60 protein-coding genes and 2 tRNA genes (1 of these 62 cut by a window edge) are annotated in these 51175 nt (G+C 61.9%); 48 read left to right on the forward strand and 14 right to left on the reverse strand.

Annotated features, from left to right (window positions below; translation table 11 throughout):
- The 9 genes from RT582_RS03975 to flhB form a co-directional block, all read left to right on the forward strand.
- Window positions 1-764, forward strand: partial view of a flagellar hook-length control protein FliK gene (locus tag RT582_RS03975; protein WP_313476604.1) — the 3' portion only. It extends 475 nt beyond the left edge of the window; only the last 764 of its 1239 coding nucleotides appear in the window; its start codon lies off the left edge, out of view; it ends in the stop codon at window positions 762-764.
- Between the two features lie 244 nt (window positions 765-1008).
- Window positions 1009-1542, forward strand: coding sequence for a flagellar basal body-associated protein FliL (fliL, locus tag RT582_RS03980; protein WP_101274878.1), 534 nt, complete (start codon window positions 1009-1011; stop codon window positions 1540-1542).
- Window positions 1543-1555: 13 nt separating this feature from the next.
- Window positions 1556-2527: a flagellar motor switch protein FliM gene (gene fliM, locus RT582_RS03985; protein ID WP_014820859.1), complete on the forward strand. Its 972-nt coding sequence runs from the start codon at window positions 1556-1558 to the stop codon at window positions 2525-2527.
- A gap of 40 nt (window positions 2528-2567) precedes the next feature.
- The gene (gene fliN / locus RT582_RS03990) at window positions 2568-3041 is read left to right on the forward strand and encodes a flagellar motor switch protein FliN (protein WP_003299587.1); all 474 of its coding nucleotides are present in this window, start codon (window positions 2568-2570) and stop codon (window positions 3039-3041) included.
- A 1-nt stretch (window position 3042) separates the two neighbouring features.
- On the forward strand, window positions 3043-3462 hold the full coding sequence (gene fliO / locus RT582_RS03995) for a flagellar biosynthetic protein FliO (RefSeq protein WP_313476610.1): 420 nt from the start codon (window positions 3043-3045) through the stop codon (window positions 3460-3462).
- The gene (gene fliP / locus RT582_RS04000) at window positions 3462-4238 is read left to right on the forward strand and encodes a flagellar type III secretion system pore protein FliP (RefSeq protein ID WP_313476612.1); all 777 of its coding nucleotides are present in this window, start codon (window positions 3462-3464) and stop codon (window positions 4236-4238) included. Before fliO ends, fliP begins: the two co-directional genes overlap by 1 nt.
- Before the next feature lie 11 nt (window positions 4239-4249).
- Window positions 4250-4519, forward strand: a complete 270-nt coding sequence (gene fliQ / locus RT582_RS04005) for a flagellar biosynthesis protein FliQ (RefSeq protein WP_102832867.1) — start codon at window positions 4250-4252, stop codon at window positions 4517-4519.
- A 4-nt stretch (window positions 4520-4523) separates the two neighbouring features.
- On the forward strand, window positions 4524-5300 hold the full coding sequence (gene fliR, locus RT582_RS04010; protein WP_313476615.1) for a flagellar biosynthetic protein FliR: 777 nt from the start codon (window positions 4524-4526) through the stop codon (window positions 5298-5300).
- Window positions 5301-5333: 33 nt separating this feature from the next.
- On the forward strand, window positions 5334-6470 hold the full coding sequence (flhB, locus tag RT582_RS04015) for a flagellar biosynthesis protein FlhB (RefSeq protein WP_313476618.1): 1137 nt from the start codon (window positions 5334-5336) through the stop codon (window positions 6468-6470).
- Window positions 6471-6513: 43 nt separating this feature from the next.
- Here flhB and sodC read toward each other — a convergent pair whose 3' ends face one another.
- On the reverse strand, window positions 6514-7035 hold the full coding sequence (sodC, locus tag RT582_RS04020) for a superoxide dismutase family protein (protein ID WP_014820854.1): 522 nt from the start codon (window positions 7033-7035) through the stop codon (window positions 6514-6516).
- A gap of 222 nt (window positions 7036-7257) precedes the next feature.
- Here sodC and flhA point away from each other — a divergent pair, with 222 nt between their 5' ends.
- From flhA to RT582_RS04095, 15 genes are all read left to right on the forward strand, one after another.
- The gene (gene flhA / locus RT582_RS04025) at window positions 7258-9378 is read left to right on the forward strand and encodes a flagellar biosynthesis protein FlhA (protein ID WP_313476619.1); all 2121 of its coding nucleotides are present in this window, start codon (window positions 7258-7260) and stop codon (window positions 9376-9378) included.
- A gap of 15 nt (window positions 9379-9393) precedes the next feature.
- Window positions 9394-10686 (forward strand): flagellar biosynthesis protein FlhF, encoded by a 1293-nt coding sequence (gene flhF / locus RT582_RS04030; RefSeq protein WP_042926986.1) that lies wholly within the window; start codon window positions 9394-9396, stop codon window positions 10684-10686.
- 91 nt (window positions 10687-10777) lie between these two features.
- Window positions 10778-11605: a flagellar synthesis regulator FleN gene (gene fleN, locus RT582_RS04035; protein WP_014820851.1), complete on the forward strand. Its 828-nt coding sequence runs from the start codon at window positions 10778-10780 to the stop codon at window positions 11603-11605.
- 17 nt (window positions 11606-11622) lie between these two features.
- Window positions 11623-12348 carry an RNA polymerase sigma factor FliA gene (gene fliA / locus RT582_RS04040; RefSeq protein ID WP_044316425.1) on the forward strand — a complete coding sequence of 242 codons (726 nt, stop codon included), beginning with the start codon at window positions 11623-11625 and terminating at the stop codon, window positions 12346-12348.
- A 74-nt stretch (window positions 12349-12422) separates the two neighbouring features.
- A complete protein-coding gene (locus RT582_RS04045; RefSeq protein ID WP_011913679.1) occupies window positions 12423-12797 on the forward strand; it encodes a chemotaxis response regulator CheY in 375 nt (124 codons plus the stop codon).
- 23 nt (window positions 12798-12820) lie between these two features.
- Entirely contained in the window at window positions 12821-13615 is a 795-nt protein-coding gene (locus RT582_RS04050; RefSeq protein ID WP_042926985.1) for a protein phosphatase CheZ, read from the forward strand.
- 11 nt (window positions 13616-13626) lie between these two features.
- The gene (locus tag RT582_RS04055) at window positions 13627-15819 is read left to right on the forward strand and encodes a chemotaxis protein CheA (protein ID WP_044316424.1); all 2193 of its coding nucleotides are present in this window, start codon (window positions 13627-13629) and stop codon (window positions 15817-15819) included.
- 53 nt (window positions 15820-15872) lie between these two features.
- Window positions 15873-16988, forward strand: coding sequence for a protein-glutamate methylesterase/protein-glutamine glutaminase (locus RT582_RS04060; protein WP_044316423.1), 1116 nt, complete (start codon window positions 15873-15875; stop codon window positions 16986-16988).
- A gap of 16 nt (window positions 16989-17004) precedes the next feature.
- Window positions 17005-17745, forward strand: a complete 741-nt coding sequence (locus RT582_RS04065; protein ID WP_014820846.1) for a flagellar motor protein — start codon at window positions 17005-17007, stop codon at window positions 17743-17745.
- A gap of 5 nt (window positions 17746-17750) precedes the next feature.
- Complete coding sequence (gene motD / locus RT582_RS04070) at window positions 17751-18593, forward strand: flagellar motor protein MotD (protein ID WP_023446676.1); 843 nt, start codon at window positions 17751-17753, stop codon at window positions 18591-18593.
- 86 nt (window positions 18594-18679) lie between these two features.
- Window positions 18680-19468, forward strand: coding sequence for a ParA family protein (locus tag RT582_RS04075; RefSeq protein ID WP_014820844.1), 789 nt, complete (start codon window positions 18680-18682; stop codon window positions 19466-19468).
- An 87-nt stretch (window positions 19469-19555) separates the two neighbouring features.
- Entirely contained in the window at window positions 19556-20356 is an 801-nt protein-coding gene (locus tag RT582_RS04080; protein WP_125896549.1) for a CheW domain-containing protein, read from the forward strand.
- A gap of 83 nt (window positions 20357-20439) precedes the next feature.
- Complete coding sequence (locus RT582_RS04085) at window positions 20440-20919, forward strand: chemotaxis protein CheW (RefSeq protein ID WP_014820842.1); 480 nt, start codon at window positions 20440-20442, stop codon at window positions 20917-20919.
- A 3-nt stretch (window positions 20920-20922) separates the two neighbouring features.
- The gene (locus RT582_RS04090; RefSeq protein WP_041014448.1) at window positions 20923-21336 is read left to right on the forward strand and encodes a DUF2802 domain-containing protein; all 414 of its coding nucleotides are present in this window, start codon (window positions 20923-20925) and stop codon (window positions 21334-21336) included.
- A 136-nt stretch (window positions 21337-21472) separates the two neighbouring features.
- The gene (locus RT582_RS04095) at window positions 21473-21913 is read left to right on the forward strand and encodes a rhodanese-like domain-containing protein (protein ID WP_014820840.1); all 441 of its coding nucleotides are present in this window, start codon (window positions 21473-21475) and stop codon (window positions 21911-21913) included.
- Here RT582_RS04095 and RT582_RS04100 read toward each other — a convergent pair.
- The gene (locus RT582_RS04100) at window positions 21894-22226 is read right to left on the reverse strand and encodes an EscU/YscU/HrcU family type III secretion system export apparatus switch protein (protein ID WP_313476624.1); all 333 of its coding nucleotides are present in this window, start codon (window positions 22224-22226) and stop codon (window positions 21894-21896) included. The genes RT582_RS04095 and RT582_RS04100 overlap by 20 nt on opposite strands.
- Entirely contained in the window at window positions 22223-23752 is a 1530-nt protein-coding gene (fliK, locus tag RT582_RS04105; protein WP_313476625.1) for a flagellar hook-length control protein FliK, read from the reverse strand. The genes RT582_RS04100 and fliK overlap by 4 nt, the downstream gene beginning before the upstream one ends.
- A 136-nt stretch (window positions 23753-23888) precedes the next feature.
- On the opposite strand from fliK, the gene ccmA reads away from it, so the two are divergent.
- From ccmA to RT582_RS04180, 15 genes are all read left to right on the forward strand, one after another.
- Window positions 23889-24524, forward strand: a complete 636-nt coding sequence (gene ccmA, locus RT582_RS04110; RefSeq protein WP_014820837.1) for a cytochrome c biogenesis heme-transporting ATPase CcmA — start codon at window positions 23889-23891, stop codon at window positions 24522-24524.
- Window positions 24521-25192 carry a heme exporter protein CcmB gene (gene ccmB / locus RT582_RS04115; protein WP_313476627.1) on the forward strand — a complete coding sequence of 224 codons (672 nt, stop codon included), beginning with the start codon at window positions 24521-24523 and terminating at the stop codon, window positions 25190-25192. The genes ccmA and ccmB overlap by 4 nt, the downstream gene beginning before the upstream one ends.
- 93 nt (window positions 25193-25285) lie before the next feature.
- Window positions 25286-26041, forward strand: coding sequence for a heme ABC transporter permease (locus tag RT582_RS04120; protein WP_042926974.1), 756 nt, complete (start codon window positions 25286-25288; stop codon window positions 26039-26041).
- A complete protein-coding gene (gene ccmD / locus RT582_RS04125; RefSeq protein ID WP_313476629.1) occupies window positions 26038-26214 on the forward strand; it encodes a heme exporter protein CcmD in 177 nt (58 codons plus the stop codon). Before RT582_RS04120 ends, ccmD begins: the two co-directional genes overlap by 4 nt.
- Window positions 26211-26678 carry a cytochrome c maturation protein CcmE gene (gene ccmE, locus RT582_RS04130; RefSeq protein WP_041014444.1) on the forward strand — a complete coding sequence of 156 codons (468 nt, stop codon included), beginning with the start codon at window positions 26211-26213 and terminating at the stop codon, window positions 26676-26678. Before ccmD ends, ccmE begins: the two co-directional genes overlap by 4 nt.
- Window positions 26675-28648, forward strand: a complete 1974-nt coding sequence (locus RT582_RS04135; RefSeq protein ID WP_313476630.1) for a heme lyase CcmF/NrfE family subunit — start codon at window positions 26675-26677, stop codon at window positions 28646-28648. Before ccmE ends, RT582_RS04135 begins: the two co-directional genes overlap by 4 nt.
- 1 nt (window position 28649) lies before the next feature.
- The gene (locus RT582_RS04140) at window positions 28650-29177 is read left to right on the forward strand and encodes a DsbE family thiol:disulfide interchange protein (RefSeq protein WP_102828911.1); all 528 of its coding nucleotides are present in this window, start codon (window positions 28650-28652) and stop codon (window positions 29175-29177) included.
- Entirely contained in the window at window positions 29174-29644 is a 471-nt protein-coding gene (locus tag RT582_RS04145; RefSeq protein WP_191121795.1) for a cytochrome c-type biogenesis protein, read from the forward strand. Before RT582_RS04140 ends, RT582_RS04145 begins: the two co-directional genes overlap by 4 nt.
- Complete coding sequence (gene ccmI / locus RT582_RS04150) at window positions 29641-30861, forward strand: c-type cytochrome biogenesis protein CcmI (protein ID WP_191121796.1); 1221 nt, start codon at window positions 29641-29643, stop codon at window positions 30859-30861. Before RT582_RS04145 ends, ccmI begins: the two co-directional genes overlap by 4 nt.
- Window positions 30862-30878: 17 nt before the next feature.
- On the forward strand, window positions 30879-31319 hold the full coding sequence (locus tag RT582_RS04155) for a hypothetical protein (RefSeq protein WP_041207339.1): 441 nt from the start codon (window positions 30879-30881) through the stop codon (window positions 31317-31319).
- A gap of 150 nt (window positions 31320-31469) precedes the next feature.
- The gene (gene fliT, locus RT582_RS04160) at window positions 31470-31766 is read left to right on the forward strand and encodes a flagellar protein FliT (RefSeq protein ID WP_042926967.1); all 297 of its coding nucleotides are present in this window, start codon (window positions 31470-31472) and stop codon (window positions 31764-31766) included.
- Between the two features lie 373 nt (window positions 31767-32139).
- Entirely contained in the window at window positions 32140-33609 is a 1470-nt protein-coding gene (locus tag RT582_RS04165; RefSeq protein ID WP_042926965.1) for a sigma-54 dependent transcriptional regulator, read from the forward strand.
- 162 nt (window positions 33610-33771) lie between these two features.
- Entirely contained in the window at window positions 33772-34959 is a 1188-nt protein-coding gene (locus RT582_RS04170; RefSeq protein ID WP_102832858.1) for a sensor histidine kinase, read from the forward strand.
- A 5-nt stretch (window positions 34960-34964) separates the two neighbouring features.
- Window positions 34965-36353, forward strand: a complete 1389-nt coding sequence (locus RT582_RS04175; RefSeq protein WP_023446663.1) for a sigma-54-dependent transcriptional regulator — start codon at window positions 34965-34967, stop codon at window positions 36351-36353.
- Between the two features lie 61 nt (window positions 36354-36414).
- Window positions 36415-37074, forward strand: a complete 660-nt coding sequence (locus RT582_RS04180) for a thiopurine S-methyltransferase (protein ID WP_313476634.1) — start codon at window positions 36415-36417, stop codon at window positions 37072-37074.
- A gap of 25 nt (window positions 37075-37099) precedes the next feature.
- Here the strand turns inward: RT582_RS04180 and RT582_RS04185 are convergent, their stop codons facing one another.
- The 4 genes from RT582_RS04185 to RT582_RS04200 form a co-directional block, all read right to left on the reverse strand.
- Window positions 37100-37744: a DUF2959 domain-containing protein gene (locus RT582_RS04185; protein WP_041014433.1), complete on the reverse strand. Its 645-nt coding sequence runs from the start codon at window positions 37742-37744 to the stop codon at window positions 37100-37102.
- An 81-nt stretch (window positions 37745-37825) separates the two neighbouring features.
- Window positions 37826-38698, reverse strand: coding sequence for a protease HtpX (gene htpX, locus RT582_RS04190; protein ID WP_003299548.1), 873 nt, complete (start codon window positions 38696-38698; stop codon window positions 37826-37828).
- Between the two features lie 88 nt (window positions 38699-38786).
- The gene (locus RT582_RS04195; protein ID WP_003299546.1) at window positions 38787-39257 is read right to left on the reverse strand and encodes a hypothetical protein; all 471 of its coding nucleotides are present in this window, start codon (window positions 39255-39257) and stop codon (window positions 38787-38789) included.
- Window positions 39258-39260: 3 nt separating this feature from the next.
- The gene (locus RT582_RS04200) at window positions 39261-40472 is read right to left on the reverse strand and encodes a pyridoxal phosphate-dependent aminotransferase (protein WP_014820822.1); all 1212 of its coding nucleotides are present in this window, start codon (window positions 40470-40472) and stop codon (window positions 39261-39263) included.
- A gap of 190 nt (window positions 40473-40662) precedes the next feature.
- On the opposite strand from RT582_RS04200, the gene msrB reads away from it, so the two are divergent.
- The 3 genes from msrB to RT582_RS04215 all read left to right on the forward strand — a co-directional run bounded on the left by msrB (window position 40663) and on the right by RT582_RS04215 (window position 42549).
- Window positions 40663-41061, forward strand: a complete 399-nt coding sequence (msrB, locus tag RT582_RS04205; RefSeq protein WP_125896542.1) for a peptide-methionine (R)-S-oxide reductase MsrB — start codon at window positions 40663-40665, stop codon at window positions 41059-41061.
- Between the two features lie 26 nt (window positions 41062-41087).
- Window positions 41088-41570 (forward strand): glutathione peroxidase, encoded by a 483-nt coding sequence (locus tag RT582_RS04210; protein WP_313476637.1) that lies wholly within the window; start codon window positions 41088-41090, stop codon window positions 41568-41570.
- Between the two features lie 88 nt (window positions 41571-41658).
- Window positions 41659-42549, forward strand: coding sequence for an ATP-binding protein (locus RT582_RS04215; protein ID WP_313476639.1), 891 nt, complete (start codon window positions 41659-41661; stop codon window positions 42547-42549).
- Between the two features lie 67 nt (window positions 42550-42616).
- Here RT582_RS04215 and RT582_RS04220 read toward each other — a convergent pair whose 3' ends face one another.
- Together RT582_RS04220 and RT582_RS04225 are read right to left on the reverse strand one after the other, a co-directional pair.
- On the reverse strand, window positions 42617-43294 hold the full coding sequence (locus RT582_RS04220; RefSeq protein WP_014820819.1) for a glutathione S-transferase family protein: 678 nt from the start codon (window positions 43292-43294) through the stop codon (window positions 42617-42619).
- Between the two features lie 36 nt (window positions 43295-43330).
- Entirely contained in the window at window positions 43331-44086 is a 756-nt protein-coding gene (locus RT582_RS04225) for a hypothetical protein (protein ID WP_313476657.1), read from the reverse strand.
- Between the two features lie 230 nt (window positions 44087-44316).
- On the opposite strand from RT582_RS04225, the gene RT582_RS04230 reads away from it, so the two are divergent.
- A tRNA-Glu gene (locus tag RT582_RS04230) sits at window positions 44317-44392 on the forward strand.
- Between the two features lie 17 nt (window positions 44393-44409).
- Window positions 44410-44485, forward strand: a tRNA-Gly gene (locus tag RT582_RS04235).
- A gap of 224 nt (window positions 44486-44709) precedes the next feature.
- On the opposite strand, the gene RT582_RS04240 is transcribed toward RT582_RS04235, so the two are convergent.
- Window positions 44710-45000, reverse strand: a complete 291-nt coding sequence (locus RT582_RS04240; RefSeq protein WP_313476641.1) for a metal-sensing transcriptional repressor — start codon at window positions 44998-45000, stop codon at window positions 44710-44712.
- A 183-nt stretch (window positions 45001-45183) separates the two neighbouring features.
- Here RT582_RS04240 and RT582_RS04245 point away from each other — a divergent pair, with 183 nt between their 5' ends.
- Genes RT582_RS04245 through RT582_RS04260 form a run of 4 tightly spaced genes read left to right on the forward strand, consistent with a single transcriptional unit; the run spans window position 45184 to window position 46568 of the window.
- Entirely contained in the window at window positions 45184-45501 is a 318-nt protein-coding gene (locus tag RT582_RS04245; protein ID WP_003299535.1) for an ArsR/SmtB family transcription factor, read from the forward strand.
- Entirely contained in the window at window positions 45498-45932 is a 435-nt protein-coding gene (locus RT582_RS04250; protein ID WP_255849425.1) for a YeeE/YedE family protein, read from the forward strand. Before RT582_RS04245 ends, RT582_RS04250 begins: the two co-directional genes overlap by 4 nt.
- A gap of 2 nt (window positions 45933-45934) precedes the next feature.
- Window positions 45935-46354, forward strand: a complete 420-nt coding sequence (locus RT582_RS04255) for a YeeE/YedE family protein (RefSeq protein ID WP_014820815.1) — start codon at window positions 45935-45937, stop codon at window positions 46352-46354.
- Between the two features lie 13 nt (window positions 46355-46367).
- Window positions 46368-46568, forward strand: coding sequence for a YgaP family membrane protein (locus RT582_RS04260; protein ID WP_003299529.1), 201 nt, complete (start codon window positions 46368-46370; stop codon window positions 46566-46568).
- Between the two features lie 73 nt (window positions 46569-46641).
- Here the strand turns inward: RT582_RS04260 and RT582_RS04265 are convergent, their stop codons facing one another.
- The 4 genes from RT582_RS04265 to RT582_RS04280 all read right to left on the reverse strand — a co-directional run.
- Complete coding sequence (locus RT582_RS04265) at window positions 46642-47022, reverse strand: rhodanese-like domain-containing protein (protein WP_014820814.1); 381 nt, start codon at window positions 47020-47022, stop codon at window positions 46642-46644.
- The gene (locus tag RT582_RS04270; protein ID WP_313476645.1) at window positions 47019-48797 is read right to left on the reverse strand and encodes a SulP family inorganic anion transporter; all 1779 of its coding nucleotides are present in this window, start codon (window positions 48795-48797) and stop codon (window positions 47019-47021) included. Before RT582_RS04270 ends, RT582_RS04265 begins: the two co-directional genes overlap by 4 nt.
- The gene (locus RT582_RS04275; RefSeq protein WP_313476646.1) at window positions 48794-50542 is read right to left on the reverse strand and encodes a bifunctional protein tyrosine phosphatase family protein/NAD(P)/FAD-dependent oxidoreductase; all 1749 of its coding nucleotides are present in this window, start codon (window positions 50540-50542) and stop codon (window positions 48794-48796) included. Before RT582_RS04275 ends, RT582_RS04270 begins: the two co-directional genes overlap by 4 nt.
- 23 nt (window positions 50543-50565) lie before the next feature.
- The coding region (locus tag RT582_RS04280; protein WP_313476649.1) for an MBL fold metallo-hydrolase at window positions 50566-51175 on the reverse strand (610 nt) is incomplete at its 5' end.

Here is a 51175-nt window from a genome sequence, read left to right on the forward strand (position 1 = left end):
TGGCCGGCATGCGTACGCTGACCGAAACCCCGGCAGCTATGCAGAAGACGGCCCAGCAGCAATTGCAGAACCCGCTGACCGATGCGCAGGCGAAGGCCTCGGCTGACGATGGCTTTGCCAGCGCATTGCTGGCGAGTCAGGAAGCGGGTGAGGGCGAAGAGCTCGATGTGGAATTGCTGACCAAGGACCTGCTGGAAAGCGTGGAGGCGCCAAAGGAGAGTCGTGCCAGCGCCAGCGAACTGGCTGCGGGACGCCTCAATCCCTTGAGCCAGGCCATCGCCCAGCAGGTTCAGCAGTCGCAGAGGCCGGCACTGGTGCCGGGTCAACCGGTGCAGATGCAGCAGTCTGGCTGGAGCGAGGCGGTCGTCGACCGCGTGATGTGGCTGTCCAGCCAGAACCTAAAGTCGGCGGAAATCCAACTCGACCCGGCTGAACTCGGTCGTATGGAAGTACGCATCGACCTGACCAAGGACCAGGCGCAGGTGACCTTCCTCAGCCCGCATGCGGGGGTGCGCGACGCGTTGGAAGGACAGATGCAGCGACTACGGGAAATGTTCACCCAGCAGGGCATGAACCTGATGGACGTGAACGTATCCGATCAGTCGCTGGCGCGTGGCTGGCAAGGCGGAGCCGATGGTGGTTCCTCGCGGGGTGGAGCGTCGGGTGAGGGCGATCTGGCAGGCGATGAGGTGGAGCTCGGCGTGACGGAAATTGCCTCCAGTCGTGTCGCCGGTGATCGCGGACTCGTCGACTACTACGCCTGAGCCATCCGCTTTGAGGGATAATCCGGCGCCGCCGTTCAGGTGCGCGCCGGTTTTCCGCCGCCCGTCGCTGTAATCGCTTTCGCGGCGCCTATCCAGGCGTTATCTCCATCCTTTTCCTGATACCTTGTGAGCGCACTGCCTGGAGCCCGAGGCTGCGCCGTACCGGCGTGCATTGACGTTGGCACAGCTGTTGCTCCTAACTCCTGAAATCAGAATCGAACGCTGTTGATGACGGATATTTGGCATGGCTAAGAAACAGGCTCCACCAACAGTGCCGCCAACCGGACCGGAAGCGGAACCGGCAGGCAAGGGAAAGCTGAAACTCATCCTGGTGATCGTGGTCGCCATGTTGGTGGCCGTAGGGCTTTCCATCGGCGGTACGCTTTACTTCATGAACAAGGGCGGCGACCTCGGTGACGACAAGGCCGAAGAGGCCGCGAGCACCGCCTCGGGCAAGCAGCCGGCGATATATGAAGTCCTGATGCCGGCTTTCGTGGTCAATTTCAGCAACAAGGGACGCCAGCGTTACATGCAGGTCAGCATCGCGCTGATGTCACGTGATCAGGCTGCGCTGGATGCACTGAAAGTACATATGCCGTTGTTGCGCAACCGACTGGTCATGCTGTTCTCCAGTCAGGACTTCGAGGCGTTGAAAACGCCCGTGGGCAAGGAAATGCTGCGTCAGCAGGCGACTGCCAGCGTGCAGGAACTGGCGCAGAAGGAAATTGGCAAGCTTGCCGTCGAGCAAGTGCTTTTCACCAACTTCGTATTGCAATAGAAGGCTGCCGCAGATGGCTGTTCAAGACCTGCTCTCGCAAGACGAGATCGATGCGCTCCTGCACGGGGTCGACGACGGTCTGGTGGATACCGAAAGCGATTCCGAGCCGGGATCCATCAAGAGCTATGACCTGACCAGTCAGGACCGCATCGTTCGCGGGCGCATGCCCACCCTGGAAATGATCAACGAGCGTTTCGCCCGTTACACCCGCATCAGCATGTTCAACCTGCTGCGTCGCTCGGCCGATGTGTCGGTGGGTGGCGTGCAGGTGATGAAGTTCGGCGAGTACGTGCATTCGCTGTATGTACCCACCAGCCTCAATCTGGTGAAGATGAAGCCGCTGCGTGGCACGGCGCTGTTCATCCTCGACGCCAAGCTGGTGTTCAAGCTGGTGGACAACTTCTTCGGCGGTGACGGTCGCCACGCCAAGATCGAGGGGCGCGAGTTCACCCCGACCGAGTTGCGAGTCGTACGCATGGTGCTCGATCAGGCCTTCACCGATCTCAAGGAAGCCTGGCACGCGGTGCTGGACGTCAACTTCGAGTACGTCAACTCGGAAGTGAATCCGGCCCTGGCCAACATCGTCAGTCCCAGCGAAGTGGTGGTGGTTTCCACCTTCCACATCGAACTGGACAGCGGCGGCGGCGATCTGCACGTGACCATGCCCTATTCGATGATCGAGCCGATCCGCGAGATGCTGGATGCCGGCTTCCAGTCGGACGTCAGTGACCAGGATGAGCGTTGGGTCAAGGCGCTGCGCGAAGACATTCTCGACGTCAACGTTCCGCTGGGCGCGACTGTCGTCAGGCGGCAACTGAAATTGCGCGACATTCTGAACATGCAGCCGGGCGACGTGATCCCGGTGGAAATGCCAGAAGACATGATCATGCGTGCCAATGGCATGCCGTCCTTCAAGGTCAAGCTGGGTGCCCACAAAGGCAACCTGGCATTGCAGGTGCTGGAGCCCGTGGTCCGCCCACGCTGAGCCAGCCCTTTACTCAATTCGAGCCGATCGAGGATTAGCGATGGCAGACGAACACGACAACACCTCCCCCGAGGAACAGGCGCTGGCCGATGAATGGGCTGCAGCGCTGGCCGAAGCCGGCGACGCCAGCCAGGACGACATCGATGCGCTGCTGAATCAGGGCCCGGAAGCAGCCGCCCCGGCCGCTCCGCGCGCACCGTTGGAGGATTTCGCCAGCGCGCCCAAGTCCAATGGCGTGCAGCTGGGACTGGACGGTCCCAATCTGGACGTGATCCTCGACATCCCGGTTTCCATCTCGATGGAGGTCGGCAGTACCGAAATCAGCATCCGCAACCTGCTGCAGCTCAACCAGGGCTCGGTGGTGGAGCTTGATCGTCTGGCCGGCGAACCGCTGGACGTGTTGGTCAACGGCACCCTCATTGCCCATGGCGAGGTAGTGGTGGTCAACGAGAAGTTTGGCATCCGGCTGACCGATGTGATCAGCCCGACCGAACGTATCAAGAAGCTGCGCTGACATGCGCGCGCTCGCATTCCTGACGGCGTTCGTCGCGCTGCCAGCCTTCGCCGCGGAGCCGGCAGCCAGCATGAGCAGCGCCGGCATGGGCGCGCAGCTGAGCAAGCTGATGCTCGGCCTGTTGCTGGTGATCGGACTGATCTTCCTGCTCGCATGGCTGCTGCGTCGGGTTCAGCAGTTGAACCCGCGCGGCACCCAGGTGATCAAGCTGATCTCCACCCAGGCGCTGGGGCCGCGCGAGCGGCTGGTGCTGGTCCAGGTCGGCGGCGAGCAGATCCTGATCGGCCTCAGTGGCGGCGTCATCACGCCACTGCACGTGATGCAGGAGCCGGTGCACCTGCCGGACGCCGAGCCGGCCAACCCTGAATTCGCCCAGCGTCTGATGGAGCTGCTCGGCAAGGACCACAAGGACAAGCCTTGATGTTGCGCATTCTGCTGGTGGTCGCGCTGATGTTGCTCGGCCCGCTCGCCATGGCGCAGGAGCCTTCCGGCATCCTGGCCCAGGGAAACAACCCGCTCTCGATTCCGGCGATCACTCTGACCACCGACGCGGAAGGACAGCAGGAATACTCGGTCAGCCTGCAGATTCTGCTGATCATGACGGCGCTGAGCTTCATCCCGGCGTTCGTCATGCTAATGACCAGCTTCACCCGCATCATCATCGTGTTTTCCATCCTGCGTCAGGCGCTTGGCCTGCAGCAGACACCGTCGAACCAGATCCTCATCGGTCTGACCCTGTTCCTCACGCTATTCATCATGGCGCCGGTGTTCGAGCGGATTAACCAGGAAGCGCTGCAGCCTTACCTCAGCGAGCAGATCCCGGCGCAGGAAGCGATCGCCCGGGCCGAGGTGCCGCTCAAGGGTTTCATGCTGGCGCAGACCCGCGAGAGCGATCTGGAGCTGTTCGTCAGGCTGTCACGACGCACCGATATCGCATCGCCGGAAGCTACACCGATGACCATCCTGGTGCCGGCGTTCGTCACCTCCGAGCTGAAGACGGCGTTCCAGATCGGCTTCATGATCTTCATTCCCTTCCTAATCATCGACATGGTGGTGGCCAGCGTGCTCATGGCGATGGGCATGATGATGCTGTCGCCGCTGATCATCTCGTTGCCGTTCAAGATCATGCTGTTCGTGCTGGTGGACGGCTGGGGTCTGATCATCGGCACGCTGGCCGGTAGCTTCGGCACGCTTTAGGAACCACGCATATGACTCCAGAAGTAGCGGTGGACCTGTTTCGCGAAGGGTTGTGGATGACGGCGATGATCGTCGGCGTGCTGGTGGTGCCAAGCCTGCTGGTCGGCCTGGTGGTGGCGATGTTTCAGGCCGCAACGCAGATCAACGAGCAGACCCTGAGCTTCCTGCCGCGCCTGCTGGTGATGCTGCTGACGATGATCTGGGCCGGCCCCTGGCTGGTGCGTGAGCTGATGGAGTACACGCAGAACCTCGTGCAGAACATCCCGTTGCTGATCGGTTAGCCCGATGCTGGAGCTGAGCAATGCACAGATCGGCGGCTGGGTGGCGCAGTTTCTGCTGCCGCTGTTTCGCATAGCTGCATTGCTCATGAGCATGCCGCTCATCGGTACCCAGCTGGTGCCGATGCGTGTACGCCTGTATCTGGCTCTGGCGATCGCACTGGTCCTGGTGCCGACGCTGCCGCCGATGCCTGCGGTCGATTCGCTCAGCCTGCGGTCTTTGCTGCTGATTGCCGAGCAACTGGTGATTGGTGTGATGCTCGGCTTCGTCCTGCAGCTGTTCTTTCACGTATTCATCGTCTCGGGCCAGCTGCTGGCGATGCAGATGGGCCTCGGTTTCGCCTCGATGGTCGACCCGGCCAACGGCATCTCGGTGCCCGTACTCGGCCAGTTCTTCAACATGCTGGTGATCCTGCTGTTCCTCTCGGTCAATGGCCACCTGGTGGTGCTGGAAATCCTCGCCGAGAGCTTCGTCACCCTGCCGGCGGGGGCTGGCCTGTCGACCAATCACTTCTGGGAAGTGGCCGGCAAGTTGGGCTGGGTACTGGGTGCCGGCTTGCTGCTGGTGCTGCCGGCGATCACCGCGCTGCTGGTGGTCAACCTCGCGTTCGGCCTGATGACCCGCGCGGCGCCGCAGTTGAACATCTTCTCTATCGGCTTTCCGCTGACCCTGGTGCTCGGCCTGTTCATCGTCTGGATCGGTATGGCCGATATCTTCGCCCAATACCAGATATTCGTCAGCGAGGCACTGATGATGCTGCGCGAGCTGGCGGGGGCACGCTGATGAACCGGGCCCTGTACCTGACGGAGGTCGCGCATGGCTGAGAGCGAAAGCGGCGCCGACAAAAGCGAGGAACCCACAGAGAAACGCCTGCGCGAATCACGCGAGAAAGGGCAGCTGGCACGTTCCCGCGAACTCAGCACGGTGGCGGTAACGCTGGGTGGTATCGGCGGGTTGCTGGCGTCCGGTGGGGGCCTGGCGCAAGCCCTGATGGCCATGATGCAGGGCACGTTCGAGCTCAGCCGCGAAACGCTGCTGGACGAGGGCTCCATGGCGAGTCTGTTGATGGGCAGCGGTCTGATGGCGCTGGAGGCGATCATGCCCCTGCTGATCGCATTGTTGATCGCATCGATTGTCGGCCCGGTGGCACTGGGCGGCTGGCTGTTCTCGGCCAAGGCGATGGCGCCCAAGGTCAGCAGAATGAATCCAGCGGCCGGCCTTAAACGCATGTTTTCCACTCAAGCGTTGGTCGAGCTGCTGAAGGCGCTGGGCAAGTTCCTCGTCGTGCTCAGCGTTGCGCTGCTGGTGTTGTCGGCGTATCAGGACGACCTGCTGTCCATCGCCAAGCAGCCGCTGGACCTCGCCATCATGCACAGTGCCGAGGTGGTTGGCTGGTGTGCCCTTTGGATGGCCTGCGGCTTGATCCTGATCGCGGCGGTGGATGTGCCGTTCCAGCTCTGGGACAACAAGCAGAAGCTGATGATGACCAAGCAGGAGGTCAAGGACGAATACAAGGATTCCGAGGGCAAGCCGGAGGTCAAGTCGCGCATCCGCCAGCTGCAGCGTGAGGCGGCGCAGCGGCGGATGATGCAGGCGGTGCCGGAAGCCGATGTGGTCATCACCAACCCGACGCACTTCGCCGTTGCGCTGAAGTACGACGGCGACAAGGGCGGCGCGCCCCGGCTGGTGGCCAAGGGCGGCGACTTCGTCGCGCTGAAGATTCGCGAAATCGCCCAGGAGCACAAGGTGACGGTGCTGGAATCACCTGCGTTGGCTCGGGCGGTGTACTACTCCACCGAACTGGACCAGGAGATTCCCGCTGGCCTTTACCTGGCAGTGGCGCAGGTACTGGCGTACGTCTATCAGCTGCGCCAGTACCGCGCGGGCAAGGGGCGGCGGCCGGACCCCTTGAATGATGTGCCCATCCCGCCGAATCTGCGCCGCGACGACTGAGGCGCATCACGCGGCGATCGCCGGCTCGCCGCATGTCCCAGCGTTATTCGATGACGCCGCAGGCGACCCGCGCACCGCCACCGCCGAGGGGTTGCGGATGGTCGGAATGATTGTCTCCGCCCTGGTGAACCATCAACGCCAAGCCTTTGATATCGCCCAGGCTCTTCAGGCGCGGCGCCAGCACTGGCTGACTGGCTTTGCCCTCGCTGTCGACGTACAGCGCCGGCAGGTCGCCCATATGGCCATCACCCCATGGCTCGCCATGCTTGCCGCTGTTCTTCGGGTCCCAGTGACCGCCCGCTGCGCCAGCCGGGGTCTGCTTGCCATCGATCTCGGCCGGCTCGCAACTGCCCTTGGCGTGAACGTGAAAGCCGTGGGCGCCAGGCTGCAGGCCAGATAGCTCGGGGCGGAACACCAGCCCGTATTCGCTGTTTTCGATCTTGACGCTGCCGACCGATTCGCCGACGCCCTGGGCCGTCACGGCGTTCACCTTGACGTTCAATGTATCAGCCTGAACGGCGACCGCAGTGCAGCCGGCCAGCGCGGCGATGATCCACTGTTTCATCTGGAAGCTCCTTTGTACGAACGGCGACGGGCTGTCGCCGCTTGCTAGTGTGACTGCCAGTTGTCGGTGGCGTTCGCTGGCGCGGCGGCTCGCAGGTTCTGGCTACGGACAGACCGTGCGACGGGCTCTGCGACGGGCCGCAGAAGTTGGACCCCTTCTTGCTATAACCCGGGCAGGACGCTTGTCGCGTCAAGAATTCGTTCTGTATCCCCGGGGGCTACGTTGGATCGCACGCAACTCATCAATATTCGCAATGGCCTGACGGGTGCGGGGCGCGGCAACCTCGGCGTGCCGCTGCTGCTGCTCGTGATGATGGGCATGATGATGCTGTCGGTGCCGCCGTTCCTGCTGGATCTGCTGTTCACCTTCAACATCGCGTTGTCGATCGTCGTGCTGCTGGTCAGCGTCTATGCGTTGCGCCCGCTGGATTTCGCAGTGTTCCCGACGATTCTGCTGGTTGCCACACTGATGCGTCTGGCGTTGAACGTGGCGTCGACGCGGGTGGTGCTGATCAACGGCCATGAAGGCGGCTCCGCTGCCGGCCATGTGATCGAGGCCTTCGGCAATGTGGTGATCGGCGGCAATTACGTCGTCGGTATCGTGGTGTTCGCGATCCTGATGATCATCAACTTCGTCGTGGTGACCAAGGGTGCCGGCCGCATCTCGGAAGTGAGTGCGCGCTTCACCCTTGATGCCATGCCCGGAAAGCAGATGGCTATCGACGCCGACCTCAATGCTGGCCTGATCGATCAGGAAGAAGCCAAGAAGCGTCGTAGTGAAGTGTCGTCGGAAGCTGATTTCTACGGCTCCATGGATGGTGCGTCGAAGTTCGTCCGTGGTGACGCCATCGCCGGTCTGCTGATTCTCTTCATCAACCTGATCGGCGGCGTCGGTATCGGCATGGCGCAGCACGGTATGAGCTTCAGCGATGCCGGCCAGGTCTATGCACTGCTGACCATCGGTGATGGCCTGGTTGCGCAGATTCCTTCGCTGCTGCTGTCTACCGCGGCGGCCATCATGGTTACCCGTGTTACCAGTTCCGAGGACATGGGGCAGCAGGTGCAGCGGCAGATGTTCGCCTCGCCCAAGGCGCTGGCGGTGTCGGCAGCGATCATGATTGCCATGGGGCTGGTCCCGGGCATGCCGCATATGTCCTTCCTCGGCCTTGGCGCCGCGGCTGCAGCGGGTGCCTACTGGATCTGGCATCGGCAGAAGCAGGTCGTGAAGAAGGCCGAGCAGGAAGTACAGAAACAGCAGGATCTGCTCCCGGCCCAGCGTGCGGCCGAAACCAAGGAGCTGGGTTGGGGCGATGTAACCCCGGTGGACATGGTGGGGCTGGAAGTTGGCTACCGTCTGATTCCGCTGGTGGATCGCAACCAGGGTGGCCAGTTGCTGGCGCGAATCAAGGGCGTACGCAAGAAGCTCTCGCAGGACCTGGGTTTTCTCATGCCCTCGGTTCACATCCGTGACAACCTCGATCTGTTGCCCAACGCCTATCGCTTGACGCTGATGGGGGTGAGTCTGGCCGAGGCTGAGGTCTATCCGGATCGGGAGCTGGCGATCAACCCGGGCCAGGTGTTCGGTCCGCTCAATGGCATTACCGCCAGAGACCCGGCGTTCGGGCTGGAGGCGGTCTGGATCGAAGCGAGCCAGCGTGATCACGCGCAGTCGCTTGGTTATACCGTGGTGGATGCCAGTACCGTGGTCGCCACCCACCTCAATCAGGTGCTGCACAAGCATGCCCACGAACTGCTTGGCCATGAGGAGGTCCAGCAGCTGTTGCAGCTGCTGGCCAAGAGCTCGCCCAAGCTGGCCGAGGAACTGGTGCCTGGCATGGTATCGCTCTCCACGCTGCTCAAGGTCTTGCAGGCGCTGTTGCAGGAGCAGGTCCCCGTGCGCGACATCCGCACCATCGCCGAGGCTATCGCCAATGTGGCCGCCAAGAGTCAAGATCCCGCCGCGATGGTGGCTGCGGTGCGCGTTGCGCTATCCCGCGCAATCGTGCAAAACGTTGTGGGACTAGAGCCGGAGCTGCCTGTGATCACTCTGGAGCCTCGGTTGGAACAGATTTTGCTCAATAGCCTGCAGAAGGCTGGTCAAGGCTCCGAAGACGGCATTTTGCTGGAGCCGGGAATGGCCGAAAAGTTGCAAAGGTCTCTGGTAGAAGCAGCACAGCGTCAAGAAATGCTCGGCAAGCCGGCTGTACTGCTGGTAGCCGGCCCGGTACGGGCGATGCTGTCGAGATTCGCGCGTCTGGCGGTACCGAACATTCATGTTCTGGCCTACCAGGAAATACCGGACAACAAGCAGGTCACCATCGTCTCGACGGTGGGTCAGAATTAACCGAGGGTACAGGCCATGCAGGTCAAACGTTTCTTCGCCGCCGATATGCGCATCGCCATGAAAATGGTTCGCGACGAGCTGGGCGCCGATGCCGTGATCATCGGCAATCGCCGGGTGGCCGGTGGCGTCGAGCTGACCGCTGTGCTCGATTACCCCATGCAGTCCGCGCCGGCGGCCAACAAGCCCAACCCGGCGCTGGAAGCCGAATTGCGCAAGACGCAGTCGCGCCTGGCCAATGCACATGCCGAGCTGAGCGCTGCGCCGCGCGCGAAGATGCAGGATCGTCAACTGGTTGACGAGAAGCCTGCCGTCGCGGCCAGCAAGGTACAGCCCGATACGGTCGCTGAGCCTTCCCCCGCAGCCGACTCCCGTGCCATCGAAGCGATGTACTCGGAACTGCACGGTTTGCGCGAGCTGATCGAAGTGCAGCTCGGCTCGATCGCCTGGGGCCAGGAGCAGAGCCGTCGCCCGCAGCAGGCAGGCCTCTGGCGCCGTCTGCAGCGCCTGGGCCTGCCGGCCGAGCTGTCGCGTAGCCTGCTGGAAAAGGTCGCCGGCATTAACGAGCCGCGTCAGGCCTGGCGCATGGTGCTGGCGTATCTGGCGCAGGCAATCAAGGTCACCAAGAACGAGCCGCTGGAAGAGGGCGGTGTGATTGCTCTGGTCGGCCCAGCAGGCGTCGGCAAGACCACTACGCTGGCCAAGCTGGCTGCTCGCTACGTGCTGAAACACGGCGCGCAGAGCATTGCGCTGGCCAGCATGGACAATTATCGGATCGGTGCGCAGGAGCAGCTCAAGACACTGGGCCGGATCCTCGACGTGCCGGTGGTGCAGATCGATCCTAGCCAGCCGCTGAGCAAATCGCTGGCCTCGCTGGCGCGTAAGCGGATCATCCTGATCGACACCGCCGGCTTGCCGGCAAGCGATCCGACGCTGCGCATGCAGCTCGAAGCGCTGTCGGACAAGGGCGTCAAATCGAAGAATTACCTGGTGCTGGCGGCAACCAGCCAGAGCCAGGTGCTCAAGGCCGCATGGCACAACTATCGTCGTTGTGGGCTGGCCGGTTGTATCCTGACGAAGCTCGACGAGGCGGGCAGCCTTGGCGATGTGCTCGGTCTCACGATCAGCCAGCATTTGCCGATAGCCTACCTCGCCGATGGTCCCCGGATTCCTGACGACCTGCATCTGCCGCGCAGCCATCAGCTGGTCAGTCGGGCGGTGAGCCTGCAGTCCGGCGAGGAGCCGAGCGAAGAAACCATGGCCGACATGTTCGCCGGGTTGTACAACGGCTCGTCACGGCGGGCTGGATGATGCTGCGACAGCGGTACTCGAATGAATCAGATGCGTGCCATGCGGACGCATCGCCGGCCGCAAGGCCCCAGCAAGATATAGGCATGTGAACATGGGTATGCATCCCGTACAGGTGATTGCGGTGACTGGCGGCAAGGGTGGCGTCGGCAAGACCAACGTGTCGGTCAATCTGGCACTGGCGCTGGCGGACCTCGGCCGGCGTGTGGTGTTGCTTGACGCCGACCTTGGCCTGGCCAACGTCGACGTGCTGCTGGGGCTTACCACCAAGCGCACCCTGGCTGACGTCATCGCCGGCGAATGTGATCTGCGCGACGTGCTGATCCAGGGGCCGGGCGGCATCCGCGTAGTGCCGGCCGCATCCGGCACGCAGAGCATGGTGCAGCTGTCTTCCCTGCAGCACGCCGGGTTGATCCAGGCGTTCAGCGAGCTTGGCGACGAGCTCGACGTGCTGATCATCGACACCGCGGCTGGCATCGGCGATTCCGTGGTGAGCTTCGTGCGCGCAGCTCAGGAAGTGCTGCTGGTGGTCACCGACGAGCCCACGTCCATCACCGACGCCTATGCACTTATCAAGCTGCTGAACCGCGATTACGGCATCAGCCGCTTCCGCGTGTTGGCCAACATGGCTCACGCACCGCAGGAAGGCCGCAATTTGTTCGCCAAGCTGACCAAGGTTACCGAGCGCTTTCTCGACGTGGCGCTGCAGTATGTCGGTGCGGTCCCTTACGACGAAGCGGTGCGCAAGGCCGTGCAGAAGCAGCGCGCAGTCTATGAAGCGTACCCGCGCTCGAAATGTGCACTAGCCTTCAAGGCGATCGCGCAGAAGGTTGATACCTGGCCGCTGCCGGCGACGCCGCGGGGTCATCTTGAGTTCTTCGTAGAGCGCCTCATCAGCCCCGCTTCACCCAGCCACGAATGACAGGTGCCGGATCCGCTATGTATTACAGCAAGGCTCAGGCAAAGGATGCGCAGTACCGCCTGATCGATCAGTACGCCCCGTTGGTCAAGCGAATCGCTTACCACTTGTTGGCGCGTCTGCCTGCAAGCGTGCAAGTGGACGATCTGATTCAGGCTGGAATGATCGGACTGCTGGAAGCAGCTAAGAAATACGACGCCGGCAAGGGTGCCAGCTTTGAAACCTACGCCGGTATCCGCATTCGCGGCACCATGCTGGACGAAGTCCGCAAGGGTGACTGGGCGCCGCGTTCGGTGCATCGCAATTCGCGGATGGTCAGCGAGGCGATCCGGGCGATCGAAGCGAAAACCGGGCGCGACGCTAAAGATCACGAGGTTGCGGCCGAACTTAAGCTAAGTCTCGACGAGTATTACGGCATTCTGGGCGATACGCTGGGGAGTCGCCTGTTCAGCTTCGACGATCTGCTGCAGGAAGGCGATCATGGCGAGCTCGAGGAAGACGCTGCCAGTCTCCACCCGGAGCCGTTCCGTGATCTCGAGGATGAACGTTTTCAGCAGGCGCTGGCCGACGCCATCGCCAACCTGCCCGAGCGTGAAAAGCTGGTGCTGTCGCTGTATTACGACGAAGAATTGAATTTGAAGGAAATCGGTCTGGTGCTGGGGGTCAGCGAGTCGCGTGTGAGCCAGTTGCATAGCCAGTGCGCTGCGCGCTTGCGCGCGCGCCTCGGCGAATGGCGCGCCAATTGACGATTGTTTGCGGTATGACGTGCTCGGTTTGCTGAGGCATTTTGGGACTTACGGAGGTCGACTTGGACAAGAACATGAAAATCCTCATCGTCGATGACTTCTCGACGATGAGACGAATCATCAAGAACCTCCTGCGTGATCTGGGGTTCACCAACACCGCCGAAGCGGATGACGGTACTACCGCGCTGCCGATGCTCAAGAGCGGTAGCTTCGACTTCCTGGTGACCGACTGGAACATGCCGGGAATGAGCGGCATCGATCTGCTGCGCACCGTGCGTGCCGATGAGCGCCTCAAGCACCTGCCGGTGCTGATGGTGACGGCCGAAGCGAAACGCGATCAGATCATCGAAGCCGCCCAGGCTGGGGTTAACGGCTATGTGGTCAAGCCTTTCACTGCCCAGGTGCTCAAGGAGAAGATCGAGAAGATCTTCGAGCGCGTCAACGGCTGAAGCAGCAACGCCGCGAGGGCACTATGACGCAAGCAGACCAAAGCCTGGCAGAGTTCGAAGCGACTCTGAAGGCGCATGCACCCAAGTTGATCGAAAGTCTGCAGCAGGGCCGCTTCGATGAAGCGACGCAGATGTTCAATGAGCTGAATCAGGTGCGCAACCACGGGCTCTATCTGGAGGTTGGCAAGCTCACACGCGAGCTGCACAACGCCATCGTCAAGCTCGAGATGGACACCTGCGCCACTGGCGGCGATCCGTCGCCGATCACGGACGCGACCGATCGCCTGTCCTACGTGGTGGAGATGACCGAGAAGGCTGCCAACCGCACCATGGACCTGGTCGAAGAATCAGCGCCGCTGGTGAACTACGTGAGCTATGAGGCGCAGAGCCTGACAGCCGACTGGCAGCGTTTCATGCGTCGTGAAATGAACGCCGATCAGTTCCGCGACCTGGTCAAGCGCATCGACCAGTACTTGCAGCGCAGCATGAACGACGGCGGCCAGCTGTCGCAGAACCTCAGCGAAATCATGCTGGCGCAGGACTTCCAGGACCTGACGGGCCAGGTGATCAAGCGAGTGACCCGCCTCATCAGTGACCTCGAAAGCAACCTGCTCAATCTTGTCCTGATGGCGGGGCAGGTCGATCGCGTGGCAGGCATCCAGCATGACCGCGAGGCGATGCGCGCCGAGCAGGAAAAGAAAAAACAAGAAAAAGAGCCTTCCAAGGGTGAAGGTCCGCAGATGCATGCCGATATGCGTGAAGACGTCGTTTCCGGCCAGGACGATGTCGATGATCTGCTTTCAAGCCTGGGCTTTTAGGGGAAGTGAATATGAGCTTCGACGCCGATGAAGAAATCCTCCAGGACTTCCTGGTAGAGGCCGGCGAGATTCTCGAACTATTGTCCGAGCAACTCGTGGAGCTGGAAAGCAGCCCCGATGACATGGCGTTGCTCAATGCGATTTTTCGCGGGTTCCATACGGTCAAGGGCGGTGCCGGGTTCCTCCAGCTGCATGAGCTGGTGGAGTGCTGCCATATCGCCGAAAACGTCTTCGACATCCTGCGTAAGGGTGAGCGTCGAGTCGATTCCGAACTGATGGATGTCGTTCTGCAGGCGCTCGACGCCGTGAACGCGATGTTCAGCCAGGTCCGCGAGCGCGTCGAGCCGACGCCAGCCTCGCGTGAGTTGCTTGCGGCGCTGGCACGTCTGGCGGAGCCAGCCTCGGCTGATGAGCCAGCGCCGGCAGTCGAACCGCAGGTCGTGGCCGAATCCCGGTCCGAGGGCGCCGATAGCGAATTCGAACAGATGCTCGATGCCATTCAGCCGGCCGCCAGCGAGCCGGCTGCGGCCGAAGTAGCGACTGGCCCTGCCACCGACGAGATTACCGACGACGAATTCGAGTCGCTGCTCGACCAGCTGCATGGCAAGGGACAATTCTCTGCCGCTGCGGGTGCCTCGATGCCTGCCGAGAGCGAGTTCGTTGCTGCGCCGACCAGTGACGAAATCACCGATGACGAATTTGAAGCCTTGCTGGACCAGCTGCATGGCAAGGGCAAGTTCGAAGCGGCCCCGTCTGAACCCGCTGCGCCAGCAAGCGCCGAACCGGCAAAGGGCGGTGGAACAGCTGGTGCGGCTGATGAGATCACCGACGACGAGTTCGAAGCACTGCTCGATCAACTGCATGGCAAGGGCAAGTTCGAGCCTGCGGTCGTCGAGACTCCGGCTGAACCTGCTGCGGCTGTGCCGATCAAACCGGCGCCCAAGCCTGCCCCTGCTGCTGCTCCGGCCAAGGCCGCTCCGGCAGCTGCGGTGAGCAAGCCGGCCGCGGCTGCTCCGGCGGAAAAGCCTCCGGCCGAGGCCGAGACCACCGTGCGCGTCGATACCGCACGCCTGGACGAGATCATGAACATGGTCGGCGAGCTGGTGCTGGTGCGTAACCGTCTGGTACGCCTGGGCTCCAACAGCGGCGACGAGGCGATGGCCAAGGCCGTCTCCAACCTCGACGTGGTGACGGCCGATCTGCAGAGTGCGGTGATGAAGACCCGCATGCAGCCGATCAAGAAGGTTTTCGGTCGCTTCCCGCGCCTGGTCCGCGACCTGGCTCGCAGCCTGAAGAAAGAGATCAACCTTGAGCTCGTCGGTGAAGAAACCGATCTCGACAAGAACCTGGTCGAAGCCCTGGCCGATCCGCTGGTGCACCTGGTGCGCAACGCGGTCGACCACGGTATCGAGATGCCCGAGGAGCGCGAAGCCGCCGGCAAGCCACGTACCGGACGGGTAGTGCTTTCCGCCGAGCAGGAAGGCGACCATATCCTGTTGATCATCAGTGATGACGGCAAGGGTATGGATGCCAACGTCCTGCGCGCCAAGGCCGTCGAGAAAGGCATGCTGGAGAAGGATGCCGCCGATCGCCTGAGCGACCTGGAGTGCTATAACCTGATCTTCGCGCCGGGCTTCTCGACCAAGACCGAGATTTCCGACGTGTCCGGCCGCGGTGTCGGCATGGACGTGGTCAAGACCAAGATTTCCCAGCTCAATGGCACAGTGAACGTGTTCTCCACCAAGGGCCAGGGCTCGCGGGTGGTGATCAAGGTGCCGCTGACCCTGGCGATCATGCCGACCCTGATGGTCATGCTCGGCAACCAGGCCTTCGCCTTCCCGCTGGTCAACGTCAACGAGATCTTCCACCTCGACCTGTCGCGGACCAACGTCGTCGATGGCCAGGAAGTGGTGATCGTCCGCGACAAGGCGCTGCCGCTGTTCTACCTCAAGCGCTGGCTGGTCAACGATGCGGCTCAGGAAGAGCAGCGTGAAGGCCATGTAGTAATTCTCAGCGTCGGCAATCAGAGCATCGGCTTCGTCGTCGATCAGCTCGTGGGCCAGGAAGAAGTGGTCATCAAGCCGCTTGGCAAGATGCTGCAGGGTACGCCTGGCATGTCCGGCGCGACGATCACCGGCGATGGCCGCATCGCGCTGATTCTCGATGTTCCCAGCATGCTCAAGCGCTACGCACGCAGGATTTGATTCAGTCAGGCAGCGCTTACCTCGGATGGGAGCGCTGCCGCTAGGAGTGATGTATGGCAGTCAAGGTCCTGGTCGTCGACGATTCCGGCTTCTTTCGTCGGCGCGTCTCGGAAATCCTTTCCTCTGATTCGAATATCCAGGTCGTCGGCACCGCCACCAACGGACGCGAGGCGATCGACCAGGTGCTGGCGTTGAAGCCGGATGTCATCACCATGGACTACGAGATGCCGATGATGGACGGCATCACGGCGGTGCGGCAGATCATGCAGCGCTGCCCCACACCGGTGTTGATGTTTTCCTCGCTGACGCACGAAGGCGCTCGGGTCACCCTCGATGCACTGGATGCCGGCGCCGTCGACTATCTGCCGAAGAACTTCGAAGACATTTCGCGTAACCCGGATAAGGTCAAGCAGCTGCTGTGCGAGAAGGTACATACCGTTTCGCGCAGCAACCGGCGCTACAGCACGTTCTGTACCTCGAGCGTAAGTACGCCGCCGGTATCCGCGCGTGGCACTGCCTCGACATTGGCTACTGCAGCCCCCCGGACCGGCGCTACAACGCCAGCGCCCGCGGCGCCGGCAGCTCGTTCGCCGGCGCCCAAGCGCAAGGCGTACAAGCTGGTGGCCATCGGTACGTCTACTGGCGGTCCGGTGGCGCTGCAGCGTGTGCTCACTCAGCTCCCGGCGAATTTCCCCGCGCCGATCGTGCTCATCCAGCACATGCCGGCCGCGTTCACCAAAGCCTTCGCCGATCGTCTGGACAAGCTTTGCCGCATTCGTGTCAAGGAGGCCGAGGACGGCGACGTGCTGCGCCCAGGGCTTGCTCTGCTGGCACCGGGTGGCAAGCAGATGATGATCGATGGCCGCGGTGCGGTCCGCATCCTGCCGGGCGATGATCGCCTCAACTACAAGCCCTGCGTCGACGTTACCTTCGGTTCGGCCGCCAAGTCGTTTCACGACAAGGTGCTGGCGGTGGTGCTGACCGGCATGGGTGCCGATGGTCGCGAAGGCGCACGGTTGCTCAAGCAGAGCGGCAGCCAGGTGTGGGCGCAGGATGAAGCCAGCTGCGTGATCTATGGCATGCCGATGGCGGTGGTCAAAGCCAACCTGAGTGATGCGGTCTACGGGCTCGACGACATCGGTCGCAATCTGGCCGAGGCGTGCATCTGATGGAGGCCCGCCTCTAATGGACGTGCTCAGCCTGATCGGGCTGCTGTTGGCGTTCGTCGCCATCGTTGGGGGCAATTTTCTCGAGGGCGGCCATATCTCGGCGCTGCTCAATGGGCCGGCCGCGTTGATCGTGCTTGGCGGTACCCTGGGTGCCGTCCTGCTGCAGACGCCCATCGCCGTGTTCATGCGGGCGATGAGTATCGGTCGCTGGATATTCTTTCCGCCGCGCATTGATCTCGCGCGCGGCATCCTCATGGTCACTACCTGGAGCAATACTGCGCGCAAGGAGGGGCTGCTCGGCCTCGAGCCGGTCGCCGAGACGGAACCCGACCCATACGCGCGCAAGGGCCTGCAGTTGCTGGTCGATGGCGCCGAGCCGGAAGTGATCCGCAGCATCCTCGAGGTCGATCTGTATACCCAGGAGGGGCGTGACCTGCGCGCGGCCAAGGTCTACGAGAGCATGGGTGGCTACTCGCCGACCATCGGCATCATCGGCGCGGTAATGGGGTTGATCCACGTGATGGGCAATCTGGCCGATCCCAGCCAGCTGGGCAGCGGCATCGCCGTTGCGTTCGTGGCGACCATCTATGGCGTCGCTTTCGCCAACCTGCTGGTGCTGCCGGTCGGCAACAAGCTGAAGAGCGTCGTCCAGCGGCAGACCGCCTATCGCGAGATGCTGCTGGAGGGCGTGCTGTCCATCGCCGAGGGCGAAAATCCGCGTTCCATCGAGATGAAGCTGCAAGGCTTCATGGACTGACCGCCATGGCCAGACGCAGACCACCGGAAGAGCACGAGAATCACGAGCGATGGCTGGTGTCCTACGCCGACTTCATCACGCTGTTATTTGCCTTCTTCGTGGTGATGTACTCGATCTCCTCGATCAACGAGGGCAAGTACAAGATCCTCTCCGATTCGCTGGTCGGCGTGTTCAATCAGGTCGATCGTTCGGTCAAGCCCATCCCCATCGGTGAGGAGCGACCTCGGACCACCGAGGCGGATGTGTCCCAGGTCGAGGATCTGTCGGGCCCGGCTTCGTCGGCGGGGAAGCCGACCCTCGATCCGCTGGAGCGAATTGCGCAGAGCATGCGCGAGACGTTCGGCGAGCTGATCGCCAACGAGCAATTGACGATCCGTGGCAATGAGCTGTGGATCGAGATCGAACTCAACTCCAGCCTGCTGTTCCCCAGCGGCGATGCGCTTCCCAACGACCAGGCATTTCTGCTGATCGACAAGGTCGCCGGAATTCTGGCCCCTTTCGACAACCCGATCCATGTCGAAGGGTTTACCGACAATCTGCCAATCAGCACCAGCCAGTTCCCTACCAACTGGGAGCTGTCCGCAGCCCGCGCTGGCAGCGTTGTGAGGATGCTTGCAGCGCAGGGGGTGGACCCTTCGCGGATGGCAGCGGTGGGCTATGGCGAATTTCAGCCCGTGGCTGACAACGCGACGGCCGAAGGCCGGGCGCGCAACCGGCGGGTGATTCTGGTGGTTTCGCGCAATCTCGATGTGCGCCGGAGTGTCACCGGAATGGGCAGCAGCAATGTACGGCCTGACGATGCGTTGCGCCGGGCTGGCACACAATCTGCACCGGCTGTGTCCATGTAAGCGCTTCAGGGCGCAGTCGTCAAAACACCGTCGCTTTGCCGTTTCAGGCAATGCCGTTCCGGTCAGCTTCGCCGGGTGGAAGATCAATGAGAGTCTGGGCTGTAGCCAATCAAAAGGGTGGGGTGGGCAAGACCACTACGTCGATCGCACTGGCGGGCTTGCTGGCCGATTCCGGCAAGCGCGTCGTCGTGCTGGATCTGGATCCGCATGGGTCGATGACCAGCTATTTCGGGCATGATCCCGACAACCTGGACCATAGCGTCTTCGATCTCTTCCAGCACCAGGGTACCGTGCCGGATGGCCTGCCGTGGCAGCTGCTGCTGGCCACCAGTCACGAGCGTATCTCGCTGATGCCTTCCAGTACCGTGCTGGCGACACTCGAGCGCCAGTCGCCCGGGCAGAACGGCCTCGGGCTGGTCATTGCCAAGAGCCTGTCGCAGCTTTGGCAGGACTTCGATTACGCCATCATCGACAGCCCGCCGCTGCTCGGTGTGCTGATGGTCAACGCGCTGGCTGCCAGTCAGCAGCTGGTGATTCCGGTGCAGACGGAGTTTCTGGCGATGAAGGGTCTCGAGCGAATGGTCAGCACGCTGTCGATGATCAACCGTTCGCGCAAGCAAGCGCTGCCTTACACCATTGTGCCGACCTTGTTCGACCGCCGCACCCAGGCCTCGATGAATACGCTCAAGGTACTGCGAGCCGGTTATGCCGATCATCTCTGGCCAGCGTTCATCCCGGTCGATACGCGGCTGCGCGATGCCAGCCGCGCCGGCCTGACGCCTTCGCAGTTCGATCCGACCAGTCGTGCGGTTCTTGCCTATCGGGCCTTGCTCAAGCATCTGCTGGCGTCGCAAGTTTCTCCGCAGGTGGCGTGAAGTGCCATGCCGCTCGGCGCCTGCCAGCTCAAGTTTGTCGCGCCAGTGGCCGATAGCCTGTTCAGATTCTCATAACGAGTTCGTTCCATGAGCCGCACCGTCCTAACCGAAACCCGATCCCAGCAGGCGCTGCAGTCCTATCTCGATGGGCTGTTGCAGGACGCTGCCATCGAACTGGCCGACTCGGTCAGTCAGGACGAATTCCAGGCGGCCGTGCTCGAGGAGCAACTGCGTGATACGCGGCAGAGCCAACCACCGCGTCTTGAAATAGTCCAGCCGGCGCCGCCGCCCGTGGTGGAAGCGCCTCTAACGATGCCGTCGGTGCTGACTCTTGAGCCGGTCGTGGAGCTCGAGGTTGCGCCGCAGCTGCCCAGCGAGCCAGTCGAAGCCGTGCCTGACGCCCATCCGGGTTGGGGTGAGGAGCCTTTCGAGTGTCTGCTGTTCGATGTGGCAGGGTTGACCCTGGCGGTGCCGCTGGTGTGTCTGGGCTCCATCTATCCGCTGGCCGGGCAGGAGCTGACGCCGCTGTTCGGTCAGCCCGACTGGTTTCTTGGCATACTGCCGAGCCAGTCAGGCAATCTGAAGGTGCTGGACACCGCGCGCTGGGTGATGCCTGATCGGTATCGTGACGACTTCCGCGAGGGGTTGCAGTACGTGATCTCGGTTCAGGGCTACGAATGGGGGCTGGCGGTCCATCAAGTCAGTCGCTCGATTCGCCTCGACCCCAGTGAGGTCAAGTGGCGTACGCAGCGCAGTCAGCGTCCATGGCTGGCCGGTACGGTAATCGAGCATATGTGCGCGCTGGTCGACGTGACTGCGCTGGCCGAGCTGATCGCCAGTGGCGCTGTGAAACAGATGCAGGGCGCGACGAAGCCGCGGACGCATTGAAAGCAAACAATTGACGGTCGCGCCTGTTGCGCGGCCCGGCGATAGAATCGACCGCCATTGCGGTAACTGAAGAAGGTGGGGCTATGAAGATGACGTCTGCGCAGGGTTCCGAAGATCCTGTACTGCAATGGGTGACCTTCCGTCTGGACAACGAGACGTACGGTATCAACGTGATGCAGGTCCAGGAGGTGTTGCGTTATACCGAGATCGCGCCGGTACCGGGTGCTCCGAGCTATGTGCTCGGCATCATCAACCTGCGCGGCAATGTGGTGACGGTGATCGACACGCGTCAGCGTTTCGGCCTGGAAACCGCGTCGGTATCGGACAATACTCGAATCGTGATCATCGAGGCGGATCGTCAGGTCATCGGCATCATGGTCGATAGCGTTGCCGAGGTGGTCTATCTTCGCCAATCCGAGATCGAAACTGCGCCCAACGTCGGTAATGATGAGTCGGCCAAATTCATCCAGGGCGTCTGCAACAAGAACGGCGAGCTGCTGATTCTGGTCGAACTCGACAAGATGATGAGCGAGGAAGAATGGGCCGAGCTTGAGAGCATCTGATACATGCTGATCGCGTCGCTGGTCGCATCGTTGGTTGCGCTGGCCTTCTGCTGTCTTGGGCTGCTGGGCTTCTGCCTGTGGCTGCTCAGGCGGCAGCGGTTTCTGGCCGAACAACAGCAGCAACGCGATGCGAACAGGGATAAGCGCATCAAGGAGCTGAGCAGCCGCCTGGATGCCTATCTGGAAGGCAGCTTGCGCATGGGTGATGAGTTGCGTGAGTTGAGTCGCACGCTGGCGCCGTTGCCGGACAAGCTCACCCAGCTGGAACAGCGCGACCCCAACAACTTCTCCTTCTCCCAGGCGGCCAAACTGGTCGGCATGGGCGCAAGCGTCGACGACCTGACGCAGTCCTGTGGCCTGTCGCAATCCGAGGCGGAGCTGATGAGCAAACTGCATCAGGCTCGCAAGAAACCCTGATTGCGGTTTTTCCGTCGACTGGTCGTCCCTTCCGGGTCTTGCGCCGGAACCTCCCACACCCTGCACATTCCAATCCGTATCAGCTTGGCATTGCTGAGCTTGTCCAGGTCCCATGCTTGGGACGAGGAGGACAATGATGCGGCTTACTCTCATTCTGTTGCTGTTCATGGTTTCGCTTGGCGCTCAGGCCGTCGAGGCGCCAGACGATGTGGACGGTGCAATGACTGTAAACGTCTTTCAAGCCAAGCGCCTTCATGAACTGGGCGCCGTCTTCATCGATGTGCGTGCCGACCGCGAATGGTTATGGGGCCACGTGGAAGGCGCCGTGCACTTCGATCTGGCCAGTGATTTCGTCAGCCTGGCCGGGCCGGAGTGGCCGCGTGAGCTTCCGCTGGTGATTTACTGCGACAGCGAAATCTGCCCGCGCAGCGCGGAAGCCGCAAGAATGGCCGTGGCCTGGGGCTACCAGCGGGTGTTCTATTTCCGTGCCGGCTATTTCGCCTGGCAGCTGCATGATCTCCCTCAGGTCACTGGTGAAGATCGTGCAGCCGTCGTACTCAACGCGCAGGCCCACTGAGTTGCGGCAGGGGCGGCGCTGGTTCGCCTGAGCTCCGTTCGTGGAACCCTGGCGGGCATTTGCCCTTGAGATACCAGGCAAAGGCGATGATCTCCGCGATGGTGCGGTATAACGCTTCCGGGATCTCGTCGCCCAGCTCAAGTTTCGCCAGCAATCTCACCAGATCGGCGTTCTCGTAGATCGGCACCTCATGTTCCCGAGCGATGGCGAGGATCGTCTCGGCCAGTTCGTCATCACCCTTGGCGCTCAGACTCGGCGCGTTGACACCGTCATAGCTGAGCGCGATTGCCTGGCGTGGCTGCTTGTCGCTCATGCCTTTTCGTCCACGAAGCGTTGCTCCAGATTGGTGCTCGGACCCTGCGGTGGCGTGCCTTGCCTGCAGCTCAGTTCTCCGACACTCAGCCCGGCTGCCTGTAGGCGCTCACGCAGATGGGTAAGTTCCGTCGCCACCAACTGGGCCGTGGCACTGCGCTCGGCCCACAGCTGGCTGGTGAGGGTGCCGCGCGTCAACTGTGCTTGAACTTGCAGTGGCCCGAGTGGTGCGACATCGAATGCGAGTTCGATCTTCCAGAGCGGCTCGCCACGCTCCTTTTCCTGCTTTCTCGGCTCTTCTTCGCGCTGCAGCTTGATTTGCAGCGGCACGATATCGCGCTGGTCGCGCATTGGCAGCTCCAGCTGCCAGGTGGTGAGGAGGGCGCCGTCCGGGCCGATTTGTGTCTGCGCGAGACTGGACAGTTGATGGGTCTGCAGCCTGGATACCGCGGCGGCTGCGAGCTTGAGCAGAATTTCGAGGTCGGCTTCTTCTTCCAGGCCAGGCGGCAGTCGGGTTGGTAGCGGGAACCCCAGCGCGAGCTGACGGACATTGCTTTGCGCCAGGGAGCCCAGCGCTTGCCGCGCAAATGCAGGCAACGCCTGGCCCATGGCAGCACTGGCCTGGGCGCTGGCCAGCGGCGTGCTACCTGGAAGATTGGGCATTTGCGCCAGTAGGCGCAGCAGCCCAGCCTTGAGGTCGCCCTGCAGTCCTTCGGTTTGCCCGGCCAGCAAGCGCGCCTCAAGGAACACGCCGCTCCTGGCCAGCGCTGCGGCGAGTGCCTTGGCATCGCCCAGTTGCTGCATTTCGGGTATCAGCCCCAGCAGTTTTTCGGCGGCGCCGCGCAGCCCCTCGGGGAGAACCCCAGTACCACCCTGTAGAGCCTTGAACAGGCCTTCCAGCGAGGCCTGGCGGTTGTGTTGGGCGCTCAGTTGCTCGCCGAGATGCAGCTGATCGAGGCGCCCGCTCAGCGGAAGGAATGCAAGGGATTGGTCGCCCTTGACCTGCGCTGTCAGCAGGCTGCCGAGTGCCAGCGGGTTGGCTGATTCGATATTCAGGTTCTGTCCAGCGACGGGGCTGTTGAGCAGGCTGATGACCGCCTTGAAGATCTTCTGCCCGTCCTCCGACTGCTGTTGACTGGTCGCCACGACACGGCCCTGGATGATGCTGCCGACCGGCAGTTGCTGAAGGTCGATCATCGAGGCGGGCTGGCGCCCGGCGATCTGTGGAGCGGCCAGCAACCGGGTGTCGGACAGGGCGGTGATGACGTATGCGGTGCCGGGTGGCGGCGCCTTGTTGCTGCTGACCTCGACGGTCGCCTGGCGCCCGCTGCCCATGGTCAGCCGCAGCACCAGCCGAAATGCCTGCGCCGCTTCCCTGATGCTGACTACCTCCGCTTCGGCGTTTTCGCCAGCCGCCAGAAGGCCTTGCATCGGTTGCAGCAGTTTCAAAGCGAGGTCATTCGCCGCTGCCGCCTGGCGCGGCGCGCTGCTTGGGGGCAGGGCAGTGGTACTCTTGATCTCGGTCATCTTTCCTCAAATGCTCTTACAACCTTTCGCGTTCGCGGCCCTCGGCACCAAAGGTTGCCATGTATAATTCCGCCCGCCTGGCCCTGCTTCCTGAGTATAGCGGCCAGGCCTTTTTCATCTTGAGGTGTCGCCAGCCGTGTCAACTCCCTTTCTCGAAGCCGTAGCCCTCGCTTGCGAACGGGATTGGCGGCTGCTTTTCGACAAGCTGGATCTGCGTCTCGAGAGTGGGGAAATGCTGCAGATTTCCGGGCCCAATGGCAGCGGCAAAACCAGTCTGCTGCGCCTGCTATGCGGCCTGATGCAACCAACCGCAGGCGAGGTGCTGCTCAAGGGCCGGTCGCTCAGCGCTCAGCGTGGTGAACTGGCACGCAACCTGTTGTGGATCGGCCATGCTGCTGGCATCAAGGGCTTGCTGACAGCTGAGGAGAATCTCACCTGGCTCTGTGCGTTGCACCAGCCGGCCAGCCGCGAGGCGATATGGCATGCGCTTGCCGAAGTGGGACTGCGCGGGTTCGAAGACGTGCCCTGTCATACCCTTTCTGCTGGCCAGCAGCGCCGCGTGGGGTTGGCGCGTCTGTATCTCTCGCCACCGCCGCTGTGGATTCTCGATGAGCCATTTACCGCGCTCGACAAACATGGCGTGGCGCAGCTTGAGAGGCATCTCGCAGCGCATTGCGAGCAGGGCGGACTGGTCGTACTGACCACTCACCACAGCCTGACGGAAAAGCCTACCGGCTACTGTGAGCTCGATCTGGGACAGCGAGCCGCATGAGCAGCGTATTCACTCTTCTGCTGGCGCGCGAGACGCGTCTGCTGTTCCGTCGCCCGGCTGATCTGGCCAACCCGCTGGTGTTCTTCGCCATCGTTATCGCGTTGTTCCCGCTTGCGGTAGGGCCGGAGACTCAGCTGCTGCAAACCATCTCTCCCGGCTTGGTTTGGGTGGCAGCATTACTGGCCGTTCTGCTGTCACTGGATGGTCTTTTTCGCAGTGATTTCGAAGATGGCTCGCTCGAGCAGTGGGTCGTTTCGCCGCACCCGCTCGCGCTCCTGGTTCTCGCCAAGGTACTGGCGCACTGGGCTTTTTCCGGGTTGGCGCTGGTGCTGCTGGCGCCGCTGTTGGGCTTGATGTTGGGTCTGCCGCTTGGGACCATTCCGGTGCTGCTGGTTTCACTGTTGCTGGGGACGCCGATTCTGAGTCTGCTCGGTGCGGTGGGCGCGGCGTTGACGGTAGGATTGAAGCGGGGTGGCTTGCTGCTGGCGTTGCTCATCCTGCCGCTCTACATCCCGGTACTGATTCTCGGCAGCGGCGCCCTGCAAGCGTCGTTGCAAGGTCTACCGGCAGTCGGCCACCTGCTTTGGCTGGCCAGTCTGACTGCGTTGGCCGTTACCCTTACACCCTTTGCGATAGCTGCCGGGCTGAAGATCAGCGTTGGCGAATAGCGACACACCCAGATGGCCGGCGCTCACACCCGGTCGATGTAACGAATCTCGGAGCCTGCATTTGCAAGGTCCCGCTGGACGACGAGTCATCCGATGAACTGGACATGGTTTCACAAGCTGGGCTCACCCAAATGGTTCTACGAGATCAGCGGCCGCTGGCTGCCCTGGCTTGCCTGGGCAGCCGTGCTGCTGGTCAGCGTCGGTGTGGTCTGGGGTCTGGCGTTCGCGCCTGAGGATTACCAGCAGGGCAACAGCTTCCGGATCATCTATATCCACGTGCCGGCTGCGTTTCTCGCTCAGTCGATCTACGTGATGCTCGCCGTGGCGGGGGTGGTCGGGCTCGTCTGGAAGATGAAGCTGGCCGATGTGGCTCTGCAGCAGGCCGCCCCCATCGGCGCCTGGATGACCTTCATCGCCCTGTTGACCGGCGCGGTCTGGGGCAAGCCGACCTGGGGTGCCTGGTGGGTATGGGACGCGCGGCTGACCTCGATGCTCATCCTGCTGTTTCTGTACTTCGGCATCATTGCGCTCGGACAGGCGATCAGCAATCGTGACAGCGCGGCCAAGGCGTGCGCTGTGCTGGCCATCGTTGGAGTGGTGAACATCCCGATCATCAAGTATTCGGTGGAGTGGTGGAACACGCTGCACCAGCCGGCAACATTCACCGTCACCGAAAAACCGGCGATGCCAATTGAAATGTGGCTGCCGCTCCTGGTGATGGTGATCGGCTTCTACTGCTTCTTCACCGTGGTGCTGCTGATGCGCATGCGCCTGGAAGTGCTGCGTCGCGAATCGCGCGCCAGCTGGGTGAAGAATGAGGTCAAGGCTCTGGTAGGAAACAACTCGTGAACTTTTTATCCTTCGCGGATTTCATCGCCATGGGCAATCATGGCGTGTACGTCTGGACGTCCTATGGCATCAGCCTGGCTGTCCTGATTCTCAACGTCGCGCTGCCAGTCTTGGCACGCCGGCGTTACCTGCAAGATGAGGCGCGTCGTTTGCGCCGGGAGGAGTCGAAGTGAATCCGGTGCGCAAGAAGCGTCTTTTCATCGTCCTGGCGATCCTCGCCGGTGTCGGTATCGCCGTGGCGCTGGCGTTGTCCGCTCTGCAGCAGAACATCAACCTGTTCTACACACCGACCCAGATCGCAGCGGGGGAGGCTCCTGAGGGCACCCGGATTCGAGCAGGCGGCCTGGTCGAAGAGGGTTCGGTGAAGCGTACCAACGACTCACTCAGCGTCGCCTTCCGTGTCACTGATGGCGCCCAGGCGATCACTATCACTTACCAGGGAATTCTCCCGGACCTGTTCCGCGAAGGGCAGGGTATCGTCGCGCTGGGTCGGGTCAATTCCGAGGGCGTTCTGGTTGCCGACGAAGTGCTGGCCAAGCATGACGAAAACTACATGCCGCCCGAAGTAACTCAGGCGCTGGAGAAGAGCGGCATGATGAAGCACTACGAGGGCGGTAAGCAGGAGTACGCGAAATGATTCCCGAGCTCGGCCATCTGGCGATGATTCTGGCGCTGTGCCTGGCAGTGGTCCAGGCCACGCTGCCGCTGATCGGTGCTTGGCGCGGTGACCGACAGTGGATGGGCCTGGCCCAACCAGCCGCCTGGGGTCAGTTCGCCTTTCTCGGTTTCTCCTTCGCCTGCCTGACCTACGCCTTCATGGTCGACGATTTCTCCGTTGCCTACGTCGCCCACAACTCCAACAGTGCCTTGCCCTGGTACTACAAGTTCAGCGCGGTCTGGGGCGCTCACGAAGGCTCCTTGCTGCTGTGGGCCTTCATCCTGGCTGGCTGGACTTTTGCCGTGGCGATCTTCTCCCGCCAGCTACCGGAAGACATGCTGGCGCGCGTGCTCGGCGTCATGGGTTTGATCAGCATCGGTTTCCTGCTCTTTCTTATCGTCACCTCGAACCCCTTCGAGCGGCTGCTGCCGCAGGTCCCAATGGATGGACGCGACCTCAATCCACTGCTGCAGGATTTCGGTTTGATCGTCCACCCGCCCATGCTTTACATGGGGTACGTGGGTTTCTCGGTGGCGTTCGCCTTTGCGATCGCCGCGTTGCTGGGTGGTCGCCTTGACGCGGCCTGGGCACGCTGGTCGCGTCCTTGGACGCTCGTCGCCTGGGCCTTCCTCGGCCTGGGCATCGCCCTTGGCTCCTGGTGGGCCTATTACGAGCTCGGCTGGGGCGGCTGGTGGTTCTGGGATCCGGTGGAAAACGCCTCCTTCATGCCCTGGCTGGTCGGTACGGCGCTGATTCACTCGTTGGCAGTGACCGAGAAGCGCGGCGTGTTCAAGAGCTGGACCGTGTTGCTGGCAATCGCGGCGTTCTCGCTGAGCCTGCTTGGGACCTTCCTGGTCCGTTCCGGCGTGCTGACGTCGGTGCACGCGTTTGCTACCGATCCCGAGCGTGGCGTGTTCATTCTGATCTTTCTGCTGATGGTGGTAGGCGGCTCGCTGACGCTGTTTGCCATGCGCGCGCCTGTGGTCAAAAGCCAGGTCGGGTTCGGCCTGTGGTCGCGCGAGACTCTGCTGCTAGTCAATAACCTGCTGTTGGTCGTCGCCACGGCGATGATTCTCCTCGGCACGCTCTATCCGCTGCTGCTGGACGCATTGTCCGGTGCCAAGCTTTCCGTCGGCCCACCGTACTTCAATGCGATGTTCGTTCCGCTGATTGGCGCGCTGATGCTGACGTTGGGTGTCGGAATCCTGGTGCGCTGGAAGGACACTCCGCTGAAGTGGTTGCTCGGCATGCTCACGCCAGTGCTGATCACCAGCGTAGTGCTTGGTGGTCTGGGCTCGTTGCTGTTCGGTGACTTCAACTGGGCGGTACTTGCAGTGTCCTTGCTGGCGGCCTGGGTGGTAATCGCTGGCATCCGTGATCTGCTGGACAAGACGCGCCACAAGGGTTTGTTCAAGGGCATGCGCAGCCTCGCGCCAAGCTACTGGGGCATGCATCTGGCGCACCTCGGGCTGGCGGTCTGTGCCATTGGCGTGGTACTCACCAGCCACCAAAGTGCGGAGCGCGATCTGCGCTTGGCTCCTGGGGAGTCACTGTCGCTTGGCGGCTATGAGTTCGTCTTCGAAGGCGCGGTGCATCACGAAGGACCGAACTTCACGTCGGACAAGGCGACCATTCGCGTGCTCGACGGCGACAAGCGGATCGTCACGCTGCACCCGGAAAAGCGCCTGTACACCGTGCAGCAGATGCCGATGACCGAGGCAGGCATCGACGCAGGCTTTACCCGCGACCTCTACGTCGCGCTGGGCGAGCCGCTGGGCGATGGCGCCTGGGCGGTACGCGTGCATATCAAACCCTTCGTGCGCTGGATCTGGCTCGGTGGGCTGATGATGGCCTTTGGCGGCATGCTGGCGGCGAGTGACCGGCGGTATCGGGTCAAGGTGAAAACCCGGGTGCGTGAAGCACTGGGGCTGGCTGGACAAGGAGCCTGATGTGAAACGAGTGCTGATGTTGCTGCCGCTGGCGATCTTCCTGGTGGTGGCGGTATTTCTGTATCGCGGGCTGTTTCTCGATCCGACCGAGTTGCCTTCGGCGCTGATTGGCAAGCCGTTTCCGGCGTTCGAGCTGCCGGCAGTGGAGGGCGACCGGCAGGTTCGCCGCGAGGACTTGCTGGGCAAGCCAGCGCTGGTGAACGTCTGGGCGACCTGGTGTCCGACCTGTAAGGCCGAGCACGCCATGCTCAATCGCCTGGCCGAGCAGGGCGTCGTGATTCACGGCATCAACTACAAGGACGAGAACGCCAAGGCGCAGCAGTGGCTCAAGGATTTCCTCGACCCCTACCAGCTCAACGTCAGTGATCCGGATGGCAAGCTGGGATTGGACCTGGGCGTCTACGGCGCACCAGAAACCTTCCTGATCGACAAGAACGGCATCATTCGCCACAAGTACGTTGGCGCGATCGACGAGCGAGTCTGGCGCGAGCAACTGGCGGCGCTCTATCAGGAGCTGGTGGACGAATGAAATCGATGATCCGCGCGCTTTTGCTGGGTTTGGCCGTCAGCGCTACGGCACATGCTGCCATAGACACCTATGACTTCAAGGACGAAGCCGAGCGCGAGCGCTACCGCACGCTCACTGAAGAACTGCGCTGTCCGAAATGCCAGAACCAGAACATCGCCGACTCCAACGCGCCGATCGCGATGGACCTGCGCGAAGAGATCTTCCGCATGCTGGAGGAAGGCAAGAGCAACGACGAGATCGTTGCCTATCTGGTCGATCGCTATGGCGATTTCGTTCGTTACAAGCCACCGGTAAACGCGAAAACCATGCTGCTCTGGTATGGGCCGGTTGGTTTGCTGGTCCTCGGCTTCGGCGTGCTGACCGTGATTCTGGTGCGTCGTCGCCGGGTCGAAAAGGCACCTGCATCAACCCTTTCCGAGACCGAGCGCGAACGTCTCGCCAAGCTTCTGGATAAAAAAGACTCATGATCGATTTCTGGATAGCCGCCGGCGCCCTGCTGCTGGTGGCATTGGCCTTTTTGTTGTTACCCATCCTGCGTGGCCGTCGAGCCCAGGCCGAAGAAGATCGTACGGCGCTGAACGTTGCCTTGTATGAAGAGCGCCTTGCCGAGTTGACCTCTCAGCACTCTGCCGGAACCTTGACCACCGAGCAGTTGGAGGCTGGGCGAGCAGATGCTGCACGCGAGCTGTTGGAGGACACCGAGAATAGCGACAAGCCGCGAATCGCCAAGCTTGGTCGCAGCGTTCCGCTGATTGCGGCGGTTCTGGTGCCCCTGATGGGCTACGGGCTTTATATGTATTGGGGCGCCAGCGACAAAGTTCAGATGGCTCGACAGTTTTCGGAGCAGCCTCGCACAGTCGAGGAAATGACCGCTCATCTGGAGCAGGCCGTACAGGAGCAGCCGGATTCTGCCGAAGCCTGGTACTTCCTGGGTCGTACTTATATGAACCAGGAGCGTCCAGCCGACGCAGCCAAGGCTTTCGGGCGCGTGGTGGAAATTGCGGGCCGTCAGCCCGAGCTGCTCGGTCAGCTGGCGCAGGCGCTCTATTTCGCCGGTGACCGTCAGTGGTCCGATAAGCTTCAAGCCCTTACTGACGAGGCGCTGCAGGGCGATCCGCAGGAGGTGACCAGTCTCGGCCTGCTTGGCATCGCGGCATTCGAGGAAGCGCGTTATCCGGATGCCGTGCGCTTCTGGGAGCAACTGGTTGCGGCGCTTCCCGAAGAAGATCCTTCGCGCGAAGCGATCCGTGGCGGCATCGAGCGGGCGCGGCAGCAGATCGAGGGGGGCAGCTCCACCACCGAACAGGCTTCAGCGGCAAGCGAGAAGGCTGATAACGCAGGGGCCACGCTTCAGATTCAGGTTGCGCTGGACCCGAAGGTGGCGGAATCGGTTTCGCCGCAGGATACGGTTTTCGTATTCGCTCGCGCAGTAGCGGGGCCACCCGTTCCGCTGGCAGCAAAACGCCTGACGATTGCCGATCTGCCTGCAACCGTCACGCTTGGCGATGCCGATGCGATGGTGCCTTCGATGAAGATATCCAGCGTCGAGCAGGTCACGGTAATGGCGCGGGTCTCCCGTTCCGGCGACGCAACAAAAGGTGAGTGGATGGGTCAAAGCGAAGCGCTTGATACTGCGAGCGATAACGCCATTGATCTGGTGATCGACCGCGCCGAGGCTCCCTGAACACCCATGAGGTAGAGATGCACACGAATTCGTCAGCACACCCGCTTAGGCTTGCGCGGTTCGGCCCGCGGGTCGTACTGCTCGGATTGACATTGGCGCTCGGCGCTTGCGCAGGTAATCCCTACGGTTCCGCGCCTCAGGGGCCTGCTCCAAGTCCGGTGCCGCGTGCGCCCGAGCCCAGTGGGCCGGTTATCTCACCCCCTCCTATCAAGGCGCCACCGGCACCCAGGGCTCCAACTACCCAGAAGAGCCATCCGCGTTATGCGCCACCACCGCACGTGGCTGCGCACTGGGACAATCGTCTTGGGGTCTATGTCGTGGAGGGGCGTGATCTCTTTTACCGGGAGCGCCTGTATTACCGGTGGGATGGCGACTGGTACTGTGCTGGGCGCCCCGATGGCCCTTGGGAGCCGGTCGCGCCGCCCAGTGTTCCGCCGGGTCTTCGTGACCGCTATTGATGTTACTCCTCGGCAGCAGGCGCTAACTTTTTGCGCTTCAGCCTAAAGGCGGCTTGCCTATTGCCGATAAAGGTTCAGCACCGTTGCACTGCAACGTTCCCAGCTGGCTCGGCCTATGCCGTCCATCGGGCTCATGCCCCGGAGTCGATAATGAATGCTTCCGTCAAGCGCCTCGAAGAAACTGGTTCCGCTCTACGCGATGCGCTGACGCAGCAGGACTGGGCCGCAATCAGTATGCTGGATCGCGAGTGCCGTAATGCCGTCGACGAGGCGATGCAGGCACATGAGCGCGACAGCGGCGTGGTTCGTCAGCGGTTGCAGGAGCTTCTTGATCTGTATGGTGAGCTGGTAATGACCTGCCAGATTGAACAGGCACGGGTCGCAAGCGAGCTGCGTCAGCTGAATCAGTCTCAACAGGGTACCAAGGTCTACCAGCTATTCGCCTAAGCGTGGCCTCAGGCCCGACAGCTTCAAATTCTTCCCGGGATCACTGGGGCTGAATTCTTCCTCAATATTTATCATTACAAAGTATGTGGCATTATGCCGCTACCCTTTTGTTGGCGAGCGGCTAATTGGCGCTTATTGCCTGGTAAATATCTATCTTCGCGGTCATCGTGCACCGAAGTCTTTAAATCGATCTTGAGGTGTCTCTCAAGGTACTGATTTTTGGCTCGTTCTTTGGTCGCTAATTCACGCCATAAATTTGACTCAGTTCATTTTTTCATTAATCTACGTTCCATCTGCCATCAGTGTGATCGCCGTTCTTCCATGGATGCGAGCGCAGGCTTTCTTTCAGCTTCTTTAGAGCCCTATAAACAAGATGTGGCGTGAAACCAAGATTTTGTTGATAGACGATGATCACGACCGCCGGCGCGACCTGGCCGTCATCCTGAACTTTCTCAGCGAGGATCATCTGGCTTGTTCAAGCAGTGAATGGCAGGAGGCGGTCGCCGGCCTCGAGTCCAGCCGTGTTGTCAACGGTGTCATGCTGGGCGACGTGTCCTCCAAGGGCGGCGCTGTCGAACTGATCAAGCAGATGGGCAAATGGGATGAAAATGTCCCGCTGATGCTGATCGGTGAGCCCGCTCCGGCGGACTGGCCGGACGATCTGCGACGCCGAGTGCTGACCAGCCTGGAAATGCCACCCAGCTATAACAAGCTGCTCGACTCCCTGCACCGTGCGCAGGTCTATCGCGAGATGTACGACCAGGCAAAGTCCCGTGGTCGCCAGCGCGAGCCCAATCTTTTCCGCAGCCTGGTCGGCACCAGCCGAGCGGTGCAGCACGTCCGGCAGATGATGGAACAGGTCGCCGACACCGAAGCCAGTGTGCTGATTCTTGGTGAGTCCGGCACCGGCAAGGAAGTGGTTGCGCGAAATCTGCACTATCACTCGAAGCGGCGTCAGGGGCCTTTTGTACCTGTCAATTGCGGAGCGATTCCGGCGGAGTTGCTGGAAAGCGAACTGTTTGGTCACGAGAAGGGCGCCTTTACCGGTGCGATTACTGCTCGCGCGGGTCGTTTCGAGCTTGCCGAGGGCGGCACACTGTTTCTCGATGAGATAGGCGACATGCCGTTGCCGATGCAGGTCAAACTGCTGCGGGTTCTGCAGGAGCGCACCTTCGAGCGTGTTGGCAGCAACCGTACGCAGAATGCCGATGTGCGCATCATCGCGGCGACGCATAAGGACCTGGAGAAAATGATCGAGGAGGGGACCTTCCGCGAGGACCTCTACTATCGTCTGAATGTCTTCCCCATCGAGATGGCGCCGCTACGGGAGCGTGTCGAGGATATCCCGTTGCTGATGAACGAGCTGATCTCGCGCATGGAGCATGAAAAGCGCGGCTCTATACGTTTCAACTCGGCTGCAATCATGTCGCTATGCCGGCACGACTGGCCGGGTAATGTCCGCGAGCTGGCCAACCTGGTAGAGCGCATGGCGATCATGCACCCCTATGGCGTTATCGGGGTAATGGAGCTGCCGAAGAAGTTTCGCCACGTCGACGACGATGATGAGCAGTACGCGACCAGCCTGCATGATGAGATGGAGGAGCGTGCGGCAATCAGTGCGCCAATGGTAGTACCCGAAGCTCAGGCGATGCTGCCGATCGAGGGTCTGGATCTCAAGGAATACCTCGGCAATCTTGAGCAGGGGCTTATTCATCAGGCTCTCGAAGATGCTGGTGGCGTGGTGGCTCGGGCGGCCGAGCGGTTGAGGATTCGCCGAACCACGCTGGTCGAGAAAATGCGCAAGTACGGCATGAATCGTCGCGACGACGATATGGGCGACTAGCACGCTGCTAGCGGTTCTAAAAAGACGTTCAAAAAGGCCACCTGGATCAGGTGGCTTTTTTCGTTTGGCATGGTCGTGCCGATGGCGGGACGTGCTGAGTGCCGGGCACGAAGATTGCTGGTCCCCGTCAACCGACTTTCTTTTGACAGGCGCAAGCGACCCGTGAATTCCGTCACCAAGCCATCCGAAAGTTCATTCGATGCCCCAGACGTGCTGGCGCTGACTCGATCACTGGAGCTCTTTCGTCAGGTATCCGGACAGCTTGGTGAATCCGAGGAGCTGTTGCAGGTACGCGTCGCCGAGCTCAAGGGGCAACTTGCCGAGGCCGGCGAGCTTCGACGACAGGAGCTGGAGGAGAAAGAGCGTCTCGCGCAGCGATTGCAGAGCGTTCTCGACCTGCTGCCAGGTGGCGTCATCGTGATCGATGGGCAGGGTGTGGTGCGCGATGCGAACCCGGTTGCTCTTGAGCTGTTGAGCGAGCCACTCGTGGGGCACCCCTGGCGCGAGGTGATTGGCCGCTGTTTTGCGCCGCGGCGGGACGACGGGCACGAGATATCGCTACGCAATGGTCGCCGCCTATCGATCGCTACGCGCTCGCTTGCCGGGGAACCTGGTCAGCTGGTGCTGCTCACCGACCTTACCGAGACCCGCCGACTCCAGGATCAGCTGGCGCGCCATGAACGGCTGTCGTCGCTAGGGCGCATGGTGGCTTCGCTTGCCCACCAGATTCGCACTCCGCTGTCCACCGCGTTGCTATATGCCAGTCACCTCGAGCAGGGTGGCCTGAGCGAACAGCAACAGCAGCGCTTCGCCGGTAGCCTCAAGGCTCGTCTGCACGAACTGGAGCATCAGGTCCGTGACATGCTGATCTTCGCCCGCGGTGATCTGCCGCTGAACGACCGACTGAGTCCGGCTGCGCTGTTGTCGGCGCTGCGTTCGGCCGGCGAGCCACGTCTGCAGGGCGCCAGTGTGCGCTGGCAGTGTGACGTGCAGGGGGTGGAGGTGTTGTGCAATCGCGATACGTTGGTCGGAGCATTGCTCAATCTCATCGAAAATGCGTTACAGGCCAGCGTCGGGGCGCCGCGTCTGAAGGTCCACCTGTATCGCCGCGACGAAACGGTGCGGGTGTGCATAAGCGACTGCGGTAAAGGCATCGACGCCGAAATACTGGGCCGGTTGGGCGAGCCGTTTTTCACCACCCGAACCACGGGAACCGGCCTGGGTCTGGCAGTGGCCAAGGCCGTTGCCCGAGCCCATCAAGGTGACCTGCAGTTGCGCTCGCGGCCAGGCCGCGGAACCTGTGCGCTGATGAGTCTGCCGCTGATTCCCGCCACTCACAAACCGGAGTGACCTGTATGGCCGCCACGATACTTCTCGTCGAAGACGATCACGCCCTGCGCGAAGCCTTGGGCATCACGCTGCAGCTTGGGGGCTACGAGTACCGTGCCGTCGATTGCGCCGAAGCGGCCTTGTGTGCGCTGCAGGAAGAGTCATTCGGCCTGGTCATCAGTGACGTGAACATGCCCGGCATGGACGGCCACGAACTGCTCTCGCTGGTTAGGCAACGCTACCCGCAGGTGCCCGTGCTGCTGATGACCGCCTTTGGCGCGGTAACGAGGGCGGTGGATGCGATGCGCCAGGGCGCTGTCGATTATCTGGTCAAGCCGTTCGAGCCAGGCACATTGCTTGAGCTCTTGGGGCGTCATGTGAACGGCATCGCCGCTACCGAGGCAGAAGGGCCGGTGGCGCTCGAGCCGTCCAGCCAGCAGCTGCTGGCTCTTGCCCGGCGGGTGGCGCAAAGTGACTCCACTGTACTGATCTCCGGTGAGTCAGGCACTGGCAAGGAGGTGCTGGCGCGCTATATCCACCAGCAGTCACCGAGGCACGGCAAGCCATTTATCGCCATCAATTGCGCTGCCATTCCGGACAACATGCTCGAGGCAACCCTGTTCGGGCATGAGAAGGGCGCTTTCACCGGCGCAATTGCCAGTCAGCCTGGCAAGTTCGAGCAGGCCGACGGCGGTACTTTACTGCTCGACGAGATATCCGAGATGCCGTTGGGGTTGCAGGCGAAACTGCTACGTGTGCTGCAGGAGCGAGAGGTCGAGCGGGTCGGTGGGCGGAAGCCTATCGCTCTGGATATTCGTGTGCTCGCCACCACCAACCGTGATCTCGCTGGCGAGGTAGCGGCGGGTCGCTTCCGTGAGGACCTCTATTACCGTCTTTCGGTCTTCCCACTGGCGTGGTCGCCGCTGAGGCAGCGCCCGGCCGATATTCTGCCGCTGGCCGAACGCCTGTTGGTCAGCCACGCCAGGAAGATGCGCCAGGCGCCTGCGCGGCTTTCGGCCGAGGCGCAGCGCTGCCTGGTGGCGCACGCGTGGCCGGGCAACGTGCGCGAACTGGACAACGCGATACAGCGAGCGTTGATTCTTCAGCAGAGCGGCGTGATCCAGCCGCAGGATCTGTGCCTGGCGGGTGTGGGCGGTGTCACCAGCTTGCCTGTCGCCAGCAGCGCGGCACAACCGTGCGAGGGCGCTGCAGGGGAGGCGGGGGCCTGTTCGGGACTGGGGGATGATCTGCGCCGCCGCGAGTTCCAGTTGATCATCGATACCCTGCGTGCCGAACGTGGACGGCGCAAGGAGACGGCTGATCGCCTGGGCATCAGTGCGCGCACCCTGCGTTACAAGCTGGCGCAGATGCGCGACGCCGGGATGGATGTCGAGGCATCGCTCTACGCGGGCTGAGCGCGCTCCCCTCAACCTCGCTCTGATAAGCTGCTGCCATCCTCATTATGGAGATTTCCAGGTGCACAAAGACTTCTGGCAGGAGCGCTGGGCTCGCAACGAGATTGGTTTCCACCTTGACGATGTTCATCCCGGCATGCGTCGCCACTGGCCGCGACTGGCGTTGCCTGATGGTGCGACGGTGCTGGTGCCGTTGTGCGGCAAGAGTCTGGATCTGGCCTGGCTGGCCGGGCAAGGGTTCAATGTCGTGGGGGTGGAGCTGAGTGAGAAGGCTGTAGACGCATTTTTTTCCGAGCAGCAGCTCGAAGCTGAAATTTCCCAGCGAGGGCCGTTCAAGGTCTATCGCTCCGATACCCTGGAGATCCGTTGCGGCGACTTTTTCGCGCTCAGTGCGACCGATGTTCTCGGCTGCCAGGCGGTCTATGATCGCGCCGCCTTGATCGCATTGCCGCACGCGATGCGTCAGCGGTACGCGGCACTGATGTCGAGCATCCTCCCGGCCGGCTGTCAGCAGCTTCTGGTTACGCTGGATTATGACCAGGCAGAGATGGAAGGCCCGCCCTTCGCGGTGGGTACGAGTGAGGTGCGCGACCTGTACGCCGCTGAGTGGAGCGTGGAACTGCTGGAAGCCAAGGAAGTGCTGGAGCGTAATCCGCGGATGCGCGAGCGCGGCCTGACGCGGCTCGAGGAGCACTTCCATTGGCTGCAACGGCGGGTCTGAACCGCCGCTTGTAATGCTGCAGCGATCAGCCGTCGGCCTGTAAGCGGCGGATGAACGTGTCGGCTTCGTCGATGGCGCGCTGCATGTCAGCCATCAGCTGGTCGACGTTGCCCTGCAGCGTGCGGTATTCCCCGTGCAAGGCGCTTATCGCGCGAGCATTGAGGTTGTGCTTGAGAAACAGCACCTGATCGCGCAGAACGCTGAGCACCGGGTCGATGCGTTTCTCCGCCGCTTTCATCCGCTGGATCAGCGTTCGGTATTCGGCGCGGGTGCGGTTGAGTTCTTTGGCGCTGGCGGCTTTCAGGCTGGCGTTGCTGTATTGCTTGAGTTCGCTTTCCCATTCCCTGAACAGCGCGTCGGCCACGTCTTCGACCGCTTCGATGCGGGCGCGGACGTCACGCGCACTCGCTACGCTGGCTTCGTACTCTTCGTTGAGTGCGTCGTAACGCTTCTCCAGATCGCCGCCCTTGACCTCGACGACGCTGCGATAGCGCTCCAAAGCATCCTTGAACTGCTGTTTGGCTTCCTGCTGCGCGTCACGCGACTCCTCCACACGATCGACCAGGATATCGCGCTTATGGATACCGGCCTTCTCCATCGCTGAATAGTAGGCACTCTGACAGCCGCCGAGCGCGAGCAGCGCGAAGCAGGCGAATATGAAACGACGCATGGCGATTCCTTGTATGCGGGTTGAGTCTGCATAGACAAAAGAAAAGGGCGACTTGCGTCGCCCCTGTTGCGTTCAGTGCAATTAGCCGCGCTGGCGCAGCGCTTCGATGCGGTCTTCCAGCGGCGGGTGGGTCATGAACAGCCCGGCGAGGCCATGCTTCAGCGAACCGTTGATGCCAAATGCCTTGAGCGTGTCGGGCATGTGAACCGGCATGCCCTGTTCGGCACGCAGGCGCTGCAGGGCGCCAATCATGGCGCTGGTGCCGGCCAGTTGGGCACCGGCCTCGTCGGCACGGTACTCGCGTTTGCGCGAGAACCACATGACGATAATGCTGGCGAGCAGGCCCAGTACCAGTTCGGCAAAGATCGTCGCGACGAAGTAGCCGATGCCGTGGCCGTCCTCGTTTTTCAGGATCGCCTTATCGACGAAGTTGCCGAAGATACGTGCGAAGAACATGACGAAGGTGTTTACCACACCCTGGATCAGCGCCAGGGTCACCATGTCGCCGTTGGCCACGTGGCCGATCTCGTGGGCAAGCACCGCTTTCACCTCATCCGGCGAGAAGCGCTCGAGCAGCCCCTGGCTGACCGCCACCAGTGCGTCGTTGCGGTTCCAGCCGGTGGCAAAGGCGTTGGCCTCGTAGGCCGGGAAAATGCCGACCTCGGGCATCTTGATGCCGGCGTCGCGCGACAGTTGCTCGACTGTCTGCAGCAGCCACTGCTCGTGACGGGTGCGCGGCTGGCTGATGATCTCCGTACGCGTACTCATCTTCGCCATCCATTTGGATATGAAAAGCGAAATGAGCGAGCCCGCGAAGCCGAAAACCGCACAGAAGACCAGCAGGCTGCCGTAGTTCTGGCCGGTATAGCGATCGACCCCGAGCAGCTTCAGGGTGATGCTGGCGATGACCAGTACCGCAAGGTTGGTGGCCAGGAACAAGAAAATGCGCATCATGTTGCGGCAGACTCCAGGGTAGGAATTGAAGAACGATAGGCTATATAAGGTGCGCCCTTGAGCTATTCAACCGGGCGACTATTTCAAGCTATGTCGCTTGCCCATGGAGGCTGGGATGCAGTGGCGCGCCGGACTGGCTTTCGAACATCAATCGGGCTAGCTGAGCGATGCGCTCGCTGTTCGCGCGCTTCAATGCCTCGCGAAGCTGATGGGCGAGGCTGGCCTGAATGCGCAGCACGCTGGGAGGGAGGCTGAGGTCGTCGGCGATCTGTCCAGGCACCGCTCGTGACAGGCGCACGAAGCCTTTTTCGGTGAGCACCGCCTGGTCCAGCGCCTGGAAATGAATGGTGCTCTCGTAACGCAGATAGCCCTCCTCGGCGAGCCAGAGCAGGGCGCCCAGGCAGCTCTGGTGGCGTTTGGAGGGAAGGCCGAACTCATCCGGCTCTTCCCGGCCGATCAGATCTTCTACATACAGCGAGACCTTGCGTGGGAAGGCCTGATAGAGCATCAGCAGGCCGCCCGCCGCGTCCTTGTAGAAATCGTCGATCTGCAGGTCCATCGCTTACTGGTGGTAGGTCTTGAGGAAGTTGCCGATGCGGCCAATGGCCTGCTCCAGATCGTCGACGCGGGGCAGGGTGACCACGCGAAAATGATCCGGCCATGGCCAGTTGAATGCAGTGCCTTGAACGATCAGCAGCTTCTCGGAAAGCAGCAGATCAAGCACGAACTTCTCGTCGTTGTGGATCGGGCAGATCTTGGGGTCAATGCGCGGGAACGCATACAGCGCGCCCATGGGTTTGACGCAGCTGATGCCCGGGATGTCGTTGAGCAACTCCCAGGTACGGTTACGCTGCTCGAGCAGGCGGCCCGGCGGTAATACCAGGTCATTGATGCTCTGGTAGCCGCCCAGTGCAGTCTGAATCGCATGCTGCGACGGTACGTTGGCGCACAGGCGCATGTTGGCGAGGATATCCAGGCCTTCGATGTAGCTCTGCGCCCTGTGCTTCGGCCCGGAAATCGCCACCCAGCCCGAACGGAAGCCGGCAACCCGGTAGGATTTGGACAGCCCGTTGAAGGTCAGGCAGAGCACGTCCGGCGCCAGCGAGGCGGTGGAAATGTGTACGGCGTCGTCGTAGAGAATCTTGTCGTAGATTTCGTCGGAGAACAGAACGAGCTTGTGCTGGCGCGCCAGCTCGACCATGCCTTCGAGCACTTCCTTGGGGTAGACCGCGCCGGTGGGGTTGTTCGGGTTGATCAGCACCAATGCCTTGGTGTTAGACGTGATCTTGGCCTTGATATCGGCCAGGTCCGGCCACCAGTTGGCCTGCTCGTCGCAAAGGTAGTGCACCGGCTTGCCGCCGGCCAGGCTCACCGCAGCGGTCCACAGCGGGTAATCCGGGGCAGGGATCAGCACTTCATCGCCATTGTTCAGCAATGCCTGCATGGACATGACGATCAGCTCGGACACACCGTTGCCGAGGTAGATGTCTTCGATGCCGACGCCTTCAACCTGCTTCTGCTGGTAGTACTGCATGATCGCCTTGCGGGCGCTGAACAGGCCTTTGGAGTCGCTGTAGCCCTGGGCCGTCGGCAGGTTGCGGATCACGTCCTGGAGGATTTCCTCCGGTGCTTCGAAACCGAACGGCGCCGGGTTGCCGATATTCAGCTTGAGGATGCGATGGCCTTCCTCTTCCAGGCGTTTGGCGTGCTTGAGCACGGGCCCGCGGATGTCGTAACAGACATTGGCAAGCTTGTTCGATTTGCTGACCTGCATGATCCTGAGTGTCCCGAAGTGAAAACGCGCCAGTTCCGGAAATGGCTGGCCGCGCTTGGCATGAACCCGGGCGCCTTGGCAGTCGGAAACCCCGCTGCCAGACTAGGCGTCGAAGAGGGACGCATGATACGTGCGCCCCGACCACCGGAAAAGGTACAGATCGGCCTTTTTTGAGCTGAGGAGTGTATCGATGGACAAGCTGGAAAAACCGCTCGACGTCTGGCGCGAGGAGCTCTCCGATGAGCAGTTCCAGATCTGCCGACTGGGCGCCACCGAGCGTCCCTTCACGGGTAAGTACAACGACACGAAGACACCTGGCATCTACCATTGCGCCTGCTGCGACACGCCACTGTTCGATGCGGATGCTAAGTTCGATTCCGGCTGTGGCTGGCCCAGCTATTTCCAGCCGGTCAGTGATACCGCTATCGCCAGCCTGGATGATTTCAGTCACGGTATGCACCGGATCGAGGTCAGGTGCGCACGCTGCGATGCACACCTCGGTCATGTTTTTCCCGATGGCCCGCAGCCGACCGGGTTGCGCTACTGCATCAATTCCGCCTCTCTCAAACTGAAACCGCGCGAAGCCTGAGCATCGTCGGTTGCAAGGAGCCTCGCATGCACGACCCATTGCTGGACATTCCCTGCGTCACCATCGAGGGCGAGCAGAAGAGGCTCGCGGATTTCGATGCCAAGGTGCTGCTGGTGGCCAATACGGCCAGCCAGTGTGGTTTTACCCCGCAATACAAGGGGTTGGAAGCGTTGTGGCAGCGTTACGGCGAGCGCGGATTGATCGTGCTCGGATTTCCCTGTAACCAGTTCGGCAAGCAGGAGCCAGACGGCGAGCAGGAAATCGCAGCATTCTGCGAACGCCGCTTCGGCGTTTCCTTTCCCCTGTTTGCCAAAGTCGAGGTGAACGGTGGGGATGCTCATCCGCTCTTCATTGAATTGAAAAAGCGCGCACCTGGGCTGCTGGGTAGCAAGGCGATCAAGTGGAATTTCACCAAGTTTCTCATCTCTGACCAGGGTAGGGCGGTGAGGCGTTTTTCCTCTCGCACCACGCCGGAGGCAATGGCCACGGAAATCGAGACATTGCTTTGACTGCTGCTTAAGTGAGGTTGCGTTTCGCCTGCCTGATTGCCTGTTGTCGGGTCCGGTCCAGCCGGGCCTTTTCGTCTCTGGAGTCATCATGGATGTCGAGTTGAAAGCCTTCCTGCAGCGTGCCGAGGGACTGCTGGCGCGTATCGAGCCGCTGCTACCTGCCCAGCCACCGGTCATCGATTGGGATCGTACCTTTGCGGCGCGCTGGCAGCGTGATGCTCGCAGCGGCTTTCTGGCACCGCTGGAAGTCAGTCTGGATCTGAGTCTGGCTGATCTGATCGGCATTGATCGCCAGCGCGATCTGCTGTCCGCCAACACGCGCCAGTTCGTCGATGGATTGCCGGCCAACCACGTGCTGTTGTGGGGCGCCCGTGGCACCGGCAAGTCGTCGTTGATTCGCGCGTTGCTGGCCGAATACGCCGCGGATGGGCTGCGTCTGATCGAAATCGAGCGTGACCATCTGGCGGACCTGCCACGCGTTGTCGAACTGTTGGCCGGGTTACAACAGGCATTCGTCCTGTTCTGTGACGACCTGTCGTTCGAGGCGGGAGAGGGCGACTATCGCGTGCTCAAGAGTGTGCTGGATGGCTCGCTGGAGCGCGCGCCGGAGAACGTGCTGTTGTACGCCACGTCCAATCGCCGGCACCTGGTCCCGGAGCGTCAGAGTGACAACGAGAACTGGCAGATGGTCGACGGCGAACTGCACCCGAACGAAGCGGTGGAAGACAAGATCGCGTTGTCCGACCGCTTCGGTTTGTGGCTGTCGTTCTACCCCTTCACCCAGCAGCACTACCTCAGTGTGGTACGCCACTGGATCGATTCGTTGGCGCGGCGGGCCAGCCTCGATTGGGAGTGGAGCGAAGCCCTGGAGAAGGATGCGATTCGTTGGGCGACCGGGCGCGGCAACCGCAACGGTCGCTGCGCCTACCAGTACGCTCGGCAGTGGGTGGGTAAGCGTCTGCTCGAAGCGCGAGGCTGAACGTATCTGCTGAGATAACCCGTCAGGGCGGCCTGCTGCCTGACCTCACAGCAGGCGTGATCGGAACTCAGGCGGTAGCGGCCTTGCCCATTTCCTTGAGCTTGGCGTTCATGCGCTGCTCGTCCGGCAGGATGCCCGCGACCGATGGCAATGCCAGCATGCGTGCATGATGTGCTGCGAGGTCGGGCCAGCGCTGCGCGTCGAGCTGTTCGCCACCGTGCGCCATGTTGATCAGTTGGCAGGCGACAGCGATGTCTGCCATCGACAGTTGGTTGCCGACAAAGAATTCCTGCTGGCCGAGTTGCTGCTCTAGGTAATCGAAGTGCGGAGGCAATTTCTGCTGCAGCGCGGCCTGCACTGCCTCTTCATTGCAGGCTTGACCGGCGGTCGGCTTAAGGATGCGGTTGCGGAAAACGGTAAAGGTGGTCAGAGGTGCCAACTCGTAGTCTGCGTACTTTTCCAGCCAGCGGACCCGCCCGCGTTCCTGCGCGTTGCTAGCGTAAAGGGCAGGCGTATCGGGATAGGCCTCCTCGAGGTACTGGCAGATCACGCTGGAGTCGGCGAGGGTGCAGTCGCCGTCCTTGAGCGCCGGGATACGTCCCAGTGGATTGATGGCCAGGTACCATTGCGGAGGCGTGAAGGGCATGACCGTCTCTAGCTGATACTCGAGCCCCTTTTGCCTGAGGCACAGGCGCACCTTGCGCACGAACGGTGAGAGGGGAACGCCATACACGGTCAAGGTCATGGGATTTCTCCGTAGCAGATCAGGGCTGATGAGCTATCAATAGACGTTGTTTTTCTTCCAGAGATCTTCGTCATCGAACGCCTTCATGCCTTCGGCGAGCTCGTTGGGCTCGTCTGTCTTGGGCACCTCGTTCTTCAACACCAGAGCATCGGCATGTGCGAGGAGGGCTTCCAGCTGTTTGAGCTGGCTCTGATAAGGCGCCGGTGCAGGCTGGCGGCGAATATGCTGAATGCCTCGTTCGAAGGCCAGGCGTGCGCGTTGCGGCTGGTTCTGTTGCAGCGCAAGTTTGCCCAAGCCGGTGAAGAATTCGATGTGCAGGATAGCCAGCATGCGTTGGATGTCTTGCACCCAGCGTTTGGCTTCGGCCTGATCGATCAGGCCGTCCTTGGTGGCGCGAACGATCTGGGCGTGGAGATCCTCGAGCATGAAGCGGCTTTCCTTGGCTTGTGCTTCCGTCACGATCTGCCGCGGAGCATTGCGCACCTCGATCGCTTCGCCCTTGGCCAGCTCGGCCTGCAGCGTCTGCATTCGCGCGCTCAGTTTGTCATTGCCCTTGTCCAGCGGTCGCAAGCGTTCGCTCAGCGCAAGTTCGAGGCGGGTCAGCAATAGCTTCAGTGCGGGTGTCATCATCTGTCCCGGGAGTCCGTCGGACAGTTCCGCGCAGCGGCGGCAGCGGTCAGTGAGGTCAGCCCGTTTGCGGGCCTTTTCCAGATTGTCTTTTTCGACGATCTGAATGGTGTAGACGATGCCGACCAGCAGGAACACACCGGCCAGGATCAACCCAGTGATCATTAATGGAGACACTTGACTGCACCTCTCGAGCCGCTGGTTTTTTGCTTGAGTGTAGTGGCTTGATGATGTGGCCGATAGCTCTACGTGCTGCCCACGTATGCCCTTCAAATTTTTTTTAAAAACTATGCTTGACGACTCCCGAGGGCCTCCATAGAATGCGCGCCACTTGCAGCGTGAAGCACCAAACAGAGCGCTGCAGGCCGGAATGAAGCTTGTGGTTTCCGGGCAACGTCCCCTTCGTCTAGTGGCCTAGGACACCGCCCTTTCACGGCGGTAACAGGGGTTCGAGTCCCCTAGGGGACGCCATTTTTGATGTAGATAATGCGGGAATAGCTCAGTTGGTAGAGCACGACCTTGCCAAGGTCGGGGTCGCGAGTTCGAGTCTCGTTTCCCGCTCCAAATTCTCTTCGGCGGCCTTTTCAAGGTGATCGAAGAAAGAAAAAAGCGACCTCAGGGTCGCTTTTTTCGTTTCAATCGCATCCCTTTCATATCTCAGCGCCTGCTGAGGTTTATGGCCGGCGCCTGCGTGGCCTGCCATGCGCTGGCGCCGGCCGCTACCTCAGGTCAGCCTACTGCATCGCGCGGCGGGGCTGCCGGAGGAGGCTCAAGGTGGTGGCGTCCCCTCAGGTGTATTTGGTGAAGATGCTGCGCACCCGTTCCAGGGTCTCGTCTGTATCTTGCGTCTGGTCGTGCAGCGCCTCTTCGATCAGGCAGGTCAGCATCAGTCGGTAGGCTTTGTCCAGCGCGCTACGAGCAGCGGAAAACTGCTGAGCGATGGCTTCGCAATCTTCGCCTCGCTTGATCATTGCCTGGATGCCGCGCACCTGCCCCTCGACTCTCGCTAAACGTTTCAGCATGGCCTGCTGCTGGGCCTGCATCTCTGCGGATTCCACGGGGAGGGTCTGGTCATTCATGCGGCTACCTCGACATGACTGGATGGAGAGCCTGCGAAGATTTCGATTAGGGTCGCGGCTCATATACGGGTAGGGGCATGCTAGCGACGCCGCCGCTGGCGGCCAACTTCTTTCGGTCAGGGCTTGCCAAGCAATATATAAAAAAATATATTGTTATCATCTTAAATGTTTGATCGCTGACCTATGACTGCCGATCTGGATATCGAGCAACTGCGCGCCAATGCGGCGTCCGCGGGGGCTTTGCTGAAGGCTTTGGCCAACCCTGACCGCCTTTTGCTGCTTTGCCAGCTGTCGCTGGGCGAGCGCAATGTTTCCGAGCTGGAACAGCTGCTGGGCATTCAGCAGCCGACGCTGTCGCAGCAGCTCGCCGTATTGCGCCGGGAGGGGCTTGTTGCAACGCGCCGCGAAGGTAAGCAGGTCTACTACCGGATCAGCAGCGCTGAAGCATTGGCGGTGATCACGACGCTTTATCAGCTGTTCTGCGAAGGGGGCAAGCAATGACCATCGACTGGATCAACTTCACACCCTGGGCGGCATTGGCTGGTGGTGTCCTCATCGGTGCCGCGGCCAGCTTGTTCGTCCTGCTCAATGGCCGAATCGCCGGGATCAGCGGGCTGCTTGCCAGCCTGTTGGAAACGGGGGGCGAGGGCCGAAGCGAAAAATTGTTGTTTCTGCTCGGCATCCTGCTCGCGCCGCTCCTGTGGATGCTGTTTGCCACCCTGCCAGCGATGGGGTTTCAGTCCGGCTGGATCGGATTGCTGGTGGCCGGGATGTTGGTCGGCGTCGGTACTCGCTACGGCTCCGGTTGCACCAGTGGGCATGGGGTCTGCGGGATCTCGCGACTGTCACCGCGCTCCATCGTGGCGACCGTGGCATTCATGGTCGCCGGCTTCGCCACGGTCTATGTACTACGTCATCTGTTGGGAGGCTGAGCATGCGCAAGTTGACTTCATTTGCTGCTGGTCTGCTATTCGGGCTGGGGCTGCTGCTTTCCGGAATGGCCAACCCGGCCAAGGTCATCGGTTTCCTTGATCTGGCGGGCGCCTGGGATCCCTCGTTGGCGCTGGTGATGGTCGGTGCCATCGCTACGGCGCTGGTGCCTTTCACCTGGGCGAGGAAACACGAGCGCTCTTTGCTCGATGCGCCGATGCAGCTGCCAACCAAGCGCGAGCTGGATGGCAGGCTGATCGGTGGCAGTCTGCTGTTCGGTGTGGGCTGGGGAATCGCTGGCATCTGTCCGGGCCCGGCCATCGCCATGCTGCTCGGCGGGCACTGGCAGGTCGTGCTTTTCGTTCTCGCCATGCTTGGCGGAATGCTGTTGTTCTCCGCGCTGGAACGCCGGCGCGCTTGCTGACCGGGAGGTCTTTATGAAAGTCAACGTTGGAACCATTGATCGGGCACTGCGCATCGTTGTCGGCTTGGTGCTTATCGGTCTGAGCCTGGGCGGCGTGATCGGTGCCTGGGGCTGGATCGGTCTGTTGCCGCTGGCGACTGGCATCTTCCGTTTCTGCCCAGCGTATACGCTGCTCGGTATCAAGACTTGCAAGGCGTGCGATTCCAAGTCCTGAGAGTCTGCGAAGCTCCACAGCAAAAAGGCCGACATCGATGTCGGCCTTTTTTTGTCTGCGCGCTGCGATCCGGCTATTCGAAACTGGGCAGGCTCGGCTTCACAACGGGCTTGTTCGCGCCGACCCAGGCGTCGAACCCGCCGGCGATCGACTGGACATGCAGGTAGCCCATGTCCTGCAGCGCTGCTGCGGACAGTGCGGCGCGACCGCTGGTCTTGCAATAGAGCACGATGTTCATGTCGCGCGCGGCGAGTTCCGGTGTGCCGCTGAGCTTGAACTCCAGCAGCCCCCGCGGAATGTTGAGGGCGCCGGCGATATGGCCCTCACGAAACTCATCCGCCTCGCGCACGTCGATCAGCACGTCCGCTGCCTGGATCGCGGCGTCGGCATCCGCGACTGCGACTTCCTGTACGTGGGCCCGGGCCAGTTCGACGAGGTCATGTGCGTTCTTCATCCTGCGTTCTCCTTGATGTTGCCAAAACATTCACGCTGCCGTTCACGGGCATGGTGGGTGGTGTCCGGGTCCAGTGCGAGCAGCGCTTCGTACTGGCTGATGAAAACCTGACCGCCCAAATGAGCGAGGAAATCAGTGTTCCGTAATCGGTCCATGACCGGCCCCTTGACCTCGGAAAGATGGAGCTGGATGCCTGCGGTGTGCAGGCGGGCCGTGATGGCCTCAAGACTCTCCAGGGCGCTGGCGTCGATCAGGTTCACGCCTGGACACATCAGCACCAGGTGCTCGGCCTGCGGATAGCGCCCGATCAGCTCGGCGACGCGGTCTTCGAGGAAGCGCGCATTGGGGAAATACAGGCTCTCGTCGACGCGCACCGAGAGCACCCTCGGGCTCTGTATTACGGCGAAGCGCTCGATGTTGCGGAAATGCTCGCTACCCGGCAGCTGGCCGACCACTGCAATATGCGGCTGGCTGGTGCGCCAGAGAAACAGCAACAGCGATAGGCCGACACCGAGCAGGATGCCGCTCTCCACGCCGATCAGCAGCACACCGAGCATGGTGGCCGCCATGGCCGCGGCGTCCTGTCGGGAGTAGCGCCAGGTGCGGCGCAGGGCGGTGAGGTCCACCAGGCTGAGCACAGCGACAATAATCGTCGCGGCCAGTACCGCGTGTGGCAGATTGCGGAACAGTGGCGTGAACAGCAGCACGGTGAGGCCGATGCCCACTGCGGTCAGCGCACCAGCCAGCGGCGTCTGTGCGCCAGCATCGAAGTTGACCACCGAACGGGCGAAGCCGCCGGTTACCGGAAAGCCACCACTGAGTGCTGCGGCGACATTGGCGCCGCCAAGCGCGACCAGTTCCTGGTTAGGCTCGATGCGTTCGCGGCGCTTGGCCGCCAGGGTCTGCGCCACGGAAACCGACTCGACGAAGCCGACCAGGCTGATCAGCACCGCCGCAGGCAACAGTTGCAGTGCTAGCGTCATATCCAGCGTCGGCAGGCTCATGCTGGGTAGGCCGCCAGGCACCGCACCGACTACCCGCACGCCGGCATCGGCGAGCTGAAAGACGCTGACCGCCGCTATCGCCAGCAGCAAGGCGGCGACCGGCCCGATCTTGCTCAGCGTGCCGGCGATATGCGGACTCATACCCAAACGCTGCAGCCAAGTGGAGAGGCGGCTGCGCACCAGATAGAGAAATAGCAGGCTCGTCGTGCCGACGATGAGCGTCGGCAGATGCATTTGCGACAGTGCTCCGAGCAGGCCCCAAATCAGCTCCACGGCGTTTTCACCTCCGGTTGAGATGCCGAGGATATGCTTGAGCTGGCCGAGAGCGATGAGGATGCCCGAAGCGCTGATGAAGCCGGAAATCACCGGATGGCTGAGGAAATTCGCCAGAAAGCCCAGGCGCAGCATGGCCATGAGCAGCAGCACCGCGCCGGAGAGCAGCGCCAGCAGCATGGCCGCGCCCGCATATTCCGCGCTACCCGGGGCGAACAACGGTCCCAAGGCGGCCGCAGTCATCAGCGATACCACTGCCACCGGGCCGACTGCCAGGGTGCGACTGGTGCCGAACAGGGTATAGGCGATCAGCGGCAGCATACTGGCGTACAGGCCGGTCACTGGCGGCAGGCCGGCGAGCATGGCGTAGGCGAGGCTCTGCGGGATCAGCATCAGCGTTACGATCAGCGCGGCCAGGCTGTCCTTGGCCGCGGCCGCGCGATCATAGTGCCTGACCCACTCCAATATGGGCATGTAGCGGGCCAAGCGCTGCTTCATCCCTTCTTCTCCTGGGTGAAGTCGCAAGCGTCGGGTGCCTCGGCCGGGCGCGGTTCGAAGTCCAGATGCTTCGGCTCGGCCAGCCATTCATGGCCCTTGAGCATCATCTCGAAGTAGATCGACGGCATCCATTGGGTCTTCAGCTTCCAGGCCAGGCGGCGCGGCACTTTCGGGTCGAGCGGGAACGTCGGCAGCAGCTTTCCGCCATAGCCGAACTCGGCGAGGATCACCTTGCCGTGCTCGACGGTCAGCGGGCAGGAGCCGTAACCATCGTAGATCGCCCGCGGGCCGCTGCCCTTGAGCACACTCAGCACGTTTTCGGCGACCACCGGTGCTTGTTTGCGCACCGCTGCTGCGGTCTTGGCGTTGGGCGCGGAACACACATCGCCGAGGCTGAAAACGTTGCCGAAGCGCGGATGTCGCAGCGTCTCGTGCTCGGCCTCGAACCAGCCGTCGGCGTTGGCCAGGGCGCTGTGGCGAATGAAGTCCGGTGCGTGCTGCGGTGGCACCATGTGCAGCAGATCGAACTCACGCTCCACCGTGGTACTTTGCCCGGCGCTGTCGGTCACCTTGAACCAGGCCTTGCGCGCCGGTCCGTCGACAGCCACCAGATTGTGGTTGAAGTTCAGCCGCGCGCCGTAGCGCTCGACGTACTGCATCAGCGCGGGCACGAAGTCTGCGACGCCGAACAGCACCGCGCCAGCCGAACAGAAGTCGACCTCGATATCCTTCAGCACGCCTTGCTGGCGCCAGTGATCGCAGGACAGGTACATCGCCTTCTGCGGTGCTCCGGCGCACTTGATCGGCATGGGTGGCTGGGTGAATAGCGCCTTGCCGCCGCGCAGGTTCTGCACCAGTTGCCAGGTGTAGGGCGCCAGTTCGAAGGCGTAATTCGAGGTCACGCCGAACTTGCCGAGGCTGTCGCGGGCGCCTTCGATGGCGTCCCAGTCGAGGCTCAGGCCCGGGCAGACCACCAGCGCCCGATAGCCGATGCGACTGCCGTCTTCGAGCACCACTTGCTGGTGCTCCGGCTCGAAGGCTTCGGCAGCCGCGCGGATCCATTGCGCCTTGGACGGAATGCAGCGACTCATCGCGCGCTCGGTGGCGGCGCGGTCGAACACGCCGGCGCCTACCAGCGTCCAGCCGGGCTGATAGTAGTGCTGTTCACGGGGTTCGATGATTGCGACGCGCAGTTCGGGGTCGCGCTTGAGCAAACTGGCTGTCACGGCGCCGCCGGCCGCGCCGCCGCCAATCACCAGGACGTCGTAGCGCGGCGTGACGGCGAATTTCGAAGCGCCCGGCAGCGGCAGATCGGTTGTCGACTGCCAGTAACCCTGCATGCGTGGCAGCAGGCCGCTGAGGTCGTAACTGGCTTGCTGGGCTGTCTGCAGCAACACCTGCGGGTCGAGGTGATGGGCCTCGGCCAGTGCCCAGAGCGAGGCCGAGCGTGTCCCGGTGCGACAGAACGCCAGTGCTGGCCCCTTGATCCGCGCCAGTAGCGCTCGGAAGGCCGCGACGTCGGCATCAGTGATCTGCCCGGATACGACCGGTAGATGGTGATACTCAAGGCCGGACGCCTCGGCGACGGTGCGCATGGCCTCGCTGGACGGCTGGCCTTCGCCCTCGTTGTCTGGGCGGTTGTTGATGACGCAGCGAAATCCGCTGCCGGCCAGCAGCGCCATGTCCGCCGGTTGCAACTGGGCAGCGACGGAGATGAAAGGGGTCAGTCGTTTTATTGTTTGCATGTCGACGTCCTCCACGCTTGGGGCTACAGCACGTCCAGGGGGATCTTCAGGTAGCGCGTGCCGTTGCTTTCCGGCTCGGGCAGCTCGCCGCCGCGCATGTTGATCTGCACAGAGGGCAGGATCAGCGTCGGCATGCCCAGCGTGGCATCCCGTGCCGTGCGCATGGCGACGAACTGGTCCTCGCTGATGCCGGCGTGCACGTGCACGTTGTGTTCGCGTTCGGCGGCGATGGTCGTTTCATAGAGGAACTTTTCACGGCCGGGCGCCTTGTAGTCGTGGCACATGAATACCCGTGTGTCGCCCGGCAGGGCGAACAGCTTTTGGATCGACTGGTACAGCGTGCGCGCGTCGCCGCCCGGGAAATCGCAACGGGCAGTGCCGTAATCGGGCATGAACAGCGTGTCGCCGACGAACGCCGCATCACCGATGACATAGGTCATGCAGGCCGGGGTGTGTCCCGGGGTATGGATGGCGCGCGCCTGGATGTTGCCGACCTGGAAGGTATCGCCATCGTGGAACAGATGGTCGAACTGGCGGCCATCGGTCGCAAAGCCAGTACCGGCGTTGAACAGCTTGCCGAAGGTGTCCTGCACCACGGTGATGCGATCACCGATCGCTAGCTGACCACCTAGT

This window comes from Stutzerimonas kunmingensis (genome assembly GCF_032106285.1).
Classification (GTDB): Bacteria; Pseudomonadota; Gammaproteobacteria; order Pseudomonadales; family Pseudomonadaceae; genus Stutzerimonas; species Stutzerimonas kunmingensis_B.

Coding starts and splice junctions, on each gene's coding strand:
- RT582_RS04155 (WP_041207339.1), top strand. CDS start 30,879: ATGCACACGAATTCGTCAGCACACCCGCTTAGGCTTGCGCGGTTCGGC.
- sodC (WP_014820854.1), bottom strand. CDS start 7,035: ATGAAACAGTGGATCATCGCCGCGCTGGCCGGCTGCACTGCGGTCGCC.
- RT582_RS04120 (WP_042926974.1), top strand. CDS start 25,286: ATGAACTGGACATGGTTTCACAAGCTGGGCTCACCCAAATGGTTCTAC.
- flhB (WP_313476618.1), top strand. CDS start 5,334: ATGGCTGAGAGCGAAAGCGGCGCCGACAAAAGCGAGGAACCCACAGAG.
- motD (WP_023446676.1), top strand. CDS start 17,751: ATGGCCAGACGCAGACCACCGGAAGAGCACGAGAATCACGAGCGATGG.
- RT582_RS04050 (WP_042926985.1), top strand. CDS start 12,821: ATGACGCAAGCAGACCAAAGCCTGGCAGAGTTCGAAGCGACTCTGAAG.
- fliR (WP_313476615.1), top strand. CDS start 4,524: ATGCTGGAGCTGAGCAATGCACAGATCGGCGGCTGGGTGGCGCAGTTT.
- RT582_RS04135 (WP_313476630.1), top strand. CDS start 26,675: ATGATTCCCGAGCTCGGCCATCTGGCGATGATTCTGGCGCTGTGCCTG.
- RT582_RS04090 (WP_041014448.1), top strand. CDS start 20,923: ATGCTGATCGCGTCGCTGGTCGCATCGTTGGTTGCGCTGGCCTTCTGC.
- fliN (WP_003299587.1), top strand. CDS start 2,568: ATGGCAGACGAACACGACAACACCTCCCCCGAGGAACAGGCGCTGGCC.
- RT582_RS04175 (WP_023446663.1), top strand. CDS start 34,965: ATGGCCGCCACGATACTTCTCGTCGAAGACGATCACGCCCTGCGCGAA.
- RT582_RS04200 (WP_014820822.1), bottom strand. CDS start 40,472: ATGCAGGTCAGCAAATCGAACAAGCTTGCCAATGTCTGTTACGACATC.
- RT582_RS04085 (WP_014820842.1), top strand. CDS start 20,440: ATGAAGATGACGTCTGCGCAGGGTTCCGAAGATCCTGTACTGCAATGG.
- RT582_RS04060 (WP_044316423.1), top strand. CDS start 15,873: ATGGCAGTCAAGGTCCTGGTCGTCGACGATTCCGGCTTCTTTCGTCGG.
- RT582_RS04065 (WP_014820846.1), top strand. CDS start 17,005: ATGGACGTGCTCAGCCTGATCGGGCTGCTGTTGGCGTTCGTCGCCATC.
- RT582_RS04055 (WP_044316424.1), top strand. CDS start 13,627: ATGAGCTTCGACGCCGATGAAGAAATCCTCCAGGACTTCCTGGTAGAG.
- flhF (WP_042926986.1), top strand. CDS start 9,394: ATGCAGGTCAAACGTTTCTTCGCCGCCGATATGCGCATCGCCATGAAA.
- ccmI (WP_191121796.1), top strand. CDS start 29,641: ATGATCGATTTCTGGATAGCCGCCGGCGCCCTGCTGCTGGTGGCATTG.
- RT582_RS04270 (WP_313476645.1), bottom strand. CDS start 48,797: ATGAAGCAGCGCTTGGCCCGCTACATGCCCATATTGGAGTGGGTCAGG.
- RT582_RS04075 (WP_014820844.1), top strand. CDS start 18,680: ATGAGAGTCTGGGCTGTAGCCAATCAAAAGGGTGGGGTGGGCAAGACC.
- RT582_RS04145 (WP_191121795.1), top strand. CDS start 29,174: ATGAAATCGATGATCCGCGCGCTTTTGCTGGGTTTGGCCGTCAGCGCT.
- RT582_RS04260 (WP_003299529.1), top strand. CDS start 46,368: ATGAAAGTCAACGTTGGAACCATTGATCGGGCACTGCGCATCGTTGTC.
- ccmB (WP_313476627.1), top strand. CDS start 24,521: ATGAGCAGCGTATTCACTCTTCTGCTGGCGCGCGAGACGCGTCTGCTG.
- fliM (WP_014820859.1), top strand. CDS start 1,556: ATGGCTGTTCAAGACCTGCTCTCGCAAGACGAGATCGATGCGCTCCTG.
- RT582_RS04045 (WP_011913679.1), top strand. CDS start 12,423: ATGAAAATCCTCATCGTCGATGACTTCTCGACGATGAGACGAATCATC.
- fliO (WP_313476610.1), top strand. CDS start 3,043: ATGCGCGCGCTCGCATTCCTGACGGCGTTCGTCGCGCTGCCAGCCTTC.
- RT582_RS04245 (WP_003299535.1), top strand. CDS start 45,184: ATGACTGCCGATCTGGATATCGAGCAACTGCGCGCCAATGCGGCGTCC.
- RT582_RS04220 (WP_014820819.1), bottom strand. CDS start 43,294: ATGACCTTGACCGTGTATGGCGTTCCCCTCTCACCGTTCGTGCGCAAG.
- RT582_RS04215 (WP_313476639.1), top strand. CDS start 41,659: ATGGATGTCGAGTTGAAAGCCTTCCTGCAGCGTGCCGAGGGACTGCTG.
- RT582_RS04250 (WP_255849425.1), top strand. CDS start 45,498: ATGACCATCGACTGGATCAACTTCACACCCTGGGCGGCATTGGCTGGT.
- htpX (WP_003299548.1), bottom strand. CDS start 38,698: ATGATGCGCATTTTCTTGTTCCTGGCCACCAACCTTGCGGTACTGGTC.
- fliK (WP_313476625.1), bottom strand. CDS start 23,752: ATGACCGAGATCAAGAGTACCACTGCCCTGCCCCCAAGCAGCGCGCCG.
- RT582_RS04225 (WP_313476657.1), bottom strand. CDS start 44,086: ATGATCACTGGGTTGATCCTGGCCGGTGTGTTCCTGCTGGTCGGCATC.
- RT582_RS04265 (WP_014820814.1), bottom strand. CDS start 47,022: ATGAAGAACGCACATGACCTCGTCGAACTGGCCCGGGCCCACGTACAG.
- fliQ (WP_102832867.1), top strand. CDS start 4,250: ATGACTCCAGAAGTAGCGGTGGACCTGTTTCGCGAAGGGTTGTGGATG.
- fliL (WP_101274878.1), top strand. CDS start 1,009: ATGGCTAAGAAACAGGCTCCACCAACAGTGCCGCCAACCGGACCGGAA.
- RT582_RS04095 (WP_014820840.1), top strand. CDS start 21,473: ATGCGGCTTACTCTCATTCTGTTGCTGTTCATGGTTTCGCTTGGCGCT.
- RT582_RS04240 (WP_313476641.1), bottom strand. CDS start 45,000: ATGAATGACCAGACCCTCCCCGTGGAATCCGCAGAGATGCAGGCCCAG.
- RT582_RS04255 (WP_014820815.1), top strand. CDS start 45,935: ATGCGCAAGTTGACTTCATTTGCTGCTGGTCTGCTATTCGGGCTGGGG.
- RT582_RS04275 (WP_313476646.1), bottom strand. CDS start 50,542: ATGCAAACAATAAAACGACTGACCCCTTTCATCTCCGTCGCTGCCCAG.
- RT582_RS04185 (WP_041014433.1), bottom strand. CDS start 37,744: ATGCGTCGTTTCATATTCGCCTGCTTCGCGCTGCTCGCGCTCGGCGGC.
- RT582_RS04210 (WP_313476637.1), top strand. CDS start 41,088: ATGCACGACCCATTGCTGGACATTCCCTGCGTCACCATCGAGGGCGAG.
- RT582_RS04100 (WP_313476624.1), bottom strand. CDS start 22,226: ATGAGCGACAAGCAGCCACGCCAGGCAATCGCGCTCAGCTATGACGGT.
- RT582_RS04080 (WP_125896549.1), top strand. CDS start 19,556: ATGAGCCGCACCGTCCTAACCGAAACCCGATCCCAGCAGGCGCTGCAG.
- fleN (WP_014820851.1), top strand. CDS start 10,778: ATGGGTATGCATCCCGTACAGGTGATTGCGGTGACTGGCGGCAAGGGT.
- fliP (WP_313476612.1), top strand. CDS start 3,462: ATGTTGCGCATTCTGCTGGTGGTCGCGCTGATGTTGCTCGGCCCGCTC.
- fliT (WP_042926967.1), top strand. CDS start 31,470: ATGAATGCTTCCGTCAAGCGCCTCGAAGAAACTGGTTCCGCTCTACGC.
- RT582_RS04195 (WP_003299546.1), bottom strand. CDS start 39,257: ATGGACCTGCAGATCGACGATTTCTACAAGGACGCGGCGGGCGGCCTG.
- RT582_RS04165 (WP_042926965.1), top strand. CDS start 32,140: ATGTGGCGTGAAACCAAGATTTTGTTGATAGACGATGATCACGACCGC.
- msrB (WP_125896542.1), top strand. CDS start 40,663: ATGGACAAGCTGGAAAAACCGCTCGACGTCTGGCGCGAGGAGCTCTCC.
- fliA (WP_044316425.1), top strand. CDS start 11,623: ATGTATTACAGCAAGGCTCAGGCAAAGGATGCGCAGTACCGCCTGATC.